The sequence below is a fragment of the Segatella albensis DSM 11370 = JCM 12258 genome (genome assembly GCF_000426565.1).
In the GTDB taxonomy this organism is placed as follows: Bacteria; Bacteroidota; Bacteroidia; order Bacteroidales; family Bacteroidaceae; genus Prevotella; species Prevotella albensis.
In genome coordinates, this window is sequence record NZ_AUFP01000017.1 from 1 (window position 1) to 40,617 (window position 40,617).

Sequence of the window (40,617 nt, forward strand, 5' to 3'; positions counted from 1 at the left end):
TCTCTGCACAGATTGCTAGTTTTACACTAACTTTGATGCAGTACAACATACTTTGTACAGTGAAGCGATTTGAATCGTATGAAACCATCGGTATGCTCTTTGTAGATGCTATGGATGAATCTCTAGAGCTGTCTGTAACGGACAAGATATGGGAACTCATACTGGATACCATTCTGGAAATAGCAGCATTGGTATCTGCTGATGCCAGCGAGTTGCTTAGCGCACTTATTGAAGATAATCCAAAGTTCCATAAATTGTATAAAATGTACAATTTAAATGTCGCTTAATGAATACATATTCACTTGCGAAACTTTAGTTATTTAAATTAATACATAACGTATATAATACATTAAAATATAAATACACAAATACATTATATAAGAAATATATAATTTTATTTATAAATAAACACATTATACATTAGTACATAAATCAAAGATATTATTAACACATAAATAAAGCATAATACTAATTGATTTATAAATTTATACACAGCACACATTTTATTAATAAATAAACTGATTTGTAAAATTATATATTAACGTATTAATAATCTTAGATTATAAACAAAAGGCAAACAACATAGCGAATCGAAAACACAGAAATAAATAATTAAATTAAAACATAAATAAATTTCCACAGAACGCAAACACATAATAACATTTATATATTAATATATAATACTAATATTCTTTTTATTTACTAATACATAAATAGAAATATCAATAATAGTAATTATAAAAAGATATAAAAACAGATATTTTTAGAATTAAATTATTATCTTTGCAAAGAATTATAAAAGAACAAAAATAAAATTATAAATCTAGATATTAATCAATTTATTTATAAGAAGATAAATACATTAATAATAAAATATAATTATGGCAAAGAAAGAAGACAATAAAATCATTGTGTTTGCAAATCAAAAAGGCGGAGTGGGTAAAACTGCCCTCTGTGTATTATTCGCAAACTATTTAGCAAACAGAGGAAAACAAGTAACCGTAATTGATGCTGATATCCAGAAATCAATTCAAGGAATAAGAAATAATGATATTAGGCAATATGGTAAAGATGCGTTCAGCTACTATGTACAAGCTTACGATGTATCCAAAGGTCCAGAAGCTGTAGGTAAACTTGTAGAAGCAGCAGAAGAAGTAAGTGGATATGTTCTTTTCGATACACCAGGTAACCTATCTGAAGACGGCATGATACCTATTTTAGAGGCCGCCGATTATATAATAACTCCATATCAATATGAAACAAGTACAATTTCAAGTACAGGTATTTTTTTACAAACCCTCCAGAAACTCCGCGAAACATTCACAAAAATGCATGCGAAAATGATCTTCATTCCAAATAGAATAAAAAAAGGTAGCGGGACAAGAGAAGAATGGGACTTCTGGACTGCAACAGACAATTTATTTAATGCATTCGGTCATGTAACATCAATCGTTAGAGACGGCATTGCAATACAAAGATATAACACAGTACAAAACAATGAAGCACAAAATAAAATCGTAAAAGATGCTTTTTGGGATGTCTTACAAGAAATGAAAAAATAAATTTATATATTCTTATATAGAATAAATTTATAAGAATATAGTTTTATTAATATAAAAGTAAAAAAAAATAAATACATAGTTTTATAAAACTTAAGGCCATGGCTAAGAAAAAAATGCAAATACCAGATGGATTGGCAGGACTCGTAAGAGCTGCACAAGAAGAGAGTAGTGTCAATTTTGATCAAACGACCGAAATTTTGACCGAAAATAAGGCACCTAGAAAGCCAGAACAAGAAGAAAATGATAAATTAGTCGCAGAAACAAGAAAAACGGCTGAAATCGAAAAAAAAGAAGAAATTAAAGATCCGCTAAAAGATATTCCTGAGAATTCATTGCTTTTTGAAGGAAGTGAAGAAAGTTGGAATTTATTTCATGATTATCTAGCTGTATATAAAAAAGACACTAGCAAAGGAAAAGAAATATGGATAAATGAGGACATAAGATACGAATTAGATAAAATAAAAACAGCAAGCCGTAGCACAATGAAACTAAAAACTATGGTAAATGCGATGCTACATACTTTTTTAATAGAGCATAAAAAACAAATAAAAAAATTACTTGATAATGCATAACATCGTGTAAATATATTCCGATAAACAAATAAAAAATTCAACAAAATAATAAAGGTTCCTAAATTGATACGGGGACCTTTATTTTAATCATTCAAAAGATAAAATAAGAAAATTATAAATATCAGAAAAAATAAATAGACAAAAAATAAATCTAGAATGTTATAATTTCCTTATTACTCTTTATTATTATGGATTTATAAGATTTATAGGTTTTTGTAACTTACTGAAAATCTGATAATTACGGAATATAATAGTATCAGATAGGGAACATTTCCGTATCAATTTGGGAATACATAGTATCAAATAGGGAACCTAATCGTATCAATTTGGGAGTATAACTGTAACAAATAGGGAACGTTTATAATATAATCGTATCAGATAGGGAACTAAAAAGAATTTAATGTTCCTAAATTGATACATAAATTCAATAGTTTTTACAAAAAGGCAACATTTTTACTATGATTCTTTCATAGGTTATGTTTTTGTTCATAGAACAATTAGTATTCTGAAATATAATGTATATTTTTGTATATCAGAATGTTAGAATTAATTTGTAACAAATAGGGAACATTGTTTTTGTTACAAATTATGCAATTCGTAACAAAATAGGAACATAGGGAAAATATTTACTAATATATAATCAACCCTTTTCTTTACTGAATCTATGTACTATTTTGTATATCAAGTATTAAGCTAAATTTTTTTGCCTATATTAGCCTTTATGCTGGAGATAATTCCTTAAGTCTTTGTGAAATTAGGCATAATATTTGTGTTTGCTTTTATCATATGATAGATATTTTAAAGTTGGAACGGAATAGGGGAGTGGAGGAGTAAACAACAACTTTTGTTATCGTAACAAAATCGTGCTAGTTTTATATACTAAGATAATCACTTTATGTTTTATAGATAAAATACTGGCTATTAAAAACTTAAGGTGTATGTAAATAATATTTAGAAATATCAAAGTGTATCAATTTAGGAACATATAATTTATAGAGTTATTACTCATCAGCTATAGAGATGAGCAAGGTTGTGATTATACGTTTGATTTAGGGGTATCGTAACAAAAGCATGCTACTCAATGGCACGATTTTGTTACGATTTCACGGCTTAATGCGTAACAAAATCGTGCTACTTGGATAAACTATGCTATTTGGAAATGGCACTAAACTCTATATATTTGAGACCTATGTATCAATATGGGAACATTTCCGTATCAGAAAGGGAACAATTATACGTATCAAATAGGGAACTTTATTTCGTATCAATATGGGAACATTCTTTTTATAGCTCCATTGCTCTTTTTGGATTGATTATGTTTTAGGTGCAGTAGTCTATGATAGCGTATTTTCCCCTTTTATATTGATTTTATCTATTGTAAAACAATGATTTTAGGGCTATTTTCATATAATTCGTAACAAAATCGTGCTAGTTATTACTGCAAATATTTCTGTTAAAATACTGGTTATCAATATGATACGCTTTTTAGTGTATCAAATAGGGAACTTTGTTTCGTATCAATATGGGAACATTTTAACGATTTATTCAGTATTTACTGTAACAAAATCGTGAAACTTTTAAAGTATCATTTCTTGTCTATTTTGCAACTGCTTATATATTAATTAGTTATAAAATCATGTGTATCAAATAGGGAACATTTTAGGTACATTTTTTTTATTGAATAAAATGGTCTTTATATTTGGAATATTAATATAAATATGTTAACTTTGAACACAAATTTGGAAAATGATGATGAAAGAACAGGAACCTATTTTAGGAGAGGAATTTGCAGCACAGCCAGCAAAGAAGGCTACAGCTCGGAAACGGCCAGCAAAAGCAAAAACTCCGAAGAAATTAACGAAGAAGCAAAAGGAGTTGATTGCGAATGCTTTGCCTGTGGATGAACAGACCTTTATGATCACACCTCTTGCGTTTACATATATGAGTCAGGATTATTCTGCTATGCAAAATAAAGTGGTCACATATATGTTAGAGAAGTTGCAAGATGTGTTGCACGACCTTATATCTAATAAGGTGACGGATATTACCAAACTGGCGAATCTTCAGGCGGGTGACATTAATAATGATCATGGTCTGTCGTTGAACTTATATTTTAAGGATTTTGCTGTGAATAAGAATCATTATCCAGAGTTGAGAAATGCACTTACCGCTTTGGCTACAATACCGGTACAAATTCCTTACAAAAGTGATGGCGGAAAGAAGTATAAGCGTGTGACAAATCTATGTGACGTATATATACCAGAAGATAGTTATAATCCATATGTTAATATTCATATGGATGAAGACATAGCCAAGGCATTTGTTAATGTAGAACTTGGTTATCATCTATTAGGAAAAGATACAATATATAATACGAGAAACAAATATACGCAACGTATATTTCTATTGATTTCAGCTTGGATGGATAAAGGAAGTGTAACATTTAATACAGAATACTTCCGCCAAATTTTGAATATTGATAAGAAGTATAAAGCCTTTCGTCATGTGGTACAGCGTGTTTTACAACCTGCACATGATGAGTTGAAGGAATTGGCTCAATTAGGCTATTGTTCATGTTATTTTGAATTTGAGAAAATCTATCCAGGTATGAAACATACAGGGGAACCAGATTCTATTAGGTTTATTATATACAAGAGTCCGAAGCTGATAGATTCAGAAGCCAAGTATGAGAAGGGTGGGCAGCAAGATTATTTTGCCGATTTATTAGTGAAGCATTTTGGAATGCCACAGAATCGTGCAGATGAACTTAAAAAGTATCTGAATAGGGATAACTATCAGTTGACGATGACAAAGTTAATGGGTTTGGAGAGATATGTGAAGAACCCAGAGAATGGCATAAAGGACGTTCCTAGTTATGTATTCCGCAGTTTTGTGAATTTCTTCCAAACTGAGGACAAGAAAAATATAGTAGGATAAAAATATATTTATTTATAAATATAAAGCCCCGTAATCTTAAATGTCACGGGGCTTTAAAATTATTTGAATATATTGTTGAATTATGAAAGCGATGTATGATGCGTTTTATATACTTACCATCATCATAATTTTCCTTTCATAACTTATCTAGTTCGCATCATTTATACTTTTCGATATATTTCTGTGCACGATCATCGCCCAAAGCTTTAGCCTTCTCCAAGTTTTCTAATCCAGAAGTTTTCTTTTTCAGTTCAATCTGTGATAAACCTAATAAAAGCCATCCATCAGGATAAGTAGGAGCGACCTTTGTGCAACGCTCTGCGACTTTTTCAGCTTCTTCGTTTCGTTTAACGCGTAAATCCAGACTTGCCCATTCTGCCAGATATGTAGGTTCTTTAGGATCTAATACACTTGCGTGAGCGATATCTATCAAAGCCTGCTGCCACATCTTAGTATTAGCTTCAGCCTTATATCGGGTATAAAAGAAGATAGGATTAATAGTTGCTGTAAGCGAATCATATGTATTATAATCACGAATAGCCTTACGATATTCATTGTGAGCATCATACCATATACCTCGAGCATAGTAATATGGACTAGCATTACCTAATCGTGAGCCTACGTTTACCGCACTATCGAGCAATTCTATTACCTCATTATTGGGAGCTTTCAAATTCATCTTACATTGAGCCATTTCATACCAGATCTCCCCATTGTTTATTTTAGATTTTGTAAGATCCCGAAAGATGCCCAAAGCCTTACGATAATCCCCTTTAGAGTAAATGATTTGCGCCTGTTGATGCTTGTATGCAGCTTCTGGTTTAATTTTAAAAGCCTCGTTAGCCTCATTCAAAGCTTTGTCGAAAGTCCAATTCGAGTAAGTAGAATCATTACTATATACTAGTTTCTGATACATCTGCGCAGCATAGTTACTATGAGCTTCATCCTTTGCAGAAGCCCGTGAGATACCATTACGTAGCGCCTGATCTGCTTCTGCAAATTTATATTGTCCACAATATAGTTCGGCAAGGCTCTTGTAACCCTCTGCGGATTTTGGGAATTTATTGATAAATTCGTTAGCATAGTCGAAATTATCTTGTAAACTTCTTCTTCCGCGAGCCAAGAGCATTGTAGTGATAGCCTCATTTTCTTTGTCAGGCAATCCGATTCTGATACCTGTTTGCTGAAGTTTCTGTATGCTTAGAGCATCAAGTTGAAGAGATTCAATATAATTAGCATCGGTAGCAGATATACTATTATTACCAAGACTTTTAACAAGTCCGAGCACCTGGCCATTTACGTTGACGATAGGACTTGCGTAGAGATTATCAGGAGCATCGAAATCAAATATATAATAATTATATTTAGTGTTGAATTTCTCAACCTTACTAACGGTAAGTTTCTGATAATTAGGATTTATTACAGAATAAGGGACAATCCAAGCCTGTGTTCCTTCGGCAGATTCCTTAGAAGATAGGGGAGAAGGCTTGATCCCGTTCATTTTTATTTTGAACTTAACCACATCATAGTTCTCGTCAACCCCCATGATATAATCCACTTTGTGTGAGCGACCTGTGGCATCAACGATTACGGCACTATCAGCTCCAATGAATGGTTGGAAAGCACTAATAGCCGTACCATCCTCTGTTATAAAGATACCCTGACAAGTCCCTTTAATATGCCCTTCTTTATTGAAGGTAGTAAGAGTAAATACCGATTTGGTAGCTTTTTGTACGGCAGCAGACTGTGCCATCGCCCCTGAAGTTCCCAGGAACAGCAAAATGATCAACGATTTGATTTTTCGCATATTAATAATATTTTTCATGTTTAAACTTTCAATAAAGCTTTTGCATTACTGATGGCAGCCTCTGTGATATTGCTTCCCGACAGCATCTGTGCAATTTCCTTTATTCTTTCTTCATTTGTAAGCATTTTCATGTGGCTGATGGTACCCTCAGAAGTTTCTTCTTTTGAAACCTTATAGTGTGTAGCTCCGAGGGCAGCAATCTGTGGAAGATGAGTAATACTGATAACCTGTCGATCATTGTTACCCATTTCCTGCATGATTTGTGCCATCATTTCAGCAATTTTACCACTTACACCCGTGTCTATCTCGTCGAAGATAATAGTAGGCAATTTTACCGTTCCACTTATCATAGCCTTTAGCGACAACATTACTCGAGCTATTTCTCCACCGCTAGCTACCTGACTTACAGGTTGCATTGGTGTACTAGTGTTGGCAGAGAAGAGAAAGTTAATTTTGTCAATGCCATCGCTTGACAATGGTTTCTCCGTGATTTCAACCTCGAATCTTACGTGTGGAATGCCCAATGGAATGAGACGTTTCTTCATCTCCTTCTCGATTTTCAAGGCCGCTTTTTTTCTTATTTCCGTAAGTTGCTTAGCCTTTTCCCTTGCTTCCGTTTCGAGTTTTCGTATTTTCTCGTCCATTTCCGAGATAGCATCATCACTATTTTCGATATGGTCGAGTTCAACTTTCAGATTATCACGGATTTCGATGAGTTCTTCTACTGTTTCCACATGATATTTCTGTTCAAGCGAATAAATAATATCGAGGCGTTCATTATTTATCTGTTGCTTGATAGGATCAAATTCAAAGTTTTCGGTATCACCAGAAATCTCATCAGCAATATCTTTGATATCAATATAGTTAGAGTCGATACGTTGAGCAAAGTCCTGAACTTTTGGAAACACATTTTCGATACTTCGCAAACTCTGCACAACCTGTCTTAGAGATGCGACGACCCCTGTATCCTCACCATTCAGTAAGTTATCAGTTCTATAGAGAGCCGACTTGATATCCTCAGCATGATTTAGCGTTTCTGTTTCCTTTTCCAGTTCCTCCTGTTCGCCAGCTACTAAGTTTACGGAATCCAGTTCATTATATTGAAATCTAATAAACTCCTGATTCTCACGATCTTTCTTTATCTTTTCGTATAACTCCTCGCTAGCGATTTTTTGTTTTTTGTAAGCCAAGAAGAGCTTATTATACTCATCTACGATCTTCTGGTCAGAGGCAATGATATCTACGACATTCAATTGAAAGTCCTCCTTTCTGAGTAACAGATTCTGATGCTGCGAGTGGATATCGACGAGCGTTTCGCCTAATTGTCTCATTACGCTCAATGGTACAGGTGTATCGTTGATGAACGCCCTGCTTTTTCCGGCAGAAGTAAGTTCTCTTCGTACTATCGTATCGACAAGATCCAAATCGATATCGTTATCTTCAAAAAAATTCTCCATGCCATATCTCGTTAAATCGAAGTGCGCCTCAATAACACATTTCGACTTTCCTTGTTTTATAGCTTTAATATCAGCACGATTACCTAAGAGCAACCCTATGGCCCCTAGGATGATGCTTTTTCCAGCACCCGTTTCACCTGTGATGACAGAGAAACCTGAATGAAATTCAATGTCGAGTTTTTCAATCAGGGTAAAGTTTTCTATTATGAGTCGTTTAATCATTACCTTTTATTTGTTCCCACGCATTATTTTGATTTGGGTTGATAGAGAACAGAATATCGTAAATATCCTCTTTCTCCTTCTGAGTCCCTTTTCCTTTATATATAGCGGCCAGTTCATCTCGTTTATAGTCCAGCCATATTTGTGGCAAGAGACTTAATGGCTTATCTTGATGTACTTTTTTAAGTAGGGTAGATATAGCTTTAGTTATCTCACTTCGGCCACGTTCTGCATTATCAGCCATTACATCCAATCCCTTACGATAATAATCATATTGTAATTGCCGGAAAGGCTGCATTCCCCCATCCATGTAATCATTGATGAAAGCAAAACGATTACGGCTATTGTCAAAAGCCTTCCATCCCGGAAAGTTCATGCTTTGGGCATTATACGTGATGTTCAAGCATCTCTCCAGTAGGGCAGATCCACCCATTGGTGCGAAAGAATCCAAATCCAGTCCGATGATAAGATATGCATAATAAGCCACCAGAGCTGTAAGTTGGTTATCGATTTTCTCCTCATTGAAATTCAATTGGTCGAACTGTTGGAATTCAAAGTTGAAATTATTATCAGTATTATTATATAAGGTACTCGTGTAAGCCGAATTATATACAGGTCGGATAGCCTGTATCAAAGCTTTGCAAGTAAAAGAATTATTTGACCGGTCATATTTTGTTACGGTAATGTTGAAATTACAAATTATCCGTTCTTGCTTCTGAAATTTCAGATTAGTCCATTGTCTATCATTGATAAACTGTTCAAGGGTAGACTGTAGATTATCAAAGATCGCATTATCCGTGCTTTGGATTTGCGTATGGTTTATTGTAACCTTGGCATTCAGCTCTTGTGCCCAGGTATGAATATAAAATGCAGACAATATGCAAATTACAAACCATTTTTTCATTTTTCTTACACCTTATATATAGTATAGCTATCAAGAACTATATGTATGCCACGAGATTCATGCCAACGAGATTATAAAATATTTACGAGCTCGTTGACGATATCCCGAGCAACTTCTGTTTTGGGTTTCTTATCGAAGTTTTTCTTTCCTTGAGCCGAGATGATACAAATCTTGTTCTCGTCACTTCCGAAAGTAGTACCCTTATTTCTTGTTGAATTCAAAACGATGAAATCAGCGTTCTTTTTTTTCAACTTTTTTTCAGCATTAGCCTCCTCATTATTCGTTTCCAGAGCAAAAGCAATAATTCGCTGGTTTACCTTCTTCATTCCTCCTAGAGCAGCTGCGATGTCATGTGTTGGTTGCAGACGAATGACGAGATCATCCTTTTCACGTTTTATTTTCTCCTTAGCAATAGTTTCAGGTTTGAAGTCAGCCACGGCAGCACACAAAATAGCCACATCAGAATCAGAGAAAGCGTTGACGGCAGCAAGATACATCTCCTCACAACTCTCAACATCGATACGCCTTATCCCTTCAGAACATGTACGATTTACAGGACCACTGATCAAGGTAACCTCAGCTCCCCGACGGAAACACTCTTCAGCCAAGGCAAATCCCATTTTGCCAGAAGAATAGTTGCCTATAAATCTTACAGGGTCGATTTTCTCATAAGTAGGGCCAGCCGTCAGCATCACCTTCTTACCTTTCAAATCCTGAGGAAGTTGCTGTCCATTAGCATTTTCTTTCTGACCTTCGAAAAAGCGGTCGAGGATGTCGACGATAACATCAGGTTCTTCCATGCGACCTTTTCCCTCTAGTCCACTTGCCAAGAAGCCACTTTCAGCCTCTATGATATGATTTCCAAATTTCTGTAAAGTTTTAATGTTCTGTAGGGTAGAAGGGTGCTTGTACATATCAAGATCCATAGCAGGAGCTATAAACACAGGAGCTTTCATGCTCAAATAAGTTGTGATAAGCATGTTGTCAGCAATCCCGTTCGCCATCTTTCCCAAACTACTTGCTGTACAAGGAGCAATCAACATAGCATCCGCCCAAAGACCCAAGTCGACATGACTATTCCATGTACCATCTCGCTGTGAGAAGAATTCGCTCACCACAGGTTTATGAGTAAGAGCAGAAAGCGTGATAGGCGTAATAAACTCCTTACCAGCAGGAGTTATTACCACCTGAACTTCTGCACCTTTCTTAATAAGACCACGGATAATAAGGCAAGCTTTGTAAGCCGCGATACTACCCGTGATACCTAATACTATTTTTTTTCCTTGTAGCATTATCTATTAAATTCTCTCAGTCTAATTCTAGTGAGAACCTGTTTCGTATTAAACGTAAAGTCGCTAGATAGAACCCAAGTAAAATAGCCCGGGTCACGTCGTAGCACCTCACTAACATCCCATCCCTTGTATTTTCCGAAGTTGAATACCTCATGTTGGCGTGGTTTTCCATCTTTGTCGAGCAACACCTCACCTTGGCCATCCTTCATATCCTCGTATACGATTCTTCCCGCAAAATCAACATTATTGTTTTGTTTGCAGAATTCAGCCAATTCATCCATATCATTATTCAATACACGATCTTCTTCCTCTTGTACTCCAGGAGCATACTTATCTAGCTCACCCTTCAGCACAGCATAAGTAGCTTCAGCATCTTGGTCAGCACGATGAGCCTCGAAATCATCCTCCATCTTATGACCAGTATAGAATTTATATGCCGCAGCCAGATTACGACGTTCCATCTTATGGAAGATTGTCTGCGCATCAATCAAGCGACATTTAGAGAAGTCGAAATCTACTTGAGCGCGAAGGAATTCTTCACAGAGCATAGGAATATCGAAACGGTTAGAGTTGAAACCAGCAAAGTCGCAGCCTTTGAACTCTTCAGCCAATTTAGGCGCGAGTTGTTTGAAAGTAGGTTCATCTTTCACTTTCTCATTGTCTATTCCCGTGAGTTCTACAACCACCTGTGGAATCTCCTTTTCAGGATTAACCAACAAGTTGCCGCGTTTCTCTGTGCCATCAGGCATAGCCTTAATATATGATATCTGAATAATTTTATCATTCACGAGATCGAGACCCGTAGTCTCGAGATCGAAGATGACCAATGGTTTTGTTAAATGAAGTTCCACTTTATCTTTTATTATTTTTATATTCCCTGTTATTTATATTAGTCGTTTAAAAGCATAGGCATGATCAGCATCAGCACATCCTCGTTCTCAGGTTGAGTACAAGGGATGATGATACCCGCACGACTAGGGTCAGCAAGTTGAAGTTCTACTTCATCGCTATTCAAGTTGCTTAATATTTCCTGCAAACTACTTCCCTTGAATCCGATGCTCATAGCATTACCTGTATATTCGCAACTCAACTGTTCTTTAGCGGAAGTAGCGAAGTCGACATCCTCAGAAGTTAGCTCAAGTTTACCCTTTTCTAGACGGAATCTGATTAATTGACTACTCTCGCTGGCGAAAGGCAAAACATGGCGGAGTGCGCCCAACAAACTACGACGATCAATAGTAACCTTGTTAGGATTATCCTGTGGGATAACAGAATTATAGTTAGGATAGCGCCCTTCGATCAAGCGACATGTGAGCACACCATCAGTGAAAGAAATTTCTGCAGAACGATCGTTGAATTTGATGGTCACGTCATCATCATCCTTGCCCAGCACATTCTTCAGGAGGGTAGCAGGCTTCTTAGGTAATATGAAAGCAGCTGGAGTGTCGCTCTTCACTGTAAAGTTCTTGTTGCGTACCAGCTTATGACCATCACTTGCCACGATTGCAAGAGCGTCAGGAGTAAGGTCGAAATAGATACCATTCATTACCGGGCGCAATTCATCGTTTGCTGTAGCAAAAAGAGATCTAGTAATATTGTCAACAAGTACCGCAGAACTCAAAGATATTACCGAGGCGCCATCTTCGATAGACTGACTATGAGGATATTCGTCAGCATTTTGAACGGTAAAGTTATATAAACCGTTTTGATAAACGATCTTGATAGCCAAACTCTCAAGGTCCACCTCAAAGTTGAGAGGCTGTTCCGGTAATTCTTTCACGGCATCAAGAATAGTACGGTTAGGTATTGCGAATTCACCCTCACCATTCACCTCGTCGAGCGCAATAGTGCTCTGCATGATGTTTTCGCTGTCACTGGCTGTAACGATAAGTTCATTACCTTTAACTTGAAACAAGAAACAGTCGAGGATAGGCATACTATTCTTGCTGTTGATTACTCGCGATAGAGTGTTGAGCCTATTGCTCAAAGCAGTACTTGATAATGTAAATCTCATGCGTATATACTTTATATATTATTATTTTCTATTAAATCAACTACAAAAATACGAAAAATTGGTTATATGGCAAAAAAACTCTCAATAAAATTTTTGTTTTTACAACTATTTTATTAATTTCGCAAACTAATAGAAAAACTTTAAAATTATAATAATGGAAATTCAAGGAAAAATCATAGCCGTTTTACCACTTCAGAGTGGCGTTTCTCAGCGTACGGGTAACAAGTGGGCTAGTCAGGATTATGTTATCGAGACCCATGACCAGTATCCTCGTAAATGCTGTTTCCGTGTTTTCGGAGAAGAGAAGATCAATAATTTCAATATTCAGAGTGGCGAAGAACTTTCTGTATCTTTCGACATCGATTGTCACGAATATAATGGCCGCTGGTTCAACGATATCCGCGCTTGGGCCGTTAATCGTGTAGACCCTGCTGCCGCTATGGCCGCTCCTGGAGCTCAGCCAATGGGTGCCAACGTAGCTCCTGCTCCTGTAGGCGGTGCCGCTGCGCCATTCCCTCCTGCGCCAGAAGGAAATGCAGAGGGGGCTTCAGATGATCTTCCTTTCTAACGGATAACGATCAAGGAATATAAAGAATTTTCTGATAATAAGAAAGAGGGGTGTGAAAAATATTCACATCCCTTTCTTGTTATATACGAGTTACATCCGCGATTATTTAATCAAATCTACAGAACGTTTCAAGAAATCATCGAGAGCCTTACCCTTCAGCATACCATTCTGTAACAACGCCAAGTCGATAAGTTGATGAACGATTTTGTTACCCTTAGCATAATCGTTGAGGATTTCGTTCTTCTTGTTGCGTTGTTCGTCGATAGCCTTTTGCGTGTTGGCTACGTCATCCTTCTCCTCCTGAGTAATCTCTTCTGGTTTCTTCTTGTTCTGAGCCTGATGTAGAGCTGCTAGACGAGCTTCCTGTCCCTTTAGTTCAGAAATGATAGGTTTTAGAGCGTCAGCATTCTTAGCTTCCTCATCGTCGAGGACCTTTTTGATTAGAGGATGATTGCTGTTCAATACGAGATTATAACTGTCAGGCATCTGACTATAGAAACTCATACCAGGTTGGAACTGGCTCATCTGTTTCATTCTTCGCATATATTCGCTCTGAGTGATGATGACAGGCTGGTTCTGTTCGCCGAGAGCCTCTACCTCTACATAAAATTCCTTTTTGTCGAGTTTTGGCAATTGAGAACGGAAAACTTGTGACAGATTGTCACTCTTGTCCTTCTCCAAAGTTTCCTTCTTAGCATCATCCTTTACAATCAGACGGTCCACGATATCAGCGTCTACACGGGCAAAACTACACTTCTCCAACTTCTGTTCGAGCATACTAACGATAGGTGTGTCAAGTTGTCCGTCCATCATCAGCACATTGTATCCCTTATCCTGAGCAGCCTTGATATATGTATACTGTTCATCCTTATCGGTGGCATAGAGATATACCAGTTTACCGTCCTTATCGGTCTGTTCATCCTTGATCAGCGTCTTATATTCTTCCATGGTAAAATACTTACCTTCCACATCCTTGAAGAGAGCAAAGTCCTTAGCACGGTCGTAGAAATCCTCCTGTGAGAGCATACCATAGTTGATGAAGAGCTTTAAGTTATCCCACTTCTGCTCATAGTCCTTACGGTCATCCTTGAAAGTCTGAGCCAGTCTGTCAGCCACTTTCTTCGTGATATAAGTAGAGATTTTCTTCACGTTAGCATCACTCTGCAGATAACTACGACTTACGTTCAGAGGAATATCTGGAGAGTCAATGACACCATGAAGCAAAGTTAGGAAGTCTGGTACGATTCCTTCCACTTGGTCTGTTACGAACACCTGGTTGCAATATAGCTGGATTTTGTTACGCTGCAGTTCGATATTGTTCTGGATACGAGGGAAATACAGAATACCGGTAAGGTTGAAGGGATAATCCACATTCAGATGAATCCAGAACAAAGGTTCATCCTGCATAGGGTAGAGGGCACGATAGAAATTCTTGTAATCCTCATCCTTCAGCGAAGAAGGAGTCTTTGTCCAAAGCGGTTCCACATTATTAATAATGTTATCCTCCTTGGTGTCCACCTGTTTACCATCTTTCCATTCTGTCTTCTTGCCGAATACCACAGGAACAGCCATGAACTTACAATATTTGTTGAGCAATTCCGTGATCTTATATTTATCCAAGAACTCCTTGCAATCGTCAGAGATATGGAGAACGATATCTGTACCTCTGTCAGCCTTTTCCACTTCTTCGAGTTCAAATTCAGGACTACCGTCGCAGCTCCATTTAACAGCCTTGGCACCCTCCTTATAACTCTTGGTGATGATGTCGACACGGTCGCTCACCATGAAACTAGAGTAGAAACCCAGTCCGAAGTGACCGATGATTGCGTTCGCATTATCTTTATATTTCTCAAGGAAATCGGTTACACCAGAGAACGCAATCTGGTTGATATACTTGTCTATCTCCTCCTCGGTCATACCGATACCGCGGTCGCTGATGGTCAGCGTCTTAGCCTTCTCGTCGAGTGACACACATACCTTCAATTCACCCATCTCACCTTTAAAGTCACCTTGAACAGCCAGTGTCTTCAACTTCTGTGAAGCATCCACGGCATTACTTACCATCTCGCGTAAGAAAATCTCATGATCAGAGTAGAGGAACTTTTTGATGACAGGGAAAATGTTCTCAGTAGTAACCCCAATTTTACCTTTTTGTGACATATCTAATTTCTTTTAAGTTTTTAATTTACACTTATCCTTATACAAAAGCCGTGCCAAACTTTACGATATGTATCAAGTATACCCTATAAATGTTTCATCTGCCTGATTTTCGGTATGCAAATGTTGCACAGCCACCGACGATTCTGTAAATTTGCCAGCGGAACAAAAAATGAAATGCTCACAAAGAATCATGCAAAACCAGAAGTCACGTTACGATATCATTGCCTCGTATTATTCTCAGCATTTTGAAGAGGTGAGAGGCTATGTCGGTTCGCGCTTGCAATATAGCGAGGCCACGGACGATATTGTGCAGACTATTTTTGAGCGATTGCTCACGATGGACAAGATGGTCACGGAGGTCACGTTGCCCTGTCTGGTATATACTGTGGCGCGTAATCTGCTATGCGATTACTGGCGTCATCATCATATGGTTGAGGAGTTTGAACATAAACTCCGTCAGCGGCAGATGGTGGATGAAGATATGCGCATGCGAAACGAAGTGGAGTCGATATATTCTGTGCATGAGATTGAGGAACTCCTAGAGCGAGGAATTGCTCGCATGGCTGATAAAGAACAGCGACTTTATCGGCTTCACATCTATGGCGGGAAGAAGGTGAGCGAGATTTCTTCTGAACTCGGGTTGAGCTATAAGACCGTTGAGAACCGGTTGGGTATAGCTCGCAAGGAGGTGAGAGGTTATTTGAGGCGACTGCTAATCTAATCTATTATCAATATAATTACACTGTGAGGCTGTTTCGAAGTGATTTTCGAGACAGCCTTTTTTTGTGTTGTGCTGCCTTTAGCACTCATGCAACTGGTTTATGCCGAGGGGTGTAGTAATAACAGTCAAAAAAATAATCCCTCAGGTCCATTTGGCCGTCTCCTCACAAATCTTCGGGATGCCTTCGGGATGCTTTCGGGATGGGAGAGCGCTGCTCCCTGTCCTTCAGAATTGCGATAGCAAAGATACAACATCCCCAAATGGTGATGATGCGTTGTGTCGCTTTAATGTGCGAAACTCTATAGAACTAAGCGACTTATGGAAACAAAAATGAAGCCTGCAGTTGGATAAAATTACTAACAAGTGGAATACACACCCCTCAAAAAACGAACTGAAAACTGAAATAACTGAAGTTTAATTCCTACACCCCCAGTCCCTTAGTCTTTCACACGATTTATTTTTTCTTTCACCAACCTACCTTTCTCGTTTCTATTGTCCGAAGAACATTCGGATGACGATAATCTTGGATTCTATCACGATACGATGCCAGCTCTTACCATTTAGTTTGCAAAATGTCTTCTCTATCCAATGTCCTTCGTGAGCTTTCTTCTCATAGGCATCGAATAGTCTTAACACTTGTTGCTCGAAATCCTTAGGCACCACTATGTGACGTTGTCGCTCATTCTGATAGATTTCGGCATAGTCTATCATCAGTTTTTTCTTAAAATAATTTATAAGTCCTGACATCTTGTAAATATTGGATTAATCGCTGTTTATGTTATTATTCTTTCTGTTTTTTTATCGAAAAGACTCCCTCTTATGTTGCAAAGATACTATTTATTTTGAAATATTGTACTTTTAAGAGTCTTCTTTTTGCGTTTCCGTGATTCGTTTTTTATGAATAACGTAATGATGCCCCATCAATAATTATAAGTCTCGTAGTGTGGGGTGCCCATTTTGGTAATAAATCGTAAGTTTATCCGTTATTAATGATAAAAACCTTATATTGTTTAAAGTTGTTTGTTTGCTTTTTTGTAATTTTGCAACCAAAATATGCTATTGATTCTTCTTGATTTACTTTTATGGACGGAGTCATGGGCAATATAATAAGGTAAAAGGATATGAGTATAGTAAAATTTCTAAAAGACTGGTCGTTACTGGTAGGTATCGTTGTGGGATCGCTGGTGTATTTATTGTTTACGAATGTAGAATTCTTGGTGCCCATTGGCGATAGTTGTGGTCCGGTACTCGTATCTTTTCTACCTGTAAATATATTTTTTATGCTCTATCTTACTTTTATCAAGATAAAAGTACACGACATGCGCCCTCGTAAGTGGCATTTCATCTTGCAGATGATTCGTACCTCTCTGGCCATACTGGCGATGATAGGTTGTAATCTTTCTGGTGATACGACGATGAAGTTGCTTTGGGAGGGTGTCTTTATTAGCGTGATTTGTCCGACGGCAGCTGCGGCCCCGGTAATAACCGAAAAGTTGGGTGGCAATATAGCATCGCTCACGATATATTTGCTCATAGCCAATTGTTTCACAATCGTGATCATCCCGCTGCTTTTTCCGATGGTAGAAAAGGGAGCCAATATTTCCTTCGCCTTTGCCGCTTGGATGGTGATGAAACGTGTGTTGATGGTTTTGGGTCTACCTCTGTTTTTCGCACTTCTAAGTCGTAAGTATCTGCCTTGTTGGGTGAACTGGCTTAAGCAATTCCATAACATCGGAATCTATATCTGGAGTTTTAACTTATCTATCATCATGGGAATCACGATGCGTAGTCTATTACATGCGCCTGTATCGGGATGGGTATTGGTAGCTCTATGTGCGATTCCATTGGTACTCTCAATCTTACAGTTTAGTATCGGTAAGGCAGTAGGCCGATATTATGGAGACAGTATTGGCGCAGGACAAGCATTAGGACAGAAAAATACGGTGGTAGGAATTTGGCTTACTTTGTCGTTCCTAAACCCTTATGCGACCATCGCTCCATGTGTATATGTCATTTGGCAGAATATCATTAATGCCTTGCAATTATGGTATAAAGGTAAGTATGGGTATCTGAAATGGTAATCTGGGATAAAAAATAGTAAGATAATTTAAATATTCGCAAAAATACTTGCAATGTATCGGGAAATAAGTTGATCTTTGTATCAATTTTTTTAGTTTGTAAATATATAAGTAATAAGTGTTAAAGGGGGGTCCAAGTGTTGTGAAATAGTTGGATCCTATTTTTTTTTCAAGAAGTCTACTATCAAATTGTAACTTTTTTCTTTCAGGATATCATTTTTTATTGTTCTTTTATTCATAATATTTTTGTAAGCCAAGGAAATTTCGTACCTTTGCCTTCAAATTAGTCAAACATTATGAAATCTGATCTCGAAATCTCACAGAGCACACCTAAAGAAAGTATCTTTGACATAGCATCAAAGTTGAATATTTCCGCCGATGGACTTGAACCATACGGCAAGTATATTGCGAAAGTTCCTTTTTCGTTAATAGATGATGAGCGCGTAAATAAATCGCATCTGATCCTCGTTACAGCCATGTCGCCAACACGCGCTGGTATCGGTAAGACGACGGTATGTATCGGACTTAGTATGGCTCTTAATCGTATGAATCGTAAGTCGGTATTGGCGTTGCGTGAACCTTCGTTAGGCCCTTGTTTCGGTATGAAGGGTGGTGCCACAGGAGGTGGATATTCACAGGTGATTCCGATGGAGAAGATTAATTTGCATTTCACGGGCGACTTCCATGCCATCACGAGTGCCCATAATATGATTGCGGCGCTCTTGGATAACTATATCTATCAGCATCGTGATGACGGTTTCTTCATGAAAGAGGTAACTTGGAAGCGCGTTCTTGATGTGAACGACCGAAATCTCCGAAATATCGTGACCGGATTGGGAAAAAAGTCGAATGGTGTGACGATGGAGAGTGGTTTTGATATTACTCCTGCCAGTGAAATCATGGCAATCCTTTGCCTTTCTTGTGATGAGGAAGATTTGCGCCAGCGTATAGACAACATCATTCTTGGTATCGATGGCGAGGGTAAACCTTTCCATGTGTCACAGTTGGGTGTTACCGGAAGTATCATTGCCTTGCTGATGGACGCTTTGCATCCCAACCTCGTACAGACTACTGAACATACTTCAGCTTTTGTGCATGGTGGTCCTTTTGCCAATATCGCTCATGGATGTAATAGTATCATTGCTACAAAGATGGCCATGACTTATGGTGACTATGTGGTGACAGAGGCTGGATTTGGTGCAGATTTGGGTGCTGAGAAGTTCCTTGATATCAAGTGTCGTACCGCAGGGATTCATCCGGTGGTCTGTGTCTTGGTTTGTACCACACGTGGTATTGATGTACATGGACTGGATAACCTTGACCGACATATCGAGAATCTGCAGAAGATGAATCAGCGTGTTGTGGTAACGCTAAACCGTTTTGCTACCGATACGGATGAACAGGTGGAGGAAATTATGGCACACTGTCAACAGAAAGGTGTTGCCTTTGCTATCAACGAAGCTTTCATGAAGGGTGGAGAAGGTTGTCTGGAATTGGCTCAGGTCATTACGGATATGATTGGTACGAATCCTTCTGATCATATAGAATATGTGTATTCTCTTGACGAGAAGGTGGAAGATAAGATTTCTCGTGTAGCCCAAGAAATCTATCGTGCTGATAAAGTTCTCTTTAAACCTACTGCTAAGCGTAAACTTGAGCAAATCAAGGAGTGGGGATTCGAGAATCTTCCGGTATGTATTGCCAAAACACAATACTCATTTACGGATGATGCCAAGATTATGGGAGCTCCGGAACATTTTAATATCACCATTCGTGATGTCGAGTTGAATGCTGGTGCTGGTATGATCGTTGCCATTGCTGGTGAGATGCTTAGAATGCCTGGTTTGCCAAAGAGCCCACAGGCTGAGCGCATAGATGTTGTAGATGGTGTGCTTACGGGGTTATCGTAAGCACTCAATATAACAGAGATAGTAGTTTTTCGTTCATGTATTTAAATAAATAAAGAGGAGTAGTCCGTCACGGAGTACTCCTCTTATGCTTAACCTAATTTACTAATCTAACTAAAAACAACTATTGCACTTTGAGTATTTTCTAGTTCTAACTACACTAAATACTTACTTTAATTTGAACAGTTTTTAGTACTATTCTATGTGATTATTATAACAAGTGAATATTAACATTCTCTATTTATATTGCTTCATCAATCAACTATGTAAAATTGAGTTCGCATCTAGTTCATCTTTCCTTTATCGCTAGATCATTCATCTTTGGCTCCTTCTAAGAGCCCCTGTAGGAAGAATGTGTTCTTTACCTTCATACGGTCGTTTCTGTCGAAGATACCAAATTGCTCTTCTCCATTTCCGAATTTATTGTTGTCCCATACGAAAGGCGCATATCCACGTTTTCGAGCCTCACTGGTAACCTTCTGGAGATAATAAGTTTCGTTGGCCTGTTCGACAATTTTGTTTGCATCATCGGTATAATGAGAACTTACACCATATTCTCCCATGACAATACCGAGTCCCTTATCATACCATTTAGCTTTCATCTCATCGAAAAGCTGTATGAGAGATGTCTCATTCTCATTAGGTGTCTTGCCATATTCCTTGAAAGCATCTCCCCAGAAATAAAATCCACCATCTTTAGGCAGTTTTCCACTACAATAAACATAAGGATTATAGTAATGAAACTCTACCGAAAGTCTGTTTGGTGTTGGGTCGGTAGGAATTACAAATCCTTTGAGACCATAATGAGGATTGCAAGAATACGTTTGTACAACCAGATTTCGGTAAGTATTCTTACCACCTGTAGCTCGCACGGTATTCACAAAAGTCTGATTATAACTATTTGTGACATCAGTATTCTCCTGAGTAGGAGCCTGCCAGTTCACCTGTGTCTCATTGATGCCGGCAAACACCAATCTCGCATCATAGTCGCGGAAACGTGTAGCAATCTGTTGCCATAAGGCCGCAAGTTTGCGATTATTCTCCTTCTGATCCTTATAGAAAGGACTCTCTTCGAGCCATTTCTCATGATGCGTGTTGATAATTACCCACATATTTTCGGCAAGACACCAATCTACGACCTCTTGTACACGGTCGAGATATTTCTTCCCGATTTCCATGGTTTCCTTGTTGACCACATTCTGTCCCCATTGTACAGGAATTCTGATCGCGTTGAAACCAGCAGCCTTCACGGCTTTGATAGTCTTTATTGTTACACGAGGGTTTCCCCAACTCGTTTCCCAATTTAATCCTGTGCCACCACATTCAAGTTGGTTGCCTAAGTTCCATCCTAATCGTACATTTCGAGTCCATGTGTGAGCATCTATATTCATTCCAGTTGTATCTGGGCCTACACTTTGTGCTTCGCCTAATGTCGCTACGAGAAGAGATGCGATTGTTAGAATATGTTTTAATTTCATTTTAGGTTATATTTTTGGCTTTATGCTTGCAAAATTAGTGAGTTTTCATGTGAAAAGGGTTTGATTTCTCTCATTTGCGGTTTGATTTCTAATATTTTTGTGTAATTTTGCCATCAGATACTTGTTATTTCTTTAATACAAGAATTGAATGAAGCATGGTATTATATATATAATAAGGTGTATGATGGTAATTGTCGGGATATTGTTCTCAATGATTTCATCAGCTCAACTACCTATTGATCGCCATATGTTCATGCTATCCAATCTCTCTACAAAAGAAGGGTTGAGTAGTAATCGTGTATTTGGTATTGTGCAGGATCACGATGGGGCCATCTGGATTGGTACTAAGATGGGCGTGGATAGATATAATGGATATATGGTGCGCAATTATGTGGTTTCAGAAAAAAGCCGTATCAGCGATGCCAGCGGTCATTCATCGAATGTCGCCATTGCGCCTAATGGACTTATCTTTGCCTACGATAATAAGGGACACATATCTAAATACAATCCTTACATCGACCGCTTCGAGGAACTGTATAACATGCAAAATGAGTTGAGTAGGTGGGTCTCGCTCAATCATTTGCTTGTAAACGCGGATGGTTCTATGCTGATGGCCATGACACAAGGCCTTTATTTTATGTCTAAAGAAGGAAAAGGGCATTGGATTGTGAAAAATGTCCCCATAGAATGTATTGTAAACAGTAAGGTGGGCTATCTTGCTGGAACGGAGAATGGAATCGTTCTCGTGAAGGATGTTGCCCAATCAAAATATCGTTTGGTCGTATCCCATTGTCAAGTACAATCTATGTATTTGAATCCCTTGAGTCATCTTGTCTGGGTAGGAACATTTCATGAGGGGGTAAAGGTGTTTGATGTGAATACATGGCGACAGCTTCCCATGCCAGCCCTTGCAACATTACCGACTAATCCAGTACGCTCTATATCTCCATTAGACAATTATACCATGCTTTTCGGTATTGATGGAGCCGGAGTATATGCGGGCGATATGATGGGGAAAACCGTGTGGCCTCTTTTCGATGCCGATGACAAGACAGGGAGTGCGTTACATGGTAATGGCGTATATAGTATCTGTAGAGACTCTTTTGGTAATATATGGATAGGTAGCTATTCCGGTGGCGTCGATATGGCTATGCCTACGGGAAATGTCCTTACGATTATCCGTCATGAGTATCTCAACCAGCAATCTTTGCTCAACAATAGTGTTAATGCCGTGATTCAATCACCAGATGGATTGATGTACTTTGCCACCGACCGTGGAATAAGTGTGTATGATGCTCGCACGCATAGTTGGCGTCATGGACTATATAATAAGGTGGCATTGTCGTTAACCCGTACGGCTAATGGACAGGTTCTTGTGGGAACTTATGGAGATGGCGTTTATGCTGTCTCTCCGTCAGGCGATAGCCATAAAGTATATTCTGCAGCCAATGGAAAATTGAAGACCGACTATGTATTTAGTCTTTTTACCGACCGACAGGGGCGTGTGTGGATTGGTTGTTTAGATGGTGATTTGGTATGTATGGAAGGCGATAAGGCACATTATTATCCGATTAGTCAAGTACAGGTGATCACGCAGATTTCCAATGGAAATATCGCTGTGGGTACATCTAATGGATTTTATATCGTGAACCAGTCAACGGGGAAGACACAACTCTATTTTACTGATGCCGAAGCCCCTCATATTGATAGAAATAATTTTGTACAATCTCTTCTGTTTGCTGACGACCAACATGTGTGGATAGGTAGCGATGGTGGTGGTATGTACTATTATAACTTGAAGACACGTAAGGCTATCAATCTCACTACAGCCAATGGGTTACCTTCTAATACCATCTATACCTTGGCTAATGATGGACGAGGACGTATTGTCGTGAGCACAGACCACGGTCTGGCACTCGTTTATCCTAAAAGCCACGAAGTGGTAAACATCAATTATGTGAATGGTTTGGAGCGTGAATATAAACGTATGTCGTTATGGCATATGCTCGATGGGCGTATTGTCGTGGGTAGTAATGATGGTGCTGTCATCATAGATCCACGTCGTATCGACCGTCTTTCTTATCGTGCCCCATTACGTTTTACACAAATTGAAGTCTCCGGTATAGACCCAGAAGATATTGATGAGGTTAATGAGGATATCTATAAGATGGTGGCTGATAGTGATGTGATACTTTCACATCGTCAGAATACCTTCCTGGTACATTTTGAGAGTATCAATTTTAAATATCAGCACGATATATTATACAGTTATCAACTTGATGGATTTGATAAACAGTGGTCTGTTCCGAGTAATTCGCAAACGGCCCGTTATGTGAATCTTCCACCGGGACATTATATCCTTCATGTGCGTGCTCTGAGTCATAATGACGGACGAATCATATCACAACATAGTATCGAGATAACGGTTCGTGAACCATGGTATAATACTTGGTGGATGTGGATATTCTATCTACTTGTTTTCGGCGCTTTCATCCATTTTGTGTGGGTATATTATAAGGAACGTTTACAACGTAGATATTTCGATGAGAAGATCAACTTCTTTATCCATACTGCTCATGACATACGAACGCCATTAAGTTTGATATTGGCTCCATTATCAGATATAGCAAAAGATCAGGAGTTGAGTCAGCGTAGTCGTTATTTCTTGGATATCGCTCGAAATAATGGTAACAAGTTGCTTACGATGATTACCCAGTTGCTTGATTTCCAAAAGTCTGATAATCAAGATGGTGTTATGTATGTGCAAGAACTTCATGTGAAGCGTCTTCTTTATGCTCAGAAGGCTAAGTTCCAACTGGTTGCAGATCAGAAGGATATAGATATACAAATTTCCGATTGTCCAGAGAATCTGACCGTCTGGATGGATGCTTCTATGGCTGATAAGATATTCCAAAATCTTATTAGTAATGCTGTAAAATATACTCCGGAAGGTGGAAAAGTTGTTATATCAACTTCTGTTTCATCTGATCATATCTCATTTAAAATTGCTGATAATGGTATAGGAATACCGAAGGCTGCCCAACATCATATTTTCCAGAACTTCTATCGTGCAGAAAATGCGGTAAACTCTAAGGTTGCAGGAAGTGGACTCGGTTTGATGCTTGCGCGCCGACTTGTGCGTCGACATGGTGGAAAACTTACCTTTGTAAGTGAGGAGGGTAGAGGTACTACTTTTACGTTGGTGCTTCCGTTAGGTAATGAACATCTAAGGAAATATATATCAGAAAATCCTGTTGCTTCTCCTTCAAAGGGTGTTCGTGATGAAGGGTCACTTGCACAGACAGCCTTCCAAGTTCTTCTTGAGACGGAAAAGAAAACGAAACCTTCCACAACATTGTTATTTGTTGATGACAATGATGAGTTGCGTACCTATATTCGTCTTTCGTTCTCAGACTATTATCATGTGATAGATGTGGCAAGTGCCGAGGAGGCCTTGGAATATCTAAAGGGTGGTGGACTCTGTGATTTCGTAGTAAGTGATGTGATGATGCCTGGTATGCAGGGCGATGAACTGTGCAGAATTATTAAGAGTAATAAAGAGACTTCTTGGTTGCCTGTTATATTGCTTACGGCAAAAACCGGTAGAGACTCAATCATTGAAGGTTTGGGGGTTGGCGCAGATGATTTCATTACGAAACCTTTTGACACAGAAATTCTTCGAACCAAGATTAATAGTATACTTGCTAATCGTTTGCGATTGAGCCAATACTATCTTGGTCGTTCGATAGGAATTGTTAAGGAAGGCTCAACAGATTCTAAGTCTGATACGCAGTCGGTTGTGGAACAAAACGAAGAACAACCGTCCAAGGTACTTGATGTTGATGACCAAGAGTTTATCGACAAGGCCACACGTATTGTTTTGGATAATCTTTCTGATGCAGATTTCAATATCGACCAGTTATGTGCCGAGATGGCTATGAGTCGTACGCTCTTTTATGGACGATTGAAATCGCTTACTTCTCAAGCACCACAAGAGTTTATTCGTCTGATAAAATTGGAACGTGCTGCGATACTTTTGAAACAAGGTAATAGTGTTTTAGATGTGTCTGTAAGAACTGGTTTTGTGAATGTTAAATACTTTAGTACCTTGTTTAAGAAACATTTTGGTGTATCGCCGAGTAAGTGTAAGTAATTGGTTGATAATCAAATAGTTATAAGTATGTTGATAAAGGTTTTAAAACTATACGATGTGTATATATGATAGTTTTGAAACCTTTTCTGTTTGCATTCAAACCTTCGTTTTACCTCTTTTAACTATTTTTGCCACGTGATTAAAAGTAAATGAGGAATTCGACAAAACCTAATTTGAGGGAAAATAGTTAAAACGTTAAATACTTTATCAAAACCTAAATATAGAAATGAAGACAAACAATCGAAAAGTTGTTTTTATGCTTGCGGCTACAGCTTTAGCTCTTCCTGCAAGTGTACAACAAATCATGGCAGCTAATACTCCTGGTGTTGCTGTCGTTCAACAATCTTCAGAAATTACCGGAACAGTTACAGATGGAACCGAACCTATTATCGGTGCCAGTGTAAAGGTTAAAGGTAAAAGTATGGGAGTTATTACCGATATTGATGGAAATTTCAAGATTGATGTTAAACCTGGTACAGAACTTGTTATTAGCTATGTCGGATTTAAAGACAAGGTTGTTAAGGCTAACAATAACATGAAAATTACCCTAGTAGAGGATAAGAAAGTTCTTGACGAAGTTGTCGTTACAGCTCTTGGCATCAAGCGTGATCGTAAGGCTCTTGGTTACGGTCTGAGCGAGGTAAAAGGAGAAGAACTAACCAAAGCTAAGGAAACTAATGTCATCAACTCTCTTTCTGGTAAGGTAGCTGGTTTGGTCGTACAGAATACAGCTGGTGGTGCATCTGGTTCTACCCGTGTTCTTCTTCGTGGTAATACCGAGATGACAGGTAATAACCAACCACTTTATGTTATTGATGGTGTGCCATTGGATAACACAAACTTTGGTAGCGCTGGTCAGTCAGGTGGATATGACCTTGGTGATGGTATTTCTGCTATCAACCCAGATGATATCGAGACTATGACCGTATTGAAAGGTCCTGCTGCATCTGCACTTTATGGATCTCGCGCTTCTCATGGTGTAATCCTTATCACGACAAAGAAAGCTTCTAAGGATAAAGTAAGCGTTGAATATAATGGTTCTTTTACCGTTGATACTCAGTTGGCTAAGTGGGATAATATTCAGCAGGTATATGGTATGGGTAACAAGGGCCAGTATCTTGAGACAACAACGTCAGGTACTAATATGAGTTGGGGACCAAAAGCTGATGATTATATGGTAACCTACTTTGATGGTGTTGCTCGTCCGTTCCAAATCTATAAAGATAACACATCAAACTTCTTCCGTACAGGTCTTACAGCGCAGAATACAGCAGTACTTTCTGCAAGTTCTGGTAAGACAGGTATGCGTTTCTCTGTTACCGATATGCGTAACAAAGACATCTTACCTAATACAAATATGAGTCGTGACAACTTCAACCTTCGTGTGAATACATCTGATGGTCCCGTTGATTTCGACTTTACCGCTAACTATACACGTGAGGATGTGAAGAACCGTCCCGCTTTGGGTGATTCTCAGAGTAATGTTGGTAAGAACCTGATGACTCTTGCTAGTACATATAATCAGGCTTGGCTTGCCCACTACCAGAATGAGGATGGAACCTATGCTAACTGGAATGGTCTTGACCAGTATAACAAGAATCCATATTGGGATCTTTACAAAAATAGTAATAATTCTAAGAAGGATGTATTCCGCTTCACTGGTAAGGCAACATGGAACATTACAAAGGAATTGAAGATGCAAGGTACCATCGGTACAGACATCAACAAGATGACATTTAATGATTTCATCGCAAGAACAACTCCTGGTAACGCAGCTGGTTCGCTTACACAGAATATTTATAATAACCGTACGGTAAATGCAGAGCTGTTGATGTTGTACAATCATTCTTGGGGCGATTTCGATTTGAATGCAACTCTTGGTGGTAACCTCTTTAAGGTAAACAATGAGACAACTTGCATCGTAGGTCGTAACCAGCAGATGGATAATCTTCAGACTATTGAAAATTATTCTGAGCAGCATATTACACCTAGTACATATAATAAGCAGATTAATTCTGTTTATGGTAGCGCAAGTTTGGGTTACAAGCATATCTACTACTTGGAGGGAACACTTCGTTCTGATAAGTCATCTACACTTCCTTTAAACAATAATACTTATGTATATCCTTCTGTATCAGGTAGTGTAGTATTCTCTGAGTTCCTCAAAAGTAAGAAGATTATCAATTTTGGTAAGTTCCGTGCATCATGGGCTCAGGTAGGTAGCGATACCGATCCATATCAGCTCGCTTTGAACTATGCTAATGCTAAGTATAGCTATCCTGGTTATACTATTGGTATGATCAACAACTATACACAGCCTAATAAGGATTTGAAGCCAACAATGACCAGCAGTTATGAACTCGGTCTTGAGATGAAGTTCTTCAACTATCGTATGGGTTTGGATGTAACCTATTACAACCAGAACTCTCGCGATCAGATCATCCGTTTGGCATCTTCATCAGCCAGTGGTTATCCAAATCGTCTGATCAATGCTGGTGAGATTCAGAATAAAGGTATCGAAGTTGCCCTCAACGGTCGACTGATTCAGGCAAAGGATTTCGCTTGGGATATGGGTGTTAACTTCTCTAAGAACGTGAACAAGGTAAAGAAACTTGTTGACGGTATGGACTATTTCGAACTTGAGAAGGCTACTTGGTGTGGCGTCAGCGTAGGTGCTGAGGTTGGTCAGAACTATGGTAGTATCATCGGTAAAGACTTTAAGCGTACAGAAGATGGTCAGGTAATCATTAATGCCAAGACAGGTCTTCCTGAGGTTGCAGATGGTACCCACACACTAGGTAACGCATCTTGGGACTGGACAGGTGGTATGTATCATACCTTTACATATAAGAACTTCCGCCTTTCTGCATCATTCGATGTTAAGGTAGGTGCTGACTTATTCTCTATGTCAATGCGTTCTGCATTCCAGACAGGTAAGGCTAAGGAAACATTGGAAGGTCGTGCTGAGTGGTATGCTTCTGAGGAGGCTCGTATGGCAGCAGGTAAGACTATCGATGAGTGGCGTGCATCAGGAAACGCTAGAGGTTACATCGTACCAGGTGTTATCGCTACCACAACAAGTGATGGCAAGACAGTTTATGAGAAGAATACAATCCCTGTAAACCCAGAGTCATATTGGACAAGTGCTGCCGACAATGCACCTTCTATGTTCATCTATGATAACTCTTACATTAAATGTCGTGAGATTACTTTCGGTTATGAGTTCCCTAAGCAGATGCTTGGTAACTTCGTTAAGGGTCTTACTGTTTCATTCGTAGCTCGTAACCCATTTATTGTATGGAAGAATATTCCTAACATCGATCCAGATTCAGGTTATAATACATCTGGTCTTGGCCTTGAGTATGGTTCATTGCCATCTCGCCGTAGCTACGGTCTTAATGTTAATCTCAAATTCTAAGTTTTATACTGACAATAATGAAAACGTTCATTAATAAATATATCAAAAAGAGTGGCTTGTGCCTTGCCTTAGTTCTACCATTGGCAACAGGTTTCATGGCATCATGCTCTGACGAGCATATGGAGATCGTTAATACCGATCCAAGTAAAAGCCCTATTATCAATCCTAATAGCCAACTCACGACTTGTCTGCTTCAGACTTATGGTGATTTCAGCATGATGGATACTTATCGTAGTTATATTACCGGTTTTACACAGCATTTCGCAGGAGCGTGGAATGTTACTAATTATGCGGGTAGTGTACATGCTCAGGATGACCAGTCTCGTCTTGTATGGGATCGCTTCTATACGGTTGCTATCAAGAACCTTGTTGATGCTATCAAGAATACAGAGGAGAGTGGAAAACTCAATTTAAATGCTGTTTTACGTATCCATAAGGTATATCTGATGTCTGTTCTTACTGATATCTATGGAGATATTCCATGTTCAGAGGCAGGTAAGGGTTATACAGAAAGTATTGCTAACCCTAAATACGATAAGCAGCAAGACATCTACAACTGGTTCTTCACAGAACTTGATTCTTGTGTAAACCAGTTGGATAAGGGCACTGATCGTATTACTGGTGATGTAACCAACTTTGATGGTGATACAAAGGCATGGCAGCGTTATGCTAATAGTCTTCGTTTGCGTTTTGCTATGCGTATCTCTGATGTTGAACCAGAGAAGGCTAAGAAGGAATTCGAGAAAGCTCTTAACGACGTTCATGGTTATATCGTAAAACCTAGTGAGGATGCTTTTGTAAGATACTCTGATCAGGCTTTCACTCTTTATAAAGGTGCTGAGGAGTACGATTTCCGTGTAAATGCATTGGGTGAGATCCTTTATGGTCAAGACCCTACATCTCCTACCTACGTAAGTTCTACTTTCGTTAACTTGATGGAGAAGACCGGTGACCCACGTATGTATCGTATTTGCCGTCACTATGTTAATCCTAAGCGTAGTGAGATTAAGCCAGACCGTGAAGGCAACCATGATCTTACCGATGATGTCATAGCTTATTTTAAGCGTAACAATATGAAAGAGCCTGCTTGTAACCCAGGTGCAGCATGGTATACAGATTGGGTAAATGCCCCTAGTCTTTCAGAGATTCCTACACTTGCAAAACTTGTTGAGCAAGATCCAGAAGCAGGTTATAACACGGGTAACTTTGATGTTCGTATGCTTCGTCCGGCACTTAATATTGATTTTGAGATGCCAGATCGTCCTGGATTCCTCATTACTTCTGCTGAGGTTAACTTCCTCAAGGCCGAAGCTAAGACTAAGGGATGGGCTGTTGCTGGTAGCGCCGAGGCTCTCTATGAACAGGGTGTAAAAGAGTCAATGGAGATTCTTAACGACTATTATCTCACAAATAGTGAGAAAATCTCAGATGAAGAGATCAACACCTTTATCGCTGCTAATCCTTTGGGTAGCAACCCTAAGGAGACCATCAATACTCAGGCATGGATTCTTCACATGATGAATCCTTCAGAGGCATGGGCTAACCTTCGTCGTTCAGACTATCCTGTTATGCAGAATCGTGCGAACTTCAAGACTCATGATGGATTTACTTATGATGATGCAGATCTTTCAACTCCAACACGTTTGAAATATCCAATGCTTGAGGGTAAGTATAATACCGTCAACTATAATGAAGCTATTCAGCGTCTTGGTGGTACAGACAACTGGCACAAGCGTATGTGGTGGGATGCTAACGATGTAAATGTTGATGCTCCTACTAAGAAGTAAATCTGCAAATTCGATACAAAATATCAATATTTAAGCGTAGAATTATGAAATTCAATTATATTAAAAATACAGCCCGTACATTCGGAATGCTTTTGTTGATGGCTGCCCCAATGTCATTCACCGCATGTTCTTCGAGTGACGAGGCATTCTTTACTGCTGATGAGAATGATTCTCCACGAATCCTCAACACAGATATCCCTGAATGGGTGAACGGTGAACCTGCAGTATTGAAGACAATTACCCGTACCGACAATTTCAACTTCAAAGTGATTGCTACACCTATTCATTATACAACAGTGGATTGGTATCTTGATGGTGAGAAGGTTTTCGAGGGAACAACCATCAATCAGCCTGTAGAAGCAGGTACTTATATTCTTAAGATCGTTGCTACTACAACTAAGGGATTGTCTACCTCTCGTACTACTAAACTTGTGGTAAACCCTGCAGAGGGCGATCCAGTATTGAATGAGTCTATTACAGAGCGCTTTGTTGCTGCTGGTAAGACTGCTACTATTCATGGTCAGAACCTTGATAAGGTTTCTGGTATCGTCATAGGTGGCAAAGAGGCACAGAATGTCAAGGTTGATGGCGATGCAATCAGCTTTACCGTTCCTTCAGACCTTAAGGATAGTACTTATCGTGCATCTCTTGTAGGCGCAGACGGTTTCAAGTATGGTGTCGGTAAATTCAATGTCACATCATCAGTATTAGTAGCTAATGGCGACCTGCGCACAGATAACGGCGTTGTTACCTTAAAAGGTCTTAATCTCGACAAGTTAGCTTCTGTTAAGGTTGGTGATACACAGGCAAACATCACCGAGCAGACAGCCACTTCTATTACTTTGAACATTGGTAATTTGGCTGCTGGCGAGTATGATGTTACAGCCACAACCAAGGATGGTCGTGCAGCATCATTCTATGTAGACAACAAAATGGTCACAAAGGGTCGCCTTACAGTTCTCAGCGAGAAGATTATCTGGGAGAATGCAGACGGATTTGGTGTCAATTGGAATGTATTCGATCAGGTAAACGGTCAGATTACAGCGGCTGCAAAGGTCGGCATGAAGATCAAGGTAGGATATGTCCTTAACGACCCTAATGGTGAAAACTATCATCAGATTCGTTTCATGGGTGACTGGGATTTTGTCTTCCCAGAGTACGCAAACGACTACAAGCTGAATGGTGCCGTAGGAGAGAAGGGCATTGCAGAGATCACACTCTCTGATAAGGACGTAGATATTATCAAGAATCATGGTTTCCGCATGTCAGGTTATGGTTATGCGATTACAATGATTTCTTATAAGTAAGCGTTGTGTTGGTGAGATTATCATCTAATCTTGCCAAACACATCAAATAACAATCGTACTACTTCAAGATGAATTCTTGAGTAGTACGATTTTTTTGTATTTCACAATTCATATATTCACGATATATTTTCTTGTAATCCTATTTTTTTTGTACTTTTGCACCAATTATAAGAGAAACATTATGATATCGTTTGAAAGTGATTACAACAATGGCGTAGAGCCTGCGATTTTAAGAAGACTCATAGAAACCAACAATGACAAAACTAGTGGATATGGATTTGATCCCTATTGCGAGCAGGCAAAAGCGAAAATTAAGAGAGCATGTGAACTCGAAGAAGCAGACATTTTCTTCCTTGTAGGAGGTACGCAAACCAATAGTACGGTCATAGATTCGCTATTGTGTAACTATGAGGGAGTAATTTGTGTAGATACGGGTCATATCAATGTTCACGAGGCAGGAGCCATAGAAGCTTTTAGTCACAAGGTCATCGCATTACCAAGTGCTGATGGCAAGTTGAAAGCCGACCAACTCGAGAAATATATGGCAGCCTTTACAGTCGATGAGAGTAGTCGTCACATGGTACAGCCAGGAATGGTGTACATCACTTTCCCTACAGAACTTGGCGGATTGTATACCAAGCAAGAAATTGCCGATATCTATGATGTGTGTCGTAAGTATTCCCTTTATCTCTATATCGATGGAGCCCGTCTAGGCTATGCGTTAGCTTCAGATAAGTGTGACGTAACCTTACCATTCCTTGCAAAGCATTGCGATGTCTTCTATATTGGAGGAACCAAGGTAGGGGCGATGTTTGGAGAAGCTGTAGTCTATACGAACACCCGCGCACCGAAGCGACTTTTTACCATTGTGAAGAACCACGGCGCATTACTTGCCAAAGGGCGCATGCTTGGTATCCAGTTTGATACATTGTTTAGCGACGATCTTTATTTCCGTATATCCCGTCACGCCATGCAGATGGCCATGAAGCTTAAGGCAGTCTTTGAACATCACGGATTCCGTATGGGTATAGATTCACCTACCAATCAACAGTTTGTTATACTAAGTCCGGAACAGAAAAAGATATTGATGCAAAAGATAGCCTTTGAAGTTTGGGAACCGATCAATGAGAACGAGATACTTTGTCGATTCGTTACCAGTTGGGCTACAACCGAAGAAGATATCAAAGCACTCGATGAAGCATTAAGTAATATTTGAAATTTACCAGAATGATTGTATGGTTATCATTTAGCCATACATATATAATCATGTTGATTTACGAAGTTAACTATGCATCTTTAAGTAGTTGGCTTCGTAAATTTATTTAGTTCATACATATAAAAGAAGAGGACCGTATCCTCACAACACAGTCCTCTTTACAGTTTTGACTTTTTTTGCTCGATAGCAAAAAGTAACTATGAATGTATTTTAATTTCCCATTAATAATTAGGGTTCTGATCGCAATCCTTATTCTTCAAAATCTCATCCTGAGGGATAGGCATATCCATCTTAGAGTCATCATATTCATATTCACGAGTAGTCCAAGGAATATTTGCCATATTAGCCTCGGCAGGACGTTTAGGATAGTTGTGAGCCACGTGGTCAGCCATGTAGCCAGAACGCTGCATATCAGGACGTAAAGACCATTCACAGTTGAACTCCTTACGACGCTCCTCGTTTACAGCAACCTTCCATACAGGAGAAGTGAAGCCCTTCTTAGCCTTCAGAGCGGTATAGTAAGTTTTGGCATCCTCGGCAGTATTTCCATGGCTACCGAAAGGAATAGGATAAGCAGAAAGTTTCTTCTTGAAACCATTAGGAACATTCTCTTCCGCATCACGGCCAACCCATTCAGCGAAACTGTTATAGTAAGGCAAATATTTATTGGTAAGAGCTTTCTCATTACCATCCTCAAGTTTACCGAATGCACGATTACGCAACTCATTGATCTGCTTCCATGCCTCTGTAGAGTTCTCACCTTCTGTACGGAACAAACATTCAGCATAGTCGAGCATTACGTTAGGCAAACGCTTCCAATAGATAGGAGTAGGGCTCCAGTGACCATCACCCCATGACTTATAGTCGGCAGAAGCAGTACGCCACATCTTAGAACTCCAGATAGCAGGAGCCCATTCACCATTGGTAAAGTGATAGTTGACAGTCTTTGAAGTTACAGCCTTAAGATCACCTGGCTTGAACCACTTGTTAGGATCGTATTTGTCAGGATAATTCTTAGGGTCTTTGTGCATATTCTCATGATACTCATCGAGTTCCTTCTTAGTCCAGTAAACAATACCATTATGGCCTAAACGCTCCTGCAGATAAGGGTTGTTACCATAAACAGGAGAAGTCTTGTCTACGATATTGTAAGGTTTAGCGTCAGCTTTGTAGTCCCTAGCATAGTAGTAAGGATTGTTCTTGTAATAGATAGGCGACTTCTCGTCATTCTGTTCATTATAGAGAGGTTTGTACTTCTCATAGAGCGCTTTAGCTTCAGCTTCTTCGAGTACGGCACCCGTATAGCAAGAACCATCGCGACGCTTATCACCCTTTTCGTAACTAGAGTACCACTCCCAAGAGAGGAACAGAGAACCCCAGCCACCATTTTCAGGACAAGCTGTATACCATTTCAGCATCAACTTAGAAGTAAGGTTATTCCACTGTCCCCAGTTTTTACCCTCATCAAGTTGCTCGCACCAGATAGTCTCAGGTCCCCAAGCAGAAGCAGGGTCCCAAAGCGTAGTGAAAGATTCGTTGAGCTTATAAGTCTTACTGTCGAGGATTTGCTTGAAACATTCAGCAGCCTTCTTGTAAAGTTCCTTAGCCTGAGCTTCATCCTTAGTCTGACCATTAGAACCATCGGTAAGACGATAAGCTTTCCACATATAAGAATCCCCCAGATAAGCTAGAGCCATACCCTTTGTAGCGCGGCCATACTCATTATCCATAGGCGTCCATTGCAATTCCTTGGCAGCCTGTTCAAAGTCAGAGATAATGAAGTCCCACATCTCAGTATAAGTCTCAGCGCGTTTCTTGGTAGGCGTGTTGATATAGTTTTCGCCAGCCTCCAACATAGGGACACGACCGAACGTTGTAGCCAACCAATGATAGAAGAAACCACGAAGCGCATGAGCCTGACCACTGAGACTCTTCTTATAAGCCTCGGTAAATTCACGATTAGTCTCAGCTTTGTCCAAACCATCAAGATAGTTGTTAGCACGCATGATACCCGCATAAACCTGTTTCCATCCCGAGAGCAACTCCGCAGAGTTTGCATTCCAAGCCTGAGAGTTCCAGTTTTTATCCCAACCGGTAGCCTGCGTATCGATGGTAGGGTGGCAACCCGTAAACAAGTTAGGTTTGAAGCCCCAGTCACCATCAAAGTCATCGTTAGGATACATCATATCATACACACCATTGATACCCTTCACGGCATTGACATTTTTCTCGAACAATCCATTTGGATCAATAGTAGTATAGTGTTCAACATCTAGAAACGCATCATTATCGCAAGATGTAAGTCCGAGGGACATCAATCCGCAAAATGTTGTTCCTAAAATATAATATTTATTTTTCATATTGGTATTCGAATTATAATTTTACAAAGAATGCGACGGATTAGAATGTTACGTTTACACCAGCCATAAAGGTACGAGGCTGTGGATAACGACCAGTATCCAGACCAGTATAAAGTACAGAACCAGAACCACATTCAGGGTCACCATACTTGTTATAACCAGAGATTGTGAACAAGTTGCTTACGCCAAGGTAAACACGTGCCTTTTCGATAGAGAGTTTAGTAGCAATAGCCTGAGGAAGGGTGTAACCCACCTGAATATTAGACAGACGGAGGAAGTCACCATTCTTAACCCACATATCGCTTACACGATAGTTACGGTTAGGGTCGAGGATACTTAAGCGAGGAAGACTACCTTCACCATTGCGGAATGCTGCATTGTAAGCAGAAGGCAAGATGTTAGGAGTAGTTTGGTCGTCGAGCTGACCCATAGCACTCATCTTCATAGCAGAGTAAGAGAGAATATCCTGACCTAAAACACCATACATATAAAGGTTGAAGTCGAAGTTCTTATAGTTTGCACCAAAGTTGATACCATAGTTCAACTTAGGGAAACCATTACCAAGGATGACACGGTCATTCTGGTCGATCTTATGATCATTATTAAGGTCCTTGAACTTCATATCACCAATCTGCAATGGGTGGTCACCATCAACCTTAGATTCAGCATCCTGGAACTTACCAGAAGGATCGGTAAAGTAAGCCTTATAGGCTTCGAGGTCAGCCTGATCCTTGATGATACCATCAGTTACGTAACCATAGAAAGAACCTACAGCTTCACCCTCTCTACAGATAGAGTGATTGTTCCAGTAACCGCTACCATCGATAGCACCTACCTGAGAACCATCGTATGCACTAGCGCCATTGTTGCCAGAAGCCGTGTTGTACAGAGGCTCACCCATCTTCTTTACCTTGTTACTGATGGTAGAACCATTCAAGCGAACGTTGAATCCAAAGTCCTTGTTCACTTGCTTGTGGTAACCGATAGAGAACTCAAAGCCCTTGTTCTGGATAGTACCATAGTTCGTGTAGATCTGCGTGAAACCAGCTGTAGGACGAATCTGCTGGAAGAGCAGAAGGTCTTTAGTATTCTTGATGAAGTAATCCAAGGTAACATCGATACAATCGAGCAAACCGAAATCAAGACCGATGTTAGTCATCTCTGTAGTTTCCCACTTCAAGTTAGTATCGACAAGCGGAGCGAACCAACCAGTCTGACGATTACGGTTACCACCGAAAGCACCAGAAACGCCATTTTCTCCATATGTATTGCAAGCAGCATCAGCGCTAAGGGCAGCAACAGCCTTACCAGCCATGTTACCAGCATTACCAGTCTGACCCCAACCGAGACGAAGTTTCAAGTTGTTGACATACTTTACATTCTTCATGAAAGGTTCCTCAGAAATACGCCAAGCACCAGCTACAGAAGGGAAAGTACCCCAACGGTTACCAGAACTGAAGTTAGAAGAACCATCACGACGGATAGTAGCAGTCAAGATGTAACGATCCATCAAACTGTATGACCCACGAGCAAAGTAAGAGATAGTACGCGCTTCGTCGTTGTAAGCACCATTACCCTGTATATCTTCCGGCTTCTCTGTAAGAGAGATAGAACGGTTATACAGAGAAGGGAAGTTGCGTGCACTTGCGCTTACCCATTGCCCCCATGATTTGCTCACCTCGTTACCGACCATTAAAGTAAGGTTATGAATGTCGTAGTTTAGATTGTAAGTGAGATAGGTCTGAATACCGAGACTGTAACCATTAGAGTTGTTCAGAGAGAAAGCGTAAGATTGGTCATCGTGCATAGGAACTTCGGTGAGGACATCGTTGATATAGTTGAAACGATGGCGGCCACCAGTATAGTCAGAGCTATTGTTGCCCCAATAAGTATAAGTACCCTGGCTCTTAGCGCTTAGTTTATGATGTTTTACGTTGAGTAGAGTAAGGTCGATGTAAGCAGTAGTCTGGATACGGTCGTAACCATTGCGAGCGCGCTCACCGTTCTCCATCTGCGAAGCGTAAGGGTTAGCGCCGATAGTTGTGTTACCCTCCCATCCATTAGGAGTCTGCTGGTAGCCCGTACCAAAAGTACCGTCAGGGTTCTTGAGGTTCACATTGATAATGTTACCACCAAGGACATTATCAGCTGTATAGTCCAAGGTAGGAGCTAAAGAAGCGAAGTCACGGAGAGAAGACATGTTCTGGTTGTTACCCAACGCCATGTTACTACCCTTGTTCTGACTGTGAGTATAGTTGATATCGCCACCAACCTCGAGGAACTTGTTCACCTTACTGGTAATATTAGCACGAGTGGTGAAGCGCTGATAGTTCGTATTTACTACAAGACCGTTAACGTCCAACCAACCGAAAGAAAGGTTATACTGAGTTTTGTCAGCACCACCATTCAGAGAAGCACCATACTGCTGACGAAGAGCAGGACGTGTCATTTCCTTCTGCCAGTTGATAGCGTTGCGCTTGCCATCATATTGCTCATCCCAAACCTGGTTAGCCAGATGACCACCATCATTAGCCTTTGCCTCGCGAAGAGCCTTAGCATAAGTGTCGATGTCAAGGACATCAAGCGTATAAGGCAAAGTCTGCAGACCGAAGTCAGCAGTAACGTTAATATTCATGTGGCCCTTGCTACCATGCTTAGTAGTGATCATGATTACACCGTTGGCACCGGCAGAACCATAGATAGCGGTAGCAGAAGCATCCTTCAACACCTCGATGCGCTCGATATCAGAAGGATTCACGAAGTCTGCATTAGTTCCAACCTGAACACCATCTACTACATAAAGAGGTGAAGCATCACCATTGATGGTTCCGACACCACGAATGCGAATAGCAGCTTTACCATCAGGAGAACCATCCTGCTGAGTAACCATCACACCGGCAGCAGCACCCTGGAGGGCCTGTCCGATATTCTGCGGCATACGCTTCATTACGGCTTCCTGATCTACTGTAGCTACAGAACCAGATATATCGCTCTTCTTCATGGTACCGTAACCGATTACTACAACGTCGTTAAGCGTTTTAGAATCTTCTTTAAGAATGATAGTAATGTTCTTTCTACCAGCCACATTTACGGTTTGCGACAAGAAACCGACATAAGAAACTGATAATTTAGAGTTAGGGTCAGCATTCACTTGGAAGTTACCATCAAGATCGGTAACTGCTCCCTCGTTAGTGCCAACCACCTTAACCGAAGCACCAATGATTGGTTCACCGGTTGCGTCCTTTACTAATCCCTTGATGATGCTCTGAGCCGATATTCCGAGAGGGAATAAACAGAGCAGGAATAGTAATACTAACGGCTTTTCGATAGATTTAAAGTACTTCATAAAAGAACCTAAATTGGTTATTATTAGTTAGTATTAAATTGATATTAAGGTTGTAAAACCTGTTCTCTGCGAATTTCTCTTTTATTTATTCAAGCGCATTGTTTGTTTTTCATGTTATTGCGCATTTTGGTATCTTTTTCGGTTGCAAATATAACATATTTTTTGAAATCGAACCTTATTTTTTGTAACAAAAACCTTAATATTTGTATCAGAACCTTTGTATTGAGTATGCAGAATACACTTATTTTACAGTCTCATTTTGTCGCTTATCTGCCTGATATTTAGTCGATTAAGGTATATTTTGGTGTATTTGCGAATATTTTAAAATGTTTCATGATAATTATTGGGTGTAAATTTGCCACATTTGTATTTTTTTGTTAATTTTGCATATCGAATAAGATGATTGTAACTCAGGTATATATAAGATGAAATTTCAAATGACGGACTTTAATGTGATAGCAATATATCGAGGATAAAAAATTAGTAAGTTAAGATTTTCTTATTCCCTTTAGAAGGTCGAGGACCATCCCGATCTCTCAAAGATGTTGTTCCGACATATTATGAGATATGTTTAGGATAAACATACTGTAACATCTGTAACTGTAACAAGTTGCGGGAGGCAATGTGTGGTGGAAAGTGAATTGTTCTTATATATAATTATGGTAGATTAATTTGTAGAAAGGTGCTGCTTGTGAAAGTAGCACCTTTATTTTTCATTTCAGCCTCTCATGCAACTGGTGACGCCGAGGGTGGTGGCGATGGCCGTCAAGATGGAGACCACCAGTTGGATAATCGTTTTCCAAGTTTCCTTTTTCATTTTCCTATAGCTTTAATGTTGTTTTTTGAATATATAAGACATCGCTCTCGAGATACATACCCCGGAGGGGGCGTCGCAGAAGTATCCCCTCCGGGGAATAGTCGATATGTCTAGCTGGGATACATACCCCAGAGGGGTTGCCGCTGTGATAACCGGGGGTTGCGATAGCAGACCCTCGGTATGTTACACCTCAGAGCCGCCTCCATTGTCGCCAGAGCCGGAGCCCTGAGAACTACCGCTGCCGCCAGCGTTTCCGCCCTGTTCGGGTTGAGGAGAAACCGAAGGCTTTGCAGCAGAGCCCTCCTTAGGCAAGTTGATGGTATTGTCGCCGTCCATGTATTTGTAGATCACCTGAGTGACACACGACAGCGCGTTAGCCCTCTTGATGCGTTGCGCCAACTGATACTCCTCGGTCCCCTTAGCACCATTCAGCTCGCTTGGCTTGTTAGCGTTGAGCCATGCCGTAGCCACAGCCTGACGAGCCGCGAATTTCTTCTGCTGTGCCACCTGCTTTTCAGAAGCCGGCCCCGTGTAAGG

At 39.7% G+C, this 40,617-nt stretch carries 25 protein-coding genes and 1 pseudogene; 13 read left to right on the forward strand and 13 right to left on the reverse strand.

Annotated elements, in window-relative coordinates; all coding sequences use genetic code 11:
* The 4 genes and pseudogenes from K333_RS13300 to K333_RS12185 all read left to right on the forward strand — a co-directional run.
* Positions 1 to 287: pseudogene (locus tag K333_RS13300) on the forward strand (IS4 family transposase); the annotation flags it as partial.
* A gap of 594 nt (positions 288 to 881) precedes the next feature.
* Positions 882 to 1,562: a ParA family protein gene (locus tag K333_RS0108440; protein WP_024990422.1), complete on the forward strand. Its 681-nt coding sequence runs from the start codon at positions 882 to 884 to the stop codon at positions 1,560 to 1,562.
* A gap of 98 nt (positions 1,563 to 1,660) precedes the next feature.
* Positions 1,661 to 2,134, forward strand: coding sequence for a hypothetical protein (locus K333_RS0108445; RefSeq protein WP_024990423.1), 474 nt, complete (start codon positions 1,661 to 1,663; stop codon positions 2,132 to 2,134).
* 1,746 nt (positions 2,135 to 3,880) lie between these two features.
* Entirely contained in the window at positions 3,881 to 5,071 is a 1,191-nt protein-coding gene (locus K333_RS12185) for a replication initiation protein (protein WP_024990424.1), read from the forward strand.
* 157 nt (positions 5,072 to 5,228) lie between these two features.
* Here the strand turns inward: K333_RS12185 and K333_RS0108455 are convergent, their stop codons facing one another.
* From K333_RS0108455 to dnaN, 6 genes are all read right to left on the reverse strand, one after another.
* On the reverse strand, positions 5,229 to 6,878 hold the full coding sequence (locus tag K333_RS0108455) for a tetratricopeptide repeat protein (protein WP_024990425.1): 1,650 nt from the start codon (positions 6,876 to 6,878) through the stop codon (positions 5,229 to 5,231).
* Positions 6,879 to 6,898: 20 nt separating this feature from the next.
* Positions 6,899 to 8,557, reverse strand: a complete 1,659-nt coding sequence (recN, locus tag K333_RS0108460; RefSeq protein ID WP_024990426.1) for a DNA repair protein RecN — start codon at positions 8,555 to 8,557, stop codon at positions 6,899 to 6,901.
* Positions 8,550 to 9,458, reverse strand: a complete 909-nt coding sequence (gene porD / locus K333_RS0108465) for a type IX secretion system protein PorD (protein WP_051230916.1) — start codon at positions 9,456 to 9,458, stop codon at positions 8,550 to 8,552. The genes recN and porD overlap by 8 nt, the downstream gene beginning before the upstream one ends.
* Positions 9,459 to 9,529: 71 nt before the next feature.
* A complete protein-coding gene (gene coaBC / locus K333_RS0108470; RefSeq protein WP_024990427.1) occupies positions 9,530 to 10,750 on the reverse strand; it encodes a bifunctional phosphopantothenoylcysteine decarboxylase/phosphopantothenate--cysteine ligase CoaBC in 1,221 nt (406 codons plus the stop codon).
* Positions 10,750 to 11,601 carry a 3'-5' exonuclease gene (locus K333_RS0108475; protein ID WP_024990428.1) on the reverse strand — a complete coding sequence of 284 codons (852 nt, stop codon included), beginning with the start codon at positions 11,599 to 11,601 and terminating at the stop codon, positions 10,750 to 10,752. The genes coaBC and K333_RS0108475 overlap by 1 nt, the downstream gene beginning before the upstream one ends.
* Before the next feature lie 38 nt (positions 11,602 to 11,639).
* Complete coding sequence (gene dnaN, locus K333_RS0108480) at positions 11,640 to 12,764, reverse strand: DNA polymerase III subunit beta (protein ID WP_024990429.1); 1,125 nt, start codon at positions 12,762 to 12,764, stop codon at positions 11,640 to 11,642.
* Positions 12,765 to 12,918: 154 nt separating this feature from the next.
* On the opposite strand from dnaN, the gene K333_RS0108485 reads away from it, so the two are divergent.
* Entirely contained in the window at positions 12,919 to 13,332 is a 414-nt protein-coding gene (locus K333_RS0108485; protein ID WP_024990430.1) for a DUF3127 domain-containing protein, read from the forward strand.
* A gap of 102 nt (positions 13,333 to 13,434) precedes the next feature.
* On the opposite strand, the gene htpG is transcribed toward K333_RS0108485, so the two are convergent.
* On the reverse strand, positions 13,435 to 15,492 hold the full coding sequence (htpG, locus tag K333_RS0108490; protein ID WP_027452568.1) for a molecular chaperone HtpG: 2,058 nt from the start codon (positions 15,490 to 15,492) through the stop codon (positions 13,435 to 13,437).
* Positions 15,493 to 15,682: 190 nt separating this feature from the next.
* Between htpG and K333_RS0108495 the strand changes: the two genes are divergently transcribed.
* Entirely contained in the window at positions 15,683 to 16,213 is a 531-nt protein-coding gene (locus K333_RS0108495; RefSeq protein ID WP_024990431.1) for an RNA polymerase sigma factor, read from the forward strand.
* Positions 16,214 to 16,702: 489 nt separating this feature from the next.
* On the opposite strand, the gene K333_RS0108505 is transcribed toward K333_RS0108495, so the two are convergent.
* Positions 16,703 to 16,960, reverse strand: a complete 258-nt coding sequence (locus K333_RS0108505) for a hypothetical protein (protein WP_024990433.1) — start codon at positions 16,958 to 16,960, stop codon at positions 16,703 to 16,705.
* 374 nt (positions 16,961 to 17,334) lie between these two features.
* On the opposite strand from K333_RS0108505, the gene K333_RS0108510 reads away from it, so the two are divergent.
* Together K333_RS0108510 and K333_RS0108515 are read left to right on the forward strand one after the other, a co-directional pair.
* Positions 17,335 to 18,294 (forward strand): bile acid:sodium symporter, encoded by a 960-nt coding sequence (locus K333_RS0108510; protein ID WP_024990434.1) that lies wholly within the window; start codon positions 17,335 to 17,337, stop codon positions 18,292 to 18,294.
* Positions 18,295 to 18,587: 293 nt separating this feature from the next.
* On the forward strand, positions 18,588 to 20,201 hold the full coding sequence (locus K333_RS0108515) for a formate--tetrahydrofolate ligase (RefSeq protein WP_024990435.1): 1,614 nt from the start codon (positions 18,588 to 18,590) through the stop codon (positions 20,199 to 20,201).
* A gap of 308 nt (positions 20,202 to 20,509) precedes the next feature.
* On the opposite strand, the gene K333_RS0108520 is transcribed toward K333_RS0108515, so the two are convergent.
* Positions 20,510 to 21,676 carry a glycoside hydrolase family 5 protein gene (locus tag K333_RS0108520; protein ID WP_027452569.1) on the reverse strand — a complete coding sequence of 389 codons (1,167 nt, stop codon included), beginning with the start codon at positions 21,674 to 21,676 and terminating at the stop codon, positions 20,510 to 20,512.
* A 181-nt stretch (positions 21,677 to 21,857) separates the two neighbouring features.
* Between K333_RS0108520 and K333_RS0108525 the strand changes: the two genes are divergently transcribed.
* From K333_RS0108525 to K333_RS0108545, 5 genes are all read left to right on the forward strand, one after another.
* Positions 21,858 to 25,829, forward strand: a complete 3,972-nt coding sequence (locus K333_RS0108525) for a hybrid sensor histidine kinase/response regulator transcription factor (protein ID WP_244870421.1) — start codon at positions 21,858 to 21,860, stop codon at positions 25,827 to 25,829.
* Positions 25,830 to 26,055: 226 nt separating this feature from the next.
* Entirely contained in the window at positions 26,056 to 29,247 is a 3,192-nt protein-coding gene (locus K333_RS0108530; RefSeq protein WP_027452571.1) for a SusC/RagA family TonB-linked outer membrane protein, read from the forward strand.
* Positions 29,248 to 29,264: 17 nt separating this feature from the next.
* Positions 29,265 to 31,034 carry a SusD/RagB family nutrient-binding outer membrane lipoprotein gene (locus tag K333_RS0108535; protein WP_024990436.1) on the forward strand — a complete coding sequence of 590 codons (1,770 nt, stop codon included), beginning with the start codon at positions 29,265 to 29,267 and terminating at the stop codon, positions 31,032 to 31,034.
* 44 nt (positions 31,035 to 31,078) lie between these two features.
* Complete coding sequence (locus K333_RS12710; protein ID WP_024990437.1) at positions 31,079 to 32,341, forward strand: IPT/TIG domain-containing protein; 1,263 nt, start codon at positions 31,079 to 31,081, stop codon at positions 32,339 to 32,341.
* A 181-nt stretch (positions 32,342 to 32,522) separates the two neighbouring features.
* Positions 32,523 to 33,557, forward strand: a complete 1,035-nt coding sequence (locus K333_RS0108545; RefSeq protein WP_024990438.1) for a threonine aldolase family protein — start codon at positions 32,523 to 32,525, stop codon at positions 33,555 to 33,557.
* A 221-nt stretch (positions 33,558 to 33,778) separates the two neighbouring features.
* Here the strand turns inward: K333_RS0108545 and K333_RS0108550 are convergent, their stop codons facing one another.
* From K333_RS0108550 to K333_RS13305, 4 genes are all read right to left on the reverse strand, one after another.
* A complete protein-coding gene (locus K333_RS0108550; protein ID WP_024990439.1) occupies positions 33,779 to 35,917 on the reverse strand; it encodes a RagB/SusD family nutrient uptake outer membrane protein in 2,139 nt (712 codons plus the stop codon).
* A 40-nt stretch (positions 35,918 to 35,957) separates the two neighbouring features.
* On the reverse strand, positions 35,958 to 39,263 hold the full coding sequence (locus tag K333_RS0108555) for a SusC/RagA family TonB-linked outer membrane protein (protein ID WP_024990440.1): 3,306 nt from the start codon (positions 39,261 to 39,263) through the stop codon (positions 35,958 to 35,960).
* Positions 39,264 to 39,981: 718 nt separating this feature from the next.
* On the reverse strand, positions 39,982 to 40,080 hold the full coding sequence (locus tag K333_RS13200; protein ID WP_154653026.1) for a smalltalk protein: 99 nt from the start codon (positions 40,078 to 40,080) through the stop codon (positions 39,982 to 39,984).
* Between the two features lie 183 nt (positions 40,081 to 40,263).
* On the reverse strand, positions 40,264 to 40,617 hold a 354-nt coding region (locus K333_RS13305; protein ID WP_027452572.1), incomplete at its 5' end, for a hypothetical protein.

What these genes read in the sequence shown, in the direction of transcription:
- K333_RS0108440 (WP_024990422.1), top strand. Translation starts at nt 882, where the DNA reads ATGGCAAAGAAAGAAGACAATAAAATCATTGTGTTTGCAAATCAAAAA.
- K333_RS0108445 (WP_024990423.1), top strand. Translation starts at nt 1,661, where the DNA reads ATGGCTAAGAAAAAAATGCAAATACCAGATGGATTGGCAGGACTCGTA.
- K333_RS12185 (WP_024990424.1), top strand. Translation starts at nt 3,881, where the DNA reads ATGATGATGAAAGAACAGGAACCTATTTTAGGAGAGGAATTTGCAGCA.
- K333_RS0108455 (WP_024990425.1), bottom strand. Translation starts at nt 6,878, where the DNA reads ATGCGAAAAATCAAATCGTTGATCATTTTGCTGTTCCTGGGAACTTCA.
- recN (WP_024990426.1), bottom strand. Translation starts at nt 8,557, where the DNA reads ATGATTAAACGACTCATAATAGAAAACTTTACCCTGATTGAAAAACTC.
- porD (WP_051230916.1), bottom strand. Translation starts at nt 9,458, where the DNA reads ATGAAAAAATGGTTTGTAATTTGCATATTGTCTGCATTTTATATTCAT.
- coaBC (WP_024990427.1), bottom strand. Translation starts at nt 10,750, where the DNA reads ATGCTACAAGGAAAAAAAATAGTATTAGGTATCACGGGTAGTATCGCG.
- dnaN (WP_024990429.1), bottom strand. Translation starts at nt 12,764, where the DNA reads ATGAGATTTACATTATCAAGTACTGCTTTGAGCAATAGGCTCAACACT.
- K333_RS0108485 (WP_024990430.1), top strand. Translation starts at nt 12,919, where the DNA reads ATGGAAATTCAAGGAAAAATCATAGCCGTTTTACCACTTCAGAGTGGC.
- htpG (WP_027452568.1), bottom strand. Translation starts at nt 15,492, where the DNA reads ATGTCACAAAAAGGTAAAATTGGGGTTACTACTGAGAACATTTTCCCT.
- K333_RS0108495 (WP_024990431.1), top strand. Translation starts at nt 15,683, where the DNA reads ATGCAAAACCAGAAGTCACGTTACGATATCATTGCCTCGTATTATTCT.
- K333_RS0108505 (WP_024990433.1), bottom strand. Translation starts at nt 16,960, where the DNA reads ATGTCAGGACTTATAAATTATTTTAAGAAAAAACTGATGATAGACTAT.
- K333_RS0108510 (WP_024990434.1), top strand. Translation starts at nt 17,335, where the DNA reads ATGAGTATAGTAAAATTTCTAAAAGACTGGTCGTTACTGGTAGGTATC.
- K333_RS0108515 (WP_024990435.1), top strand. Translation starts at nt 18,588, where the DNA reads ATGAAATCTGATCTCGAAATCTCACAGAGCACACCTAAAGAAAGTATC.
- K333_RS0108520 (WP_027452569.1), bottom strand. Translation starts at nt 21,676, where the DNA reads ATGAAATTAAAACATATTCTAACAATCGCATCTCTTCTCGTAGCGACA.
- K333_RS0108525 (WP_244870421.1), top strand. Translation starts at nt 21,858, where the DNA reads ATGATGGTAATTGTCGGGATATTGTTCTCAATGATTTCATCAGCTCAA.
- K333_RS0108530 (WP_027452571.1), top strand. Translation starts at nt 26,056, where the DNA reads ATGAAGACAAACAATCGAAAAGTTGTTTTTATGCTTGCGGCTACAGCT.
- K333_RS0108535 (WP_024990436.1), top strand. Translation starts at nt 29,265, where the DNA reads ATGAAAACGTTCATTAATAAATATATCAAAAAGAGTGGCTTGTGCCTT.
- K333_RS12710 (WP_024990437.1), top strand. Translation starts at nt 31,079, where the DNA reads ATGAAATTCAATTATATTAAAAATACAGCCCGTACATTCGGAATGCTT.
- K333_RS0108545 (WP_024990438.1), top strand. Translation starts at nt 32,523, where the DNA reads ATGATATCGTTTGAAAGTGATTACAACAATGGCGTAGAGCCTGCGATT.
- K333_RS0108550 (WP_024990439.1), bottom strand. Translation starts at nt 35,917, where the DNA reads ATGAAAAATAAATATTATATTTTAGGAACAACATTTTGCGGATTGATG.
- K333_RS0108555 (WP_024990440.1), bottom strand. Translation starts at nt 39,263, where the DNA reads ATGAAGTACTTTAAATCTATCGAAAAGCCGTTAGTATTACTATTCCTG.
- K333_RS13200 (WP_154653026.1), bottom strand. Translation starts at nt 40,080, where the DNA reads ATGAAAAAGGAAACTTGGAAAACGATTATCCAACTGGTGGTCTCCATC.